This window comes from Mongoliibacter ruber (assembly GCF_003003005.1).
GTDB classification, from domain to species: domain Bacteria; phylum Bacteroidota; class Bacteroidia; order Cytophagales; family Cyclobacteriaceae; genus Mongoliibacter; species Mongoliibacter ruber.
In genome coordinates this window covers 57,672-106,968 of sequence record NZ_PVTR01000014.1, presented here as the reverse complement: position 1 = coordinate 106,968, position 49,297 = coordinate 57,672, and the positions used below count along the sequence as shown (strand labels likewise).

General features: G+C 39.5%; 37 protein-coding genes and 1 pseudogene (1 of these 38 running past the window's edge). 28 read left to right on the top strand and 10 right to left on the bottom strand.

Going from position 1 to position 49,297, the window contains the following annotated elements; all coding sequences use genetic code 11:
* Together CLW00_RS21715 and CLW00_RS18745 are read left to right on the top strand one after the other, a co-directional pair.
* Positions 1-177, top strand: a pseudogene (locus CLW00_RS21715) (transketolase family protein); the annotation flags it as partial.
* Between the two features lie 826 nt (positions 178-1,003).
* The gene (locus tag CLW00_RS18745) at positions 1,004-2,674 is read left to right on the top strand and encodes a glycoside hydrolase family 99-like domain-containing protein (RefSeq protein WP_106135237.1); all 1,671 of its coding nucleotides are present in this window, start codon (positions 1,004-1,006) and stop codon (positions 2,672-2,674) included.
* Here the strand turns inward: CLW00_RS18745 and galE are convergent.
* Complete coding sequence (gene galE, locus CLW00_RS18740) at positions 2,628-3,647, bottom strand: UDP-glucose 4-epimerase GalE (protein ID WP_106135236.1); 1,020 nt, start codon at positions 3,645-3,647, stop codon at positions 2,628-2,630. The two genes, CLW00_RS18745 and galE, sit on opposite strands and share 47 nt — an antisense overlap.
* Positions 3,648-4,016: 369 nt before the next feature.
* On the opposite strand from galE, the gene CLW00_RS18735 reads away from it, so the two are divergent.
* A complete protein-coding gene (locus CLW00_RS18735) occupies positions 4,017-4,949 on the top strand; it encodes a UDP-glucuronic acid decarboxylase family protein (protein WP_106135235.1) in 933 nt (310 codons plus the stop codon).
* Between the two features lie 1,470 nt (positions 4,950-6,419).
* Here the strand turns inward: CLW00_RS18735 and CLW00_RS18730 are convergent.
* Together CLW00_RS18730 and CLW00_RS18725 are read right to left on the bottom strand one after the other, a co-directional pair.
* The gene (locus CLW00_RS18730) at positions 6,420-9,452 is read right to left on the bottom strand and encodes a PKD domain containing protein (RefSeq protein ID WP_245917394.1); all 3,033 of its coding nucleotides are present in this window, start codon (positions 9,450-9,452) and stop codon (positions 6,420-6,422) included.
* A 251-nt stretch (positions 9,453-9,703) separates the two neighbouring features.
* Positions 9,704-12,844, bottom strand: coding sequence for a PKD domain-containing protein (locus CLW00_RS18725; RefSeq protein ID WP_106135233.1), 3,141 nt, complete (start codon positions 12,842-12,844; stop codon positions 9,704-9,706).
* Positions 12,845-12,997: 153 nt separating this feature from the next.
* Here CLW00_RS18725 and CLW00_RS18720 point away from each other — a divergent pair, with 153 nt between their 5' ends.
* The 5 genes from CLW00_RS18720 to glgX all read left to right on the top strand — a co-directional run bounded on the left by CLW00_RS18720 (position 12,998) and on the right by glgX (position 18,857).
* The gene (locus CLW00_RS18720; protein ID WP_106135232.1) at positions 12,998-13,333 is read left to right on the top strand and encodes an L-rhamnose mutarotase; all 336 of its coding nucleotides are present in this window, start codon (positions 12,998-13,000) and stop codon (positions 13,331-13,333) included.
* A 137-nt stretch (positions 13,334-13,470) separates the two neighbouring features.
* Positions 13,471-13,824: a MerR family transcriptional regulator gene (locus CLW00_RS18715; RefSeq protein ID WP_106135249.1), complete on the top strand. Its 354-nt coding sequence runs from the start codon at positions 13,471-13,473 to the stop codon at positions 13,822-13,824.
* Complete coding sequence (dprA, locus tag CLW00_RS18710; protein WP_106135231.1) at positions 13,805-14,926, top strand: DNA-processing protein DprA; 1,122 nt, start codon at positions 13,805-13,807, stop codon at positions 14,924-14,926. The genes CLW00_RS18715 and dprA overlap by 20 nt, the downstream gene beginning before the upstream one ends.
* 379 nt (positions 14,927-15,305) lie before the next feature.
* A complete protein-coding gene (locus CLW00_RS18705; RefSeq protein ID WP_211300224.1) occupies positions 15,306-16,640 on the top strand; it encodes a mechanosensitive ion channel family protein in 1,335 nt (444 codons plus the stop codon).
* A 114-nt stretch (positions 16,641-16,754) separates the two neighbouring features.
* Positions 16,755-18,857 (top strand): glycogen debranching protein GlgX, encoded by a 2,103-nt coding sequence (glgX, locus tag CLW00_RS18700; protein ID WP_106135230.1) that lies wholly within the window; start codon positions 16,755-16,757, stop codon positions 18,855-18,857.
* 3 nt (positions 18,858-18,860) lie between these two features.
* Here the strand turns inward: glgX and CLW00_RS18695 are convergent, their stop codons facing one another.
* Complete coding sequence (locus CLW00_RS18695; RefSeq protein WP_106135229.1) at positions 18,861-20,006, bottom strand: methionine aminotransferase; 1,146 nt, start codon at positions 20,004-20,006, stop codon at positions 18,861-18,863.
* Between the two features lie 226 nt (positions 20,007-20,232).
* Here CLW00_RS18695 and CLW00_RS18690 point away from each other — a divergent pair, with 226 nt between their 5' ends.
* The 4 genes from CLW00_RS18690 to CLW00_RS18675 all read left to right on the top strand — a co-directional run bounded on the left by CLW00_RS18690 (position 20,233) and on the right by CLW00_RS18675 (position 24,591).
* The gene (locus tag CLW00_RS18690) at positions 20,233-21,183 is read left to right on the top strand and encodes an arginase (RefSeq protein WP_106135228.1); all 951 of its coding nucleotides are present in this window, start codon (positions 20,233-20,235) and stop codon (positions 21,181-21,183) included.
* Between the two features lie 36 nt (positions 21,184-21,219).
* Positions 21,220-23,010: an arginine--tRNA ligase gene (argS, locus tag CLW00_RS18685; RefSeq protein ID WP_106135227.1), complete on the top strand. Its 1,791-nt coding sequence runs from the start codon at positions 21,220-21,222 to the stop codon at positions 23,008-23,010.
* A gap of 5 nt (positions 23,011-23,015) precedes the next feature.
* Positions 23,016-23,597 carry a glutathione peroxidase gene (locus CLW00_RS18680; protein WP_106135226.1) on the top strand — a complete coding sequence of 194 codons (582 nt, stop codon included), beginning with the start codon at positions 23,016-23,018 and terminating at the stop codon, positions 23,595-23,597.
* A gap of 82 nt (positions 23,598-23,679) precedes the next feature.
* Positions 23,680-24,591, top strand: coding sequence for a 1,4-dihydroxy-2-naphthoate polyprenyltransferase (locus tag CLW00_RS18675; RefSeq protein ID WP_106135225.1), 912 nt, complete (start codon positions 23,680-23,682; stop codon positions 24,589-24,591).
* 68 nt (positions 24,592-24,659) lie between these two features.
* Here the strand turns inward: CLW00_RS18675 and CLW00_RS18670 are convergent, their stop codons facing one another.
* Positions 24,660-26,078, bottom strand: a complete 1,419-nt coding sequence (locus tag CLW00_RS18670; RefSeq protein WP_106135224.1) for a hypothetical protein — start codon at positions 26,076-26,078, stop codon at positions 24,660-24,662.
* A gap of 185 nt (positions 26,079-26,263) precedes the next feature.
* On the opposite strand from CLW00_RS18670, the gene CLW00_RS18665 reads away from it, so the two are divergent.
* Complete coding sequence (locus CLW00_RS18665) at positions 26,264-27,127, top strand: alpha/beta hydrolase (protein ID WP_106135223.1); 864 nt, start codon at positions 26,264-26,266, stop codon at positions 27,125-27,127.
* 6 nt (positions 27,128-27,133) lie between these two features.
* Complete coding sequence (locus CLW00_RS18660; protein ID WP_106135222.1) at positions 27,134-28,150, top strand: gliding motility protein GldB-related protein; 1,017 nt, start codon at positions 27,134-27,136, stop codon at positions 28,148-28,150.
* 425 nt (positions 28,151-28,575) lie between these two features.
* Here CLW00_RS18660 and CLW00_RS21560 read toward each other — a convergent pair whose 3' ends face one another.
* From CLW00_RS21560 to CLW00_RS18650, 3 genes are all read right to left on the bottom strand, one after another.
* Positions 28,576-28,722 carry a hypothetical protein gene (locus tag CLW00_RS21560; RefSeq protein ID WP_211300223.1) on the bottom strand — a complete coding sequence of 49 codons (147 nt, stop codon included), beginning with the start codon at positions 28,720-28,722 and terminating at the stop codon, positions 28,576-28,578.
* Between the two features lie 494 nt (positions 28,723-29,216).
* Positions 29,217-29,363 carry a hypothetical protein gene (locus tag CLW00_RS21465; protein ID WP_170073251.1) on the bottom strand — a complete coding sequence of 49 codons (147 nt, stop codon included), beginning with the start codon at positions 29,361-29,363 and terminating at the stop codon, positions 29,217-29,219.
* Positions 29,364-29,759: 396 nt separating this feature from the next.
* The gene (locus CLW00_RS18650; protein ID WP_245917392.1) at positions 29,760-30,323 is read right to left on the bottom strand and encodes a class I SAM-dependent methyltransferase; all 564 of its coding nucleotides are present in this window, start codon (positions 30,321-30,323) and stop codon (positions 29,760-29,762) included.
* 117 nt (positions 30,324-30,440) lie between these two features.
* Here CLW00_RS18650 and CLW00_RS18645 point away from each other — a divergent pair, with 117 nt between their 5' ends.
* Together CLW00_RS18645 and CLW00_RS18640 are read left to right on the top strand one after the other, a co-directional pair.
* Positions 30,441-30,911, top strand: coding sequence for a DUF1905 domain-containing protein (locus CLW00_RS18645; RefSeq protein ID WP_106135220.1), 471 nt, complete (start codon positions 30,441-30,443; stop codon positions 30,909-30,911).
* Positions 30,912-31,063: 152 nt separating this feature from the next.
* Entirely contained in the window at positions 31,064-31,888 is an 825-nt protein-coding gene (locus CLW00_RS18640; protein WP_106135219.1) for a fumarylacetoacetate hydrolase family protein, read from the top strand.
* Between the two features lie 69 nt (positions 31,889-31,957).
* Here CLW00_RS18640 and CLW00_RS18635 read toward each other — a convergent pair whose 3' ends face one another.
* Positions 31,958-32,122, bottom strand: a complete 165-nt coding sequence (locus tag CLW00_RS18635; RefSeq protein ID WP_106135218.1) for a DUF1328 domain-containing protein — start codon at positions 32,120-32,122, stop codon at positions 31,958-31,960.
* A gap of 344 nt (positions 32,123-32,466) precedes the next feature.
* Here CLW00_RS18635 and CLW00_RS18630 point away from each other — a divergent pair, with 344 nt between their 5' ends.
* The 10 genes from CLW00_RS18630 to CLW00_RS18585 all read left to right on the top strand — a co-directional run bounded on the left by CLW00_RS18630 (position 32,467) and on the right by CLW00_RS18585 (position 46,669).
* Complete coding sequence (locus CLW00_RS18630) at positions 32,467-34,107, top strand: acetolactate synthase large subunit (protein ID WP_106135217.1); 1,641 nt, start codon at positions 32,467-32,469, stop codon at positions 34,105-34,107.
* Positions 34,104-35,504, top strand: coding sequence for an aldehyde dehydrogenase family protein (locus CLW00_RS18625; protein ID WP_106135216.1), 1,401 nt, complete (start codon positions 34,104-34,106; stop codon positions 35,502-35,504). Before CLW00_RS18630 ends, CLW00_RS18625 begins: the two co-directional genes overlap by 4 nt.
* A gap of 60 nt (positions 35,505-35,564) precedes the next feature.
* Positions 35,565-35,990 (top strand): (4Fe-4S)-binding protein, encoded by a 426-nt coding sequence (locus tag CLW00_RS18620; RefSeq protein WP_106135215.1) that lies wholly within the window; start codon positions 35,565-35,567, stop codon positions 35,988-35,990.
* A 90-nt stretch (positions 35,991-36,080) separates the two neighbouring features.
* Entirely contained in the window at positions 36,081-37,739 is a 1,659-nt protein-coding gene (locus CLW00_RS18615; RefSeq protein ID WP_106135214.1) for an amidase, read from the top strand.
* 71 nt (positions 37,740-37,810) lie between these two features.
* Complete coding sequence (locus tag CLW00_RS18610) at positions 37,811-38,377, top strand: YdeI/OmpD-associated family protein (RefSeq protein ID WP_106135213.1); 567 nt, start codon at positions 37,811-37,813, stop codon at positions 38,375-38,377.
* 333 nt (positions 38,378-38,710) lie between these two features.
* Positions 38,711-43,108 carry a PAS domain S-box protein gene (locus tag CLW00_RS18605; protein WP_170073250.1) on the top strand — a complete coding sequence of 1,466 codons (4,398 nt, stop codon included), beginning with the start codon at positions 38,711-38,713 and terminating at the stop codon, positions 43,106-43,108.
* Positions 43,105-44,454 (top strand): sensor histidine kinase, encoded by a 1,350-nt coding sequence (locus CLW00_RS18600; protein ID WP_106135211.1) that lies wholly within the window; start codon positions 43,105-43,107, stop codon positions 44,452-44,454. Before CLW00_RS18605 ends, CLW00_RS18600 begins: the two co-directional genes overlap by 4 nt.
* Before the next feature lie 23 nt (positions 44,455-44,477).
* A complete protein-coding gene (locus CLW00_RS18595) occupies positions 44,478-44,876 on the top strand; it encodes a response regulator (RefSeq protein WP_106135210.1) in 399 nt (132 codons plus the stop codon).
* A gap of 38 nt (positions 44,877-44,914) precedes the next feature.
* Entirely contained in the window at positions 44,915-46,087 is a 1,173-nt protein-coding gene (locus tag CLW00_RS18590; RefSeq protein ID WP_106135209.1) for an MFS transporter, read from the top strand.
* A gap of 150 nt (positions 46,088-46,237) precedes the next feature.
* On the top strand, positions 46,238-46,669 hold the full coding sequence (locus CLW00_RS18585; RefSeq protein ID WP_106135208.1) for a response regulator: 432 nt from the start codon (positions 46,238-46,240) through the stop codon (positions 46,667-46,669).
* Between the two features lie 130 nt (positions 46,670-46,799).
* Here the strand turns inward: CLW00_RS18585 and CLW00_RS18580 are convergent, their stop codons facing one another.
* Positions 46,800-47,927, bottom strand: coding sequence for a Gfo/Idh/MocA family protein (locus CLW00_RS18580; RefSeq protein WP_106135207.1), 1,128 nt, complete (start codon positions 47,925-47,927; stop codon positions 46,800-46,802).
* A gap of 351 nt (positions 47,928-48,278) precedes the next feature.
* Here CLW00_RS18580 and CLW00_RS18575 point away from each other — a divergent pair, with 351 nt between their 5' ends.
* Positions 48,279-48,512, top strand: a complete 234-nt coding sequence (locus CLW00_RS18575) for an acyl carrier protein (RefSeq protein WP_106135206.1) — start codon at positions 48,279-48,281, stop codon at positions 48,510-48,512.
* A gap of 146 nt (positions 48,513-48,658) precedes the next feature.
* Positions 48,659-49,297 carry the 5' portion of an MBL fold metallo-hydrolase gene (locus CLW00_RS18570; RefSeq protein ID WP_245917391.1) on the top strand. Its footprint extends 339 nt past the window's final position, so the window shows 639 of its 978 coding nt (coding positions 1-639); the start codon lies at positions 48,659-48,661; its stop codon lies beyond the right edge, outside the window.

Genomic DNA, 49,297 nt, shown 5'->3' with positions numbered 1-49,297 from the left:
GGCTTGGGAGACAGCATCGCCCAGACTTTGATCAGCAATCATCCGGCCCCATTGGAGTATGTAGGTGTCAATGATTCTTTCGGAGAATCCGGAACACCCACCCAATTGCTTGAAAAGTATGGCCTGAATGCAGAAAATATTGTAAAAGCTGCCAAGAAGGCCTTGGCCAGAAAGTGATACTTAATGCTCATAACTTTAAAAACCGTGCTGGAAATAATTTCAGTACGGTTTTTTTAAGATCTAGTAGTCTGCCTTTTAGATTTATTTTTTTGGATTTCCCTTTTAAATATTCCCAAGACTTTATTGCTTCTTTAGAGATTATTAAAATCAACATCCCAATAAATACTAAAACAGATAAGATAATTAATAGATAAAAAACTGTTTTTAACATAAATTTTCTTTTTTTAATTCTAAATTATCCCCCAAAGTACTAATGTTTCTCCTGAACATGTATTTACCTTAATTTCAACTTTCATTGTTGCAAAATTAGGGATTGAAATATCCCTGATTAAAAGTAGAATAAAAATATACAGTTTTAAATAAAGAATAGATTTTGTAAAAAAAAATTGAATAACGAAATAAATTAATTTTATAATTACAATTTAATCAATGAAATTAATGTACAAAGTTTGAGAAAACTTTGTGTTTTCTTTATCTTGAATGATTTTATGATTATAGGCTACTTTGCCAATAGATTATAAATCTAGTATTAATGTTTGATTTAGATCAATATCTAAAATCAATTAATATCGTAATGAATCAAAGAAAACTCTCTTCTTAAATTACTGGTATCATTCCGTATATACATTATAATTTATGTATATCCGCTTTCATACCAGTAGAATCTAAATAATTGAATTAACCTGTGATTTCGAACCAATTTCAATAAATATCCAATATCTATTAGTATCCGTTTGCCAATAAACCCTCGTTTAATTGATTATTGGCATGATTGCGGATAATCATAATAATTTACCCCATTTACTAACCTACCCCGTACAGCATGAAAATATTTTGGCCTTACTTATTGATTTTTGGGATTTTGGTTACCGATCCGGAGGGCTGTGAGCAAAACTCAAACGATGAGGGAGAAGACAACACCTCTCAAACTGATATTTCCTCAGAATCAGAAATTTTTCAAGAAAACTCAGTTGAACCGAGTTCTTCTGATCAAATGAGAACTTCTGAGGGACTTGAAAATGAATCCAAACAAATGATTGGTGTGTATTTTATGCCTTCTTGGAGTACTTCCGCGGATCCAAATCAAGACCGTGATAGCTTTTGGTCTTGTCTTACAGGAAGAGGAGATTGTGCAAGTTTACAAAATACCGCTACCTGGGGACCAAAAGGACGTATTTACAACAGACAGTTTCCATATGAAGGACCTTATTTGAATAGGAAACCAATTGCGGAATTGAAAGGATTCTACAAAAGGGATGATCCTGCAGTAGCCCGCAAACAGTTGCAGTATATGAAGAGCAATGGCATTGACTTTTTTGCCTTTAACTGGTTTTTTGGAAGACATTATTATTATCACTTGTACTTTGGTCCTCAGTCCAAAATCTACTATCCTGAAGGCTGGAAAATAGACCCCAACAGGGATGGAAGAGTAGCTGTTCCGGGACTAGAGGAATGGAATGAGCAATTAGAGGTATTACTCAGCGAAAATTTAAAATTGCCCGCAGCTGAGCAAATGAAATGGGCAATCAATTGGTGTGACGACTCTGATGAACGCTGGAGAGCTTGGCTGGATGTGGGTTCCCCGGAAAGTATGTCAGCAGGAAGAAATTACGAAGGAGAAAAACCCGACAAAGCACTTTACTTGCAGGTCCATGATAAAATCACCCAGCTTTGGATAGACAAGTATTTCAAAAGGAAAGACTATTTGAAGTCTGACGATGGTCGTCCTATTGTGTATTTCTATTTTCCGCAGGACACGGAATCAAGGGCATCTTTCTATGGTATCACCATGAAAGAACTGCTTGACCGTTCTAAGGCTCTTGCCAGAAAAAACGGTTTGAACGGTATCAAATTTATCGCTGTAGCCTCCGGAGCCATGATGCCAAATGAACGGATGTATGGAATGCCTACCAGGTGGCAAGCCAATAACCCAAGTGAACCTTGGAGAGGGGGTCGCTATACAGACAGGATACTATTTCAAGATTATGTACCTAGGCTCAAAGGCATGGGTTTTGAAGGGTTGACAGGCTATGTATACCACAATCATTACCGTCAGGACAATAAAAGTTATGCAGATATGCGGAAAACCTATCGTAGTCACTGGCAGGAATGGAGTGAATTTTTCAAGAATGATAAGGAATTTGAATACCAGGTTCCGGTAGCCATGGGTTGGGATATGAGGCCTGCGGGCGGCACTTGGCCCCAGCAGACTGGATTTCCAAGTGAACCTATCAAAGACAGGGTGCACAGCAATAAATCAACCTTTAAAGCCAAATTGGAAGAAGCAAAAAAACAGTCTGAAAAATATCATTCCAGCAACGGAAACACAATAATGATTTGTTGCTGGAATGAATATTTGGAAGGAAATTATATTGAACCTACGGAAGGTCATGGCTTTGACTACCTCGAAGCCGTCAAGGAAGTTTTTATGGATAGAAGGACAGGGTTTATCCCTTCTCCACCAGCTTCAGTTGCCAGTTCCACGAGTCCCTAAGAGAATCTTCAAGGGTAAATTGTGGCTGCCATCCCAAAACCTCAGTGATTTTGCCGGTGTCAGCCCAGACCTTTTCTACATCCCCAGGTCGTCTTTTGCCTATGGTGTAATTGAGTTTCTTGCCGGCAACCTGTTCAAAAGTATTGATCACTTCTAAAACGGTGTTGCCCTTACCTGTACCCACATTGAAAATGTCATAGAGGTTTCCAGCTTTTTGAGCTAAAAATGCCAGGGATTTGACATGGGCATCAGCCAGGTCAACTACGTGAATGTAATCCCTTACGCAACTGCCATCAGCGGTGTCATAATCATCACCGAATACAGTGAGTTTTTCCCTGATACCTGCCGCAGTCTGTGTAATAAATGGGACAAGGTTATTTGGCGTCCCAAGTGGAAGTTCTCCAATAGCTGAGGTTGGATGTGCGCCTACAGGATTGAAATACCTCAAAGATATAATCCTGGTATCAGCACCGCTTTTCACATAATCCCTTAGGATGTCTTCACATATTTTCTTGGTGTTTCCATATGGGCTTTCAGCTTCTTTCCTAGGGGTATTTTCTGTCACTGGCAAAGTATCCGGCTGTCCATACACTGTACATGAGGAAGAAAAAACCAAATCCTTGACACCATATTTGGCCATGCAATCTAAAATCACAAGAAGCGAATCAACATTATTTCTATAATAATTCAAGGGTACTTGAGTACTTTCCCCCACCGCTTTATAAGCAGCAAAATGAATGACTCCTGACAGTTGATGTTTTTCAAAAATCTTTGCTACAGCACCCCTATCATTGCAATCTTCATCATAACAGATAAGTTCTCTTCCCAAGATTTGCTTGAGACCGTCTAAAACGGATTTTTCAGAATTGGAAAAATTATCAAGGATAATGGGTTCAAAACCCGCTTTGACAAGTTCAACTGCGGTGTGAGAGCCAATATATCCTGCTCCACCAGTTATCAAAATGTTTTTCATGTATTGTATTGGTAAACTTTAAAAACAATCAATTTAATCCCCTACATAATACCATTGGTAATTCAGTTTCAATCTTTACTATTTAAGCTTAACAACTACGAAATAATAAATGAACATGAATAAACTGGGAAGTCAATATTCAATTTTAAAACTGCCTTCAATCTGGTAAAATCGAGGATTTAGATATACAATAATAACAGGTTCAAGTCTAACAAACATGGATCTTGATTAAATATTAAGATTTGGTGAAAATGAAAGAAGAGGATGTTCTGAGAACTAAACAATTTTCATTATCATTTTTTTGAAAAAGCCCCTATTATTAAAAAATATTTAATTTATTTCGTAGCTGAATATAACGTTACTCTTTTTATGAAAAGAATTTTGATTACCGGTGGAGGTGGATTTTTGGGAAGCCACTTATCTGACAGATTGATTGCCGAAGGAAATGAGGTTTTATGCATGGATAATTTTTTTACTGGCAGTAGGATGAATATCCACCATTTACTGGATCATAAAAATTTTGAACTTATAAGACATGATGTCACCTTCCCTACTTATGTAGAGGTAGATGAGATTTATAATCTTGCCTGTCCTGCCAGCCCTGTACATTATCAATTTGATCCTGTACAGACCACCAAAACTTCCGTAATCGGAGCCATTAACATGTTGGGGCTGGCAAAAAGATTAAAGATTAAAATCCTTCAGGCTTCTACTTCTGAAGTTTATGGAGACCCAGAAATCCACCCTCAACCAGAATCCTACAGGGGCAATGTCAACCCAATTGGTCCAAGAGCTTGCTATGATGAAGGAAAAAGATGTGCAGAAACTTTATTTTTTGATTACCATAGACAACATGATGTCAAAATCAAGGTTATGAGGATTTTCAACACCTACGGACCAAGAATGAATCAGAATGATGGTCGTGTGGTGAGTAATTTTATTGTTCAGGCATTGAAAGGAAAAGATATCACTATCTATGGGAATGGAAAGCAAACCAGGAGCTTTTGCTATGTGGATGACTTGATTGATGGCATGTACCGGTTGATGAACAGTAGAGATTCCTTTACAGGCCCTGTTAACATTGGCAACCCTGGTGAATTTACCATGTTGGAACTTGCTGAAAAAATCATCGATTTGACAGGAAGTAAAAGTAAACTGGTTTTCCAACCACTTCCCCAGGACGATCCATTGCAGAGAAAACCTATTATAGATATGGCGAAAAATGAATTGGGATGGGAACCAAAGGTGCCATTGGAAGAGGGTTTGAAAAAAACCATTGCTTATTTTGAGACCGTGATTTGATTCTAAAAAAATATGATTATCCGCAATCATGCCACTAATCAATTAAACGATTGTTTTTTGGCAAACTGATACTAATAGATACTGGATATTTATTCTATTGGTTCGAAATCACAGGTTAATTCTATTATTTAGATTCTACTGGTATGAAAGCGGATATACATAAAAAAAGAAAAAGACCTGCCAGCTGTACTGGCAGGTCTTTATATTCCAACCCCGTTTTTGGCGAAAAGCTTTGTTCAATAGCAAGCAGTAACCGGCCTAAAACCAAAACCAAATTATCAACCATAATCCTTGGGTTGCAACCCGAGGCTATAAACATTTGACCCCTTTGGGGTCTCAGATATTCCTTAATAGATCAAAAAAATAACCACTGATATCACTTAATCAGACTTCTTATGGCTGTGAACAGCCAAAAATTTTAAAACTTGCCCCGACATTCGTCGGGGGGTTAAAAATGTTAAAAGTTGGGTGGATTGTGGGTGTAGGGGATTTCGCCACACATTTTTTGTTCGGTAAATCATAAATGATTCTTCATCACCCTTTTCCTCCATCCAGACCTTCGGGGTTTTGGAAACCCCAAAGGTCAACATCAACCCATCTTAATTTTTGTTTCTTGTCTCTAATGGCACTTTAAAACCAACTCTTAACCATTGATCCCAGCAATAAATTACCGGGCTATTATTTCGATCATGTCATGCCTTCGGCAGGAAATCCTACGGCATTGGTTTATCGTAATTCGTAAATTAAAAGAATACCCCCCACAGACCACCAACCTTTTTACTTTATCATTCATCATTCGATATTATTTCAAATTCAATGTTTGCAAGTCCATCTAGCCTCGCTTCCGTAAAAAGCCTCGTAATTCATAATTCTTAAATCAATAGACCTTCAACCTTTTTATCCTTTCTTAAACCTTCGAACAGACTCGACCCCAATTCTAAAATCTAAAATCTAGAGTCACAGACCACCAACCTTTTGTCACGTCCTAAAATTACTTGACACTTTTATATTTGTTTTGAATATCGTCCGTACCTACGGTACTTTGAAAACTCACACTTAATATTTAAACCCGGCAATAAATTGCCGGGCTATTATATCTGTCATGCCTATGGCATTTGGTCCTGTCTTGATTCTGTCACGTCCTGAATTTTCTTGACACTTTTATTGCAAATTATCCAAATTATTCAACCCTTTCAGGGTAGGCTTCTCTGATTTTATCTTTCATATCCCCGCGTTTCACACGGGGCTATTCAAGGTTCAACCCTTTCAGGGTTATTATTTTTTTCTTGTACTTGTTTCTAGTCTCTCACTTATTTGAATTGAATTGGCGTAATGAATAGAAAATAGCCTCGTAAATCGTCCTTCGTATTTCGTAAATCTGCAGCTTCTCGCATCTCGCTTCTACCCCGATAGTGTCGCTCCTCCTTCATCCCTCATCCTTCATCCTTTTTTATCCCTCATCCTTCTTCCCTACCTCAAAAGCGTAAATACTCCTCTTTTCCTTTCTGTCTTGAGGACTTCATTTATCGTAAAAGTATATTCTACCATATATGTGTAGGAACCTAGTGGCGCTTCTTGTCCTTTGATGGTGCCATCCCAACCTGAATTTCCTGAATATATCAGTTCTCCCCATTTCGTATAAACCCATAAGTTGAATTCCACAGAACAATTACTCACGCCTTCATAAACACCATCTTCTGGATCAAAACCAGTGGGCATACGGAGTTGCGGAGCACTCTCAACCACTGTACCTGTGAAATCCGCTTCACAGCCATTTCCATCAGTAATCTCCAATCGGTAATCTCCTCTGGAAAGCCCTGTCAACCTAGGGCCAGAACTGCTGTCAAATTCCCAAACATACACATAAGGCCCCAAGCCTCCTGTAGGAATGGCTAGCAAGGAACCACTTGAACTACCAGGACAGGCTACATTTTCCAAAATAAACTCAACTGCAAGTGGTTCTGGAGAACTGACTTCAAACTCTAAAGGCAAGATGCAACCACCCGCATCAATTACCTCAATGCTGTGAATTCCTCTTCCTAAATTAAAAATTTGAATATCATAACCCATCACCAAAACATCTTCCCTATTAACTGTAAAGGGGCCAACACCTCCCGTAAGCGAAAAACCAGCCACTCCATCTTCCGCATCAAAACACAAAGCATCAGTGACTGAAATCTCTCCAACCAATTCCAGTGGTGGTGCTTCTTCAATCAGTATGTTTTCAAAAAACAACTCACACCCCCCGGCATCGCTTACGGTCACAGAATAAATACCTGCAGGAAGATTTTCAGCGGTATTGGCCCTCAGATTTTCATCATGTGACCATTGATAGGAGTAATTCCCAGACCCACCGCTCGCCATCATTTCAATTTTTCCTGCATTGGCTCCAGGGCAAACTAAATCTGAATACTCAGCTATCTCTGCCTGCAAGGGCATATTGATATTTACAACAAGCCTTTTCGATTCTCCTCCACATGATGGATTGATCGCACTGTATTCTTCGTACCATATTTCACCACTGGAACCTGGTCCCGGCCATAAAACCTCTACCTCTTCCCCTTCTGGATCTGATAGGAGTGTACCACCCGTGACATACCAAGTATAGTTTCTGTCAGGAATTTTATCTCTGATGGAATAAAAATTACTTAACCCATCCTCAAAACATACTTCAGCAATACCCCTTGGCATTCCTGGTACAATAGCATCATTGATAAAAACATCAATGACCTGCGCTTCACCTTGACAGCCTTCCTCAGTAAGAGGAATGGCCACAACCTTGGCATCAGGATCAAAATCACCCCAAAGCACGCGGATATTGAAGTCATTCTCGTCCAGTACCTGCCCCCCTACAACTTCCCACAAAACTGACTTGGTATTTTCCGGATTTTCAAAAGTGTAGATTGCCTCATCTATGTTGGGACATACATTTTCCGGGCCTTCCAATTCTCCTTTGCTTTCGACCACTTTCACTTCAAAAGTAGCTTCTTCCATTTGATCGCAGGATCTATCCCCTGTCATGGCTACTATTGTGACCTGATACGTGCCAGGTTCATCAAAAATATGGTCAACCGTTGCTCCTTCTTTGATTTCATCGTCATTTTCGAATAGCCATTCAAAAATTACAAATTTGGGGTCACGAGGAATAACTGTCCATTCAGCTTCTTCTCCTAAACATGCTACCCTGTCCCCTTCTACTTCAAATTCATATGCTACCTCAGTTTCAAAATTTAAGTTGTTGATACTTGCACCTGCAGAATAGCCGTACGATTCTATAAACCCTGATCCATACACATAGCCAATGACGCCTTCAGGGTTACTCAGGCTATGACTGCCCTCACTGATTTCTACCCTTGCATAAGAGTAAGTGGGATTACCGGGGACAGGTTGAAACTGAGCTCCTATATTTTGGCCATCAAGCACTGTAAGTCCTGCATCTTCTGTCTTGGCCAAGATGTTTACAAAATGCTTCACTATACCCTCTACTTGTAAGGCAGAAAATACCGTGCTCTTAATCAATTGGTTGTTGGGACTTAAAGTAATCATGGTAGGATCACCATCACTTGCTCCAATTCCCGATTGCACATTACATTGATAACTTTTTGAAAAAGTAGTTACGGCAATAGGTTTATCACCCGTAATATTGGCCAGCTCATCCCTGTCAAATGAAAAGGAAATGTGTCTGCCTGCATTTAACGTTGCCCTCTGTTGCCCATTGACAAATACACGCGTGTTGTTCTCAGCTGCCAAAACTTTGACCATCTCTCCCGAAGTCCTCCCAGCTAATGGTATATGAATATATTCTTTGCCCCAAGCAAAAGTAGGATAGGTCTGTTGAAACAAATGATCTCCTGTCGAACCATCACAATCACGGGCAACTGATGTCATTTTATTCCCCCCAAATACAGCAATATTTTTACAATCATCTCCCGTACTGTTCACTACCCGTACCCTTGAGCCGGTCAAGTCACCAACCGATTTGACCTGATAGCTTTCTCCTTTGTTTAAAACAACTGAAATCGTAGAGCCTTGTGGAATGGGTACAGGGTCATTGGATTGGGCAGTAATGTTGATCTCAACACGTGTGTCATCTTCTACCGCAATGACTAAAAGGGTGCTTTCAAAATTGATATTACCACCTGGGATTACTCCAGGATTGAAATTTTCATGATGAGCAGTGACATAATAATCTTTTCCCAAAGAAGGTAGTGGCAAAACAACTGTCCCGTCCGCACTTCTTGCACGGAAGTTGAAAGCATGTACAGAAATATTTCCATCAGAGACTATGTTAACACCTTTATTTTCAATCTGCCTCGAACTCCTGTGAATGATATCTATGCCATCCTGAGGAAATTCATAGACAAACTGTTTACCTGCCTCGACTGAAAATGGAATAGAATTGCTTTCATATTGTATTACTCCAGAAGCATCTTCCTCTGCCGAAATGATGATTGAAGCCCTGTCTAACCTTAAAACTGGGGTCTCGGTCCTGTGATTTTCCATAAAACCCAGAAAAAATTCCCGCCCAATAGTAGTGGATTGACCAAAGGTCAAGAAATTAAAACCCAGAAAAAACCCAAGTAATAATAAGAACCGACTTATTGTTTGCAGACTACTACGCATCTTATTCAGCTATTGCCTCTTAGCAAAGCATAATTTATCAATTAATCCTGATTTGAACCTAATGAAAACCATCAGTGGTTAAATGAATTTATGAGCTAATTGTTCGTGGAAACATATTTTTACCTGATTATTTATCGGATAAGGGTGAATACTCCTCTTTGTTCATCTGATCTTTCTTCGCCATTGATCATATATAAGGTCTGCATCAGATACGAGTAGGAACCGACTGGAGCGTCTTCATTACCGATTTTACCATCCCAACCTGATTCTCCTGTATAGATCAACTGCCCCCATCTGTTATAAATGGAAATGGAAAATGTTATTTCGCAGTTAGATACTCCTTGATACAATTCCAGGTCAGGCCTGAATCCGGTTGGCATGCGGACCTGTGGCCCTTCCTCAGGCAGTATTCCTGTACCTATACTGATGCAACCTCTCGTGTCTTCTACCCTGACATCATAACTCCCAGAAGGCAAATTCTCCAACAAGGCATCTGAAGAGCCATCAAAATCCCAAGAGTAGCTCAATGGCCCAAACCTGACATCCGGTATGGCCAACAGGGAGCCATTGGACTCTCCCGGACAACTTGGCTTTTGTATCCTCACGTCAAACGTCTCTGCAGGTGTTCCTTCTATTTCAAAGGCAATCTCCAAGGCACAAAAATTGGCATCCATGACCTCCACTGTATATTCACCTGAAGCTAAATCCATAATCCTGATTTCATTGCCATTTACCATGGTATTCGGCAAATCTATTTCGTATGGCAAGGTACCTCCCTGCAAAACCAGAAATGCTTCTGCATCATCTTTACCAAAGCAACTTGGTGACATCCTGTCAATGCTACTCAGTTCAAAAAGTTCGGGTTGGGTTACCTCTATGTCTTCGATTTGTAAAGTGCAACCAAATCCATCAGTCACAGTGATACCATAAAATCCGGCAGGTAATGAGGTAGCTATTGGCCCATTTAAAGTTGGGTCATGCGACCATTGATAGGTAAAGGGCGCAACCCCGCCAGTCAGATTGATGGAAATCTGCCCTGTATTGTCTTCAAAACAACTCAAATCCACCACTTCTTCGATTCCGATTTCGAAAGTTCCACTTACTTCTACAAACAGGATTTCCGACTCTCCAAAACAATCCGGATTCAATATTGAACTTGCCCTGTAAAGTATTTCCCCAACCACATTTTCCTGATCCCATTTCACTTGCAATGTTGGTCCGTCAGCCGGACCAACAATTTGCCCATTGCTAACCTCCCATTGGTAAACCCTTGTTTCACTGGGATTTGGTATGGAATACTCATGTGTTGAGTCTGGGTCAAAACAAATTTTTTCTTCTCCTTCTATATTTTCAGCGATGATTACCTCAGAAATGGTAACAGGAAAATTGACGGGCTCCCCTGGACATCCTTCTGTGGTGTATGGAATTGCTGTCAAAGTAGCATTCGGATTCGTATTCCCCCAGCGCACCTTGGCCCTTGTTCCATTGGGATTCACTTCCAAGACCTCTCCCCCATCAGCAAGCCATTCTACTTTGCTGAAAGGTGTTTCTGTAAAAAAACCATAATTCAACTCCTCCACATCAGGGCAAACGGAATTGAGCCCTGTAATCTCTCCTTGGGTTTCCAAAACCGTCACCTCAAAAATCACCTCTTCCTGCAAATCACAGCTGAACTCACTGATAGATGCCGTTACCTTGACTTCATAAGTGCCGGGCATTGTATAAGTATGGTCCACCAATTTGCCTATTTTGACGTCCGTACCATCCCCAAAGTCCCAAACAAAATAGGTGAACACCTCATTTTCAGGGTAAATTTCCCAATCAGCTGATTGATTCAAGCAAGCCACCCTTTCCCCATCTACCTCAAATTCGTATTCGGGTTCCACTTCAAAATTAAGGTTATCCAAGCTCGCACCTGTAGCGTAACCGTATGATTCTATTTCTCCAAATCCATATACATAAGCAATAAAACCATCGGCATTGCTCAAGCGGTGAACCCCCTGATTGATAAAGATCCGTGCAAAAGCATAGTCTGGATTTTCCGGAACCACCTGAAAGCTATTACCCACCATCTGCCCATCCAAAAATGTCCTGTTTACCGCTTCCGCCTTGACCAGAATATTAACGTAATGCCTATTGATGGAAGGCAGCTGAATGGCATTAAAAGTAATGGTGGTCAAAAGTTGTTCATTTGGACTGTAGGTGATCATAAAAGGATCTCCATCCTGATAGAAGGGCTCAGATGGAATGTTGCACTCCTGACTTTTAGAAAAGCCTGTTACAGCCGTCGGTTTGGAAGTTTTAATGCTTGCAGTATAATCTGATGGAAAGTCAAAAGTGAGGTATTGACCTGCATTGATGCTGCCTTCATCTACTCCATTTACCAATACTGTGGTGTTATCTTCAGCAGCCAAAACTTTCACCAATTCTCCAGAAGACCGGCCCTCATAGGATACATGTATGTAGTCCATGCCCCAAGTATTAGTAGGATATATTTGTTGGTACAAATGATCATTGGCACCTCCACAATCTCCAACACTTGTCCATTTGTTTCCCCCAAAAACTGCCAGGTTTTTACAGTCGTTTGCAGTATCTCCCACTACCCTTACACGCGTACCTGTCAAATCGTCTCTGGCTTTAAGCTGGTAAGATTGACCCGTATTCAATTCTATATTAAAAGGTGTTCCTGCTGCATTTCCGGTCAGGGTATTGACACTCGGAGTGATTTCCAAACGGGTGTTATCTTCCACTGCCACTACTAATAGGGTACTTTCATCATTGAAGTTAGCATCGTAATTGACATTTGCCGTCAACACCTCATAATGGGAGGTAACATAATAGTCTTTACCCAATGCAGAAAGGGGCAAGATAACAGTACCATCGGCCGAGCGCCTCCGCTCATTAAAAGCATAGACAGCTACATTTCCACTTGAATTGATATATACCCCTTTGTTTTCCACTACTCCTGCCAAGCGGCTCAGGATATCGAAATCTTCTATTCTATGCACAAATTGTTGACCTGCGTTCAAATTAAAATCAATAGTGGTGTTGCCATATTGCAAAATACCCGAAGCAGGTTCACTTGCAGTGATAATTACAATTCCATAGTCAAGGGCAGATGCTTCAGGAGTATTTCCTACAACCCTATAGTTGTCCATAAACCCAAACCAAAACTCTTTGCCCACGGTACTCAGCTGAGCTTTTGCTGAGAAAGGGAAGCCACTGAGCAAGCTGATTAGTAAAAACAATCTGAATAAATCTCTGCGGGACATTGGGTAAAAGGTAGTCAGTTCTCAATATATCAATCTAATTTTGAATTTGTTTGAATGAAAGAGAGAAATGTGGGAAGAAAGGAGGAAGGAAAGTAGAGCATTACCATCTGACACTATCCCCAAATGTGCTTACATTTAAAACAAAAATTAAAAATGAAAAGACATTGTTTGACTTTGGATTTAAAGAATGATCCGGAATTGATCGAGGCTTATGAGAATCATCATAAACAAATGTGGCCGGAGATCAGCAAAAGCATAATGGATAGTGGCATCTTGTCCATGCAGATATTCAGATGGGAGACACGTCTGTTTATGATTATGGAAACAAGTGATGAATTTTCGTTTGAAAAAAAGGCAGAACTGGATAGAAACAACTCGAAAGTTCAGGAATGGGAAAAGCTTATGTGGCAATATCAGGAGGCTCTTCCTGGTGCTAAACCAGGTGAAAAATGGCAATTAACCAAGTTAATATTTAATTTCAATGGATAATTTTATACATTTGACAATCAAGTTTTTATAGCTTTTTAAATTAAATTTTATTTATTTTAAAAAGTATTGAATTAACTTTATGTGTGTGAGTTTGCATCATTGTTGTTATTTTCTAATTGATCAAAAATTTTAGCACCGTGCCATACAAGGAAAAAGAAATCGAAAAAAAGTATTACTCTATCGGAGAAGTTGCAAGTATTTTTAAAGTAGCCCCTTCCCTGATCAGGTATTGGGAGGGCGAATTTGATATCATCAAACCCAAAAAAGACAAAAAAGGCAACAGAAGATTCACCAAAGATGACATTGAAAAAATCCGATATATATACCAATTGGTAAAAATAAAGGGATACACACTACAGGGTGCCCAAGAGGTAATCAAAGGGGATCAGGAGAAAGTTTTTGACAAGGCGGTAATGGTAGACCGCTTACATCAGATCAAGCGTTTTTTGATAGAAATCAGAGATACCATGCATGTCAACAACGATCAATGAGAATTTACTTTATGAGCTTGCGCTAAACTTTATTCCGAAAATTGGCCCTTTGGTCTTTCGGAATATCATTGCTTATACTGGTTCGGCCAAGTACTTTTTTGAAATGCCCTCTGGCAAGGCTCAGAAAATCCCTCGGGTGAGCAAAGGACTTTTGGAACTTCGGAAAAGCAAGGATATCTATTTGAAGAATGCCGATGAAATCATTCAAAACTGCCAGAGAAAAAATATTTCAATTCTGAGTTTTTCACATCCTGATTTTCCTACGAGGTTAAAACTCATGGATGATTGTCCCATGGTCCTATTTGTAAAAGGGAATGTAAACCTCAACGCTACACGCACGGTGGGCATAGTCGGTACCCGCAATGCCTCAGAATACGGAAGAAATATCACCAAGAAAATCACCGACGACCTCAGCCCCTACGCTCCTACCATCATCAGTGGCTTGGCTTATGGAGTCGATATTGAAGCACATAGGGCAGCCCTGTCCAATCAACTCCCGACCATAGCTGTGCTTGGATCTTCGGTTGACCAAGTCTATCCATCTATCCATAAAAACACTGCTTTGGATATGATGCTGGGCGGGGGCCTAGTCAGCGAGTACCCTCCCGGAACAGTCATGCATCCGAGCAACTTTCCCAAGAGAAATAGGATCATTGCAGGACTTTCAGACGCTCTGATCGTGGTAGAGGCTGCCAAAAAAGGCGGAGCCCTCATCACAGCTGAAATTGCCTACAGTTACAACAAAGAGGTTTTCGCCGTTCCAGGAAATCTACAAGCTACATACAGTGAAGGTTGCAACCAATTGATAAAACAAATGAAAGCTTCGATTTATACAGGTGCCAAAGATTTGGAAGAGGCTTTGTCTTGGTCAAAAGAAGGTAACTCCGATAATGGAGTAAAAAAATCAGGTTTGGATTTGGATAAATTTGAAGGGGAAGAAAAGGTGATTCTTGGTCTTCTAAAGGAAAAAAGAGAATTGGAAATTGATCAATTAGCCTTACTGACAGAGATATCACTTTCAACTTTAGCCTCTAAGCTACTAAGCCTTGAATTTGAAGGAGTTATAAAATCATTACCTGGAAAAAAATATAAATTGCTTTAACCGGTAGGAACTGATGCTCCTACAAATCTATGAACTTACAATTTGATTACGGAAAGTTTAAAACCTCAAAGAATGGTTGGCCAACCAAGTGCCTCTTCTTCCACTTTTCTTCTCTAGTCTATCGCTTCTCTTTCACAGGAATAGCTAGACTGAACTAAAATAGTTTATATTCTCAAATCTTGGTATCCTGCCAGCTAATGTCGAATTAGCACACAAGATTGCTTCACCATTTTTCTATTGTATCCATATTATATCATCACCACTTCCCAATATAACTTACTCCAATCATCCATTCCCCTAAGATCACCCTCGCTTTCCTTGGGACACCGAATAAAAAATACCGATATTTGCACGCTGATAATAAAAAGGAGCCGCTGATATGATAGAAAATAGTTATGTCCTGATGGATTATATTGAAAATTGGGTTGAGACCACTTTAATTAATTCTGGAGTAAGCCATGAGACAGAAATATACCTGAGGTTATTGATTTTGCTTTTCGGAACTTTGATTATAGCTGGCTTGGTCTATTTGATCACCAAAAAAATTGTCATCCATTACATCTATAAATTATTCAGAAAATCACCGATTTCTTGGGACGATGTCCTGGCTGATCATCAAGTATTCAACCATGTAGCGCACCTGCTTCCTGCCATATTAATCAGGGAGTTAACACAAAGTATTTTCAGAGATTTTGAATTTTGGAAGCCAATAGTCATAAAATTGACAGATTCCTATCTCGCCATTGTGACAATGCTACTGATAATGGCGTTTCTCAAGGTAATTGAATTTGGTCTTTCCAAAAAAGCAGCTTTACAAGACAAGCCTATAAACAGTTATTTTCAACTTATAAGGATCATACTGTACATAGCTACTGGCATCATGGTGCTTTCCATCATTATGGGTAGGTCACCTATATACTTCTTGAGTGCATTCGGCGCAATGACTGCCATCTTGATGTTGGTATTTAAAGACACCATCCTGGGATTGGTTGCAAGTGTGCAGATGTCTGCCAATGATATGGTGAGAGTAGGTGACTGGGTAGAAATGCCAAACTTCAATGCCGATGGTGATGTAGTAGCCATGAACCTCAATACTGTCAAAGTTCAGAATTGGGACAAAACTATCACGACAATTCCTACCTATTATTTCATTACCCATAGTTTCAAAAACTGGCGCGGAATGGTCGAAAGTGGAGGCAGAAGAATTAAGCGCTCCATTTATATCAATAGCCAAACGGTGAAATTTGTAGATCCCGAAAAAAGGGAATACTTCAAAAGGTTTCATTTGTTGACTGACTTTATCAGCCAAAGACAAAAAGAAATTGAACAATACAACACCTCAAAAAAACTTGACCAAGAAATTCTGATCAACGGGAGAAGAATGACCAATATTGGTGTTTTTCGCTTCTACTTGGAAGCCTATCTTAAAAACCATCCTAATATCCGACAAGATATGACCATTATGGTAAGGCAGATGCCAGTTGGTGATGATGGTATTCCAATGGAAATTTACTGTTTTACCAACACTACAGCTTGGCTGGAGTATGAAGACATTCAATCCGATATTTTTGACCACATTATGGCTTCTGTGAAGTTCTTTGATTTGGAAATTTTCCAGGAACCTACAGGAAATGACTTTATCCGTGCAGCTGATAAGTTCAAGGAATTATCAAAAATGCCTGAAAAGCTTGAAATCAAAGGGATGGATAATTAGGAGAAAGTATAAATCATTTAAGGACCCGATTTCTCTTATAAGAAGGGAACTGATATTTCGGGTCCCCTTGGTTAAAGAAATCCTTCTAACTTGCAGGTTATTTATTGTCCTTCTATGCAGCCACAAAGCACAAAATTGACTCAAAAAAAATACAAAACCCAGCTTGGTCAAAGTTTCCCCATCGGTCCAACGCTAACTTCAAAAGGTGTCAACTTTTGTATTTTTTCCAAAAATGCTACTCTGATTGAGCTGCTAATTTTTGATCATACCAATGACCTTTTCCCAACAGAAATTTATACACTTGATCCCTTTAAGAATAAAACCTACCATTATTGGCATATATTTTTGGAAGGAGCACATGAAGGTTTAATCTACGGATACAGAATTCATGGACCTTACGAACCGCAAAATGGACACCGGTTTGATGCCTCTAAAGTCATTTTGGATCCGTATGCCAAAGCTGTTGTATTTCCAAAAAAGTTCTACAGGAAAGCACTTTCCAAACTAGGCCAAGGAGGATTGCCCTCTTTGAAAAATGTAGTGGCAGACCTCTCTAATTATGATTGGGAGGAAGACCAACATCCAAGGACACCTTTCTCACGTACGGTAATCTATGAATTACATTTGGGTGGATTTACCAAACATGACTCTTCTTGTGTTTCCGAAGATAAAAAAGGGACTTACTTAGGTCTGATTGAGAAAATACCATATTTACAGGAATTGGGAGTGACTGCGGTAGAGTTGCTACCCATTTTTCAATTTGACAAACAGGATGCTCCTGAAGGACTCACCAATTATTGGGGGTATAGCCCGATCTCCTTTTTTGCTCCTCACCAAAACTACAGTACACAGCCCAACTCCCTGGCTGTTTTGGATGAGTTTAGAGACATGGTCAAAGCCCTACATAAAGCAGGTATCGAGGTGATCTTGGATGTGGTATACAACCATTCTGGAGAAAACAAAGAAGATGGACCTACCTACAGTTTCAGGGGTATCGACAATAGTATTTATTATCTTTTGGAAGGCAATGAAAAATCCACCTACAAAAACTACTCAGGCACTGGAAATACCTTAAATGCCAATCAGTCCATCGTTAGGAGGATGATTTTGTCAAGTTTACATTTTTGGGTCAGGGATATGCATGTGGATGGTTTTAGGTTTGACCTTGCTTCAATTTTATCTCGAAACGAAAATGGAGAGCCATTGGAAAACCCACCGATTTTATGGGATATTGAGTCTGATCCTGTTTTGGCGGGCACCAAACTGATTGCAGAGGCTTGGGATGCAGCAGGTTTGTATCAAGTTGGAAACTTTGTAGGAGACTATTGGAAAGAATGGAATGGTAAATTCAGGGATGATGTAAGGAGCTTTTTGAGAGGTGACCAGGGAAAAGTAAGTAGTTTTGTCACCCGAATCATAGGAAGCCCTGACCTCTATGCTTCTAAAAACAGGGAAGCTGAGCAAAGTATAAATTTCATCACCTGTCATGATGGTTTTACCTTAATGGATCTGGTCTCATACAATACAAAACATAACTCAGCCAACAAAGAAGGCAATAGAGATGGTCACAATGACAACTTAAGCTGCAATTTTGGAATAGAGGGACCTACTGATGATCCTGAAATCTTGAAGTTGAGAAAGCGGCAAATAAAAAATTTCCATGCCATTAATATGCTTTCCTTAGGTGCTCCGATGCTTCTTATGGGAGATGAAATGGGACATACGCAAAATGGTAACAACAATGCCTATTGCCAGGACAATGAACTGGCTTGGATTGACTGGTCCTTATTGGAAGAAAACCAAGAGCTATTCCGTTTTGTCAAAATACTTATTCAGAAAAAGCTTAAAAGAGAAAATGCACAGGCTGGATTCAATTTGAATTTGGCTGAGTTTCTCACTCAAGCGCAAATCACCTGGCATGGCATTGAGTTAGACAAACCGGATTGGTCTCCCAACTCCCATCATATTGCCATGACCATCACTTCTATCAGTAGAAAGGTAGCCATGCATTATATGGTCAACGCCAATAGCTATCAATTGGAGTATGAGTTGCCAAAGACGATTGAAGGTAAAAAAATCAAATGGAAGAGATGGCTAGACACTTCATTGAAAAGCCCAAAAGACATATGCATGTGGGCTGATGCAATTCCTATTAAAGAAAAGTCTTATCTCCTGCCCGCACATACGGTGGCTATTTTGATTTGCAATATCCGCTAGTCTTTAAAATATACCCTTTTGTAGCAGTTCCAATGCCTTTTCCAGCACATCATCATCTTTGGCAAAGCAAAAACGCAATATCTTATGGTCTCTTTTGTCATGGTAAAACACTGATGTGGGAATACTGGCTACACCTATTTCCTTTGTCATCCTCACCGCCAAATCAAAATCAGATTCCTGTGACAAATGACCGTAGGAAACGCATTGAAAAAAACTCCCCTCTGTAGGAGTGAAAGAAAAACCAGTTTCTTTTAATCCTTCACAAAACAAATCTCTCTTTTCTTGATAAAAGTGCCCCAAATACAAATACCTAGAGGGATCTTCCATATAGTCAGCCAACGCATACTGCATTGGTGTGACAGTGCTAAACGTCAAAAACTGATGAATTTTCCTGAATTCTTCAGTCAAGGCTTTCGGAGCCAAGCAATACCCGATTTTCCAGCCGGTAATGTGGAAAGTCTTCCCAAATGACCCACATGCGAATGTCCTTTCTTTGAGTTCATGATGAGAGAACAGGGGAAGGTGTTTTTTACCCTCGAACACGATATGCTCATATACGTCATCACTGACAATATAAATATCCTTGTCTCTTATCAAGTCTGCCAGCGTATTCAAGTCTTCTTGCGTCCACACATATCCTCCGGGGTTATGAGGGGTATTGACCATTATAAGCCGGGTTTTTGGATTGATAGCATCAGCTACCTTATTCCAGTCAACCGAAAAATCCGGGACATTTAAAGAAACATATACTGGCACGCCGCCATTTAACCTAACAGCCGGTTCATAACAATCATAGGCCGGTTCGAGCAAAATCACTTCATCCCCTTGCCTTACTACTGCGGTAATTGAAGCATTCAGTGCTTCTGTAGCTCCTGAGACAATGGTTACTTCCTCATCAGCATCATATTCGACATCATGGATAGAAAGAGTTTTGTCAGCCAGTCTTTTCCTCAATGACGGCACTCCTGTCATGGGTGCGTATTGATTATGGGCAGTATTCATATACTTGGTGACTAAATCCTGCAAATACGGAAAACAGTCAAATCCCGGATAGCCTTGAGAAAGGTTAATAGCATTATGATCAGCAGCCATTTTGGACATAATGGTAAAAATGGTCGTGCCTACGTGTGGCAGTTTGGATTGAAGCATCTATATTCTGTATAGGTGAAAATAAAATTAAAATAAAAACACTAGACTCGGCTATTCAAAAATAATGAATTTGTGCCTTTATGGATAACTTTTTCATTCAAAAAGAAAGGTCATCCATAATTCAAGTCCCTAAATTGGTTTTCTTTGGTTCTTCCTTGCCAAATGGCTACTTTTGCGCGGATTATTTATGCACTACCCAAGAAATATATACCCAAATTAGACTGCAATGAGAAATATTAAATTGGTTGAAGTAAGGTCAGAAATAGCTGCCGGTACCCGTGGTGCCAGCTTAGGAATTGATGCTTTGAAAATTGCAAGCTTAGACAAAACTTCAGATTTTTTTACAAGGTTTGACCCTATCAATGTTCCTGATGCCAACAATTTTCTTTGGAGAGGAAATAAGCACCCAAATGCCAAATATATAGATGGTGTCTACCAAGTACTGAGAAATGTGCACAATACCATTGAATCTTTGAGGATGGATAAAATCTTCCCTATCGTCCTTGCCGGAGATCACTCTACCGCTGCAGGCACCATCATGGGTATCAAAGCAGCCAACCCGGACAAAAGATTGGGAGTGATCTGGATTGATGCGCATGCAGATCTTCACACTCCTTTCACTACACCATCCGGAAATATGCACGGCATGCCATTGGCAATGTGCATTCAGACTGACAATCTCGATTGCCAAGTCAATGAACCTGGAGAAGACACCCTTCAGTACTGGGAAAAAATAAAGAAAATAGGTGGTGATTCTCCAAAGATCAATGCTGAAGACATTGTCTTTATATCGGTTAGAGACACCGAAGAACCTGAAGATTACCTCATAAATAAACATGGCATCCGGAATTTCGAAACCGCAGAAGTTAGGCAAAAAGGTGTAGCTCAGATAGCCAAAGAAGCTTTGGAACAATTAAAAGACTGCGATCAGATTTATATTTCTTTTGACGTAGACAGCTTGGACTCTTCTATTTCAGTAGGCACGGGTACTCCAGTGCCTGATGGATTGACTGTAGAAGAAGCCCTTCAACTCAATACAGAATTGATCAAAGATAAAAGGGTTTGTTGTTGGGAAATAGTAGAAGTGAACCCAACTTTGGATAGTGAAAACCTCATGGCAGAAAATGCATTTGACATTTTGGAAGCCACTACTAAATCACTTGTTGACAATTTCTAATCAAAATACAATTACCAGCAATACGAAAAATTACTCATGGAACTTCAGGAAAAGATAATTAGTACCATCCAAATTGCTTTCAAAGATCTTTTTGAACATGATTTAAATACGGAGGGCATATCCCTTCAGCCCACAAGAAAAGAATTTGAGGGTACATTTACTTTTGTCATTTTCCCTTTTCTTAAGGTCACCAAGCTCAATCCTGAGGCTTCTGGTAATAAATTAGGTGAATACCTTGTCGCCAACTGTGCCGAGATCACTGCCTACAACGTGGTAAAAGGATTCCTCAACCTTTCGGTCAGTGAATCCTCTTGGATGAATGTCTTCCGAAACATTTACGAAAACCCCAATCCGGCTCAAACCACCCCAAATGGAATGAAGGTAATGGTGGAATACAGTAGTCCAAATACCAACAAACCACTTCACCTAGGACACCTAAGGAATAACTTTCTTGGTTTTGCTGTTTCTCAGATTTTGGAAGCCAATGGCTATGAGGTCATCAAGGCAAACCTGGTCAATGACCGAGGTATTCATATCTGTAAGTCTATGGTGGCTTACAAGCATTTTGGAAATGGGGAAACACCGGAATCAAGTGGATTAAAAGGTGACCACTTGGCAGGAAAGTATTATGTGATTTTTGACAAAGAATACAAGAAGCAAATCAACACGCTCAAAGAACAGGGCAGTACAGAGGATGAGGCAAAGAAAAGTGCTCCTTTAATCTTGGAAGCTCAGGAAATGCTCAGGCTATGGGAAGCAGGTGATAAGGAAACTGTGGACCTCTGGAAAAAAATGAACACTTGGGTCTATGAAGGTTTCGATATGACCTACAAAAAGATGGGAGTTAGTTTTGATAAGTTTTACTATGAGTCAAACACCTATTTACTTGGAAAGGATATCGTAGCGGAGGGATTGGAAAAAGGAGTATTTTTCAAAAAAGAAAACGGCTCTGTTTGGGTAGACCTCACAGCGGAAGGTCTGGATGAAAAGCTGGTCCTTCGAGGAGATGGAACTTCTGTTTATATCACCCAGGACTTGGGGACAGCTGATTTGAAATATGATGATTTTAAAATAGACAAATCTGTCTATGTTGTGGGCAATGAGCAGGATTATCATTTTGATGTCTTGTTCAAAATCATGAGAAAGCTTGGCAGACCATATGGAGATGGCCTACATCACCTGTCATATGGAATGGTTGATCTACCTACTGGTAAAATGAAGTCAAGAGAAGGTACAGTAGTAGATGCCGATGACCTTATTCAGGAAATGATCGACACTGCCGAAAGCCATACCAAGGAGTTGGGTAAAATTGATGGATTCAACGAAGAGGAAGCAAAAGAGCTTTATGAAACCCTTGGACTTGGTGCCCTAAAATACTTCCTACTCAAAGTAGACCCTAAAAAACGCATGCTATTTAATCCTCAGGAGTCCATTGAATTCCAAGGAAATACAGGACCTTTTATACAATATTCACATGCACGAATCGCTTCTATCTTGAGAAAAGCGGATCAAGTGGGCGTAGATTACAGCTTAAATGGTTTTGAAGAACTCGAAAAGCTTGAAGGAGCTGAAAGAGATTTGATTGTCATGCTCAATGACTTTCAAAAAAAGTTAAAGATCGCAGGAGAGGAATATTCACCTTCAGTGATTGCCCAATATATGTTTGACCTTGCCAAAGAATATAACAGGTTCTACGCAGAGCTTTCCATATTCAACGAAACAAACGCACAGGTGCAGGCATTCAGAATTGCAATTTCCGCCCAGACTGCCAAAACAATAAAAGCTGGCATGAAGTTATTAGGAATAAATGTCCCAGACAGAATGTAAAAGCTATGAAAAAAATCTTATTCGTAATGACCCTGATTGCTTTCGCCTGCACATCCAGTGCTATTAAAGAAAGTAGAGAAGCCAACATCACTCCAAATGACCAAGTTATGGAAACATCTATTTATGATTTTAAAATCAACGACATTGACGGAAAAGAAGTCGACTTCTCTCAATACAAAGGAAAAAAGCTATTGCTTGTCAATGTAGCCTCAAAGTGCGGTTATACACCACAGTATGCAGATTTACAGGAATTACATGAAAAGCATGGTGACAAGGTGACCATCATAGGTTTTCCAGCCAACAATTTTGGAGGACAGGAACCTGGCAGCAATGATGAGATCAAGCAGTTTTGCTCAGAAAACTACGGAGTGACCTTCAAAATGATGGACAAAGTGTCTGTAAAAGGAGTTGACAAACATCCTCTATTCAGATGGTTATCAGACAAAGATCTTAACGGTTGGAATAACCAAGAGCCAAGTTGGAATTTTTGTAAGTACCTCATTGATGAGGATGGAAAATTGGTTAAATTCTTCCCATCATCCACCAAGCCAATGGCTGAAGAGATTGTTTCTTTGGTGACAGCATAAGGAAATTTAAAAAAATCCTAATAGGGCCTGTTTTCACTTTTGGAAACAGGTCTTTTTATTAGTTTTACAGAAAAATTAAAACGTGGACCTGATCCTTTCCAATAAAAAACAAGCTTGGCTGCACGCCATAAGACTGAGAACCTTGCCATTAGCCCTATCAAGTATTTTGATGGGTTCTTTTTTGGCTGCCTATATGGAAAGTTTCAGATTGGAAGTTTTTGCTTTGGCTGCATTGACTACCATATTTCTACAAGTATTGTCCAATTTGGCCAATGACTACGGTGACAGTGTGCATGGGGCTGACAGCATTGACAGGCAGGGTCCTATAAGGGCAGTTCAATCCGGAGTCATTTCATTGAAAGAAATGAAAAGAGCAATGATCATATTGGCAGCTTTGTCTTTTTTTTCGGGCTTGCTCCTATTGTATTTTGCTCTGGGTGATTGGATGCTATTTCTATTGTTTTTGGGTTTTGGATTGTTGGCAATCTATGCAGCCATTACCTACACATCCGGAAATAACCCTTATGGATACATAGGATTAGGCGATATTTCAGTATTTATTTTCTTTGGACTCTTGGGTGTCACAGGTACCTATTTTTTACACACCTTGGATTTCAATGGCATAGTGCTTTTGCCTGCAATCTCCTTGGGTTGTTTTAGCACAGCAGTGCTCAATATCAATAATATACGAGATATAGTATCCGATACAAAGGCCGGTAAAAGATCTATCCCAGTGAGAATAGGAAGGAAAGCGGCTGTAGGTTACAATTGGTCATTATTGTTGTTGGGAAATTTGCTTCTTCCAATATTTGCCATATTCACAGAGAACTGGGCAGTGATGTTGGCTTGGCTGACGTTACCTTTGATGATTTTTATAGGATTGAGTACTCAGAGAAAAATAGAAGCAGCCGACTTAGATCCCTTCCTGAAAAAAATGGCAATTTCTACTTTATTATGGGTTCTGCTTTTTGGTACGGGTTTGTTATTTTTATAATGTAATCAAACCTTAAATTAAGGCTACCTTGATGAAGCCAGACCTCTTTTGATACCCATTCTTCCAATTTACTCCGATCCTGCAGCTTTGGCATACCTTCTTTTCCCAAGGAAAACAACAAGCAACGCAAGCAAAAAAACTATAAGGTAAACCAAATACATAGGAATACTCTGAGCCAATCCAAAGTGCTGAAAATAGCGCTGAGCCGGAAATCCATTTGGATCGCTGACCATATAATCACCGAGTCCTTCCCTATTGATCTCAAACCAAACCTTAGAAAGCAAAAGGTTACAAATTACCAAAAGCCAAATATCCTTACTGATAAGAGTATACCTCCTAAGTCCTTTGAGCAGCAACAAGACCAAGAAAGGCACCACATTGGCCCACCAAATCGCATCACTATATAGTCCCATCAAGAGCATGAAAATAAAAACCAAGGTAAAACCCAAACCCAATTTGCCCATTTCCCTACTGACTCTTGAGAAAAACACCAAAATCAAGGGAATCAAAATTCCATAAAAAGAAAACTGACTGATCAAGAAAATCAAAGGTCTCTGCACAGGGTGCAGGAAATGGCCGGCGATAAATTCTTTAAGGGTAAATTCTGATTGACCAACTGCCAACAAATAAACTATTACAAAATAAGCCCCTACACTCACCAACAAATAAGTAATCTTTTCTGCTTTGAGTCTTTTCTGAAAGAGTCGAAGCGACTTAAACCAATCTATCCCCGAATAAGTCACTGCAAGGGTAAATACCAGGATCAATGAAAGTAGTCCAAGCCCAAAACCCAGATAACCAGAAAGCATTCCTCCTTCATCATAAAGTCGGTATACCAAGATCACCAAAGCCGCAAAAATAAGCCCAGGGATAAGGTAAGAGAGCTTAAATTTTATCTTTTCCTCTTTGAAAATCAATTTGTCATTTGGCATAAAAATCAAAATCATGCCAATGGGAAACAAAGTAGGCCAAACGAAGCCTCCTAAAAGAGACACTAAAAAGAGCTTCGTTTTTTCATAACGTATAAAGTAATTGACCTGACCTATTCCCAATACAAAAGCAAACAAAGCTGGGCTAAATGGCTCATACCACGACAATTTTAGGACTAGGAAAGTACCAAACATCAACACAAAACCCAAAATCTCCATTTTGGTAGAAGACCTAAGTTTTTTGATGATCTTGAAATACCAATAACAACCCAACATCAAAAACAAAAAATTCAAGATCAATATCCCATGTAAAAGGCTTTCATGATCCATGTCAAACCCCAATACACCAAAAATCATGTTGACCAAAGCAAATGGCAAAATGCGGTGTACCAAAAAAGCATTGTATCCCTCATCATCAAATTGATCCAAAAATCCTTCAGATATTTCTCTTAAGCCCAACCCATCCCATCCGGCACCTTCCTGAATGGGGATTTTCTCACCTTGAATTTGAAAAATGACAATTGCCAATAACAGAGATACGAGTAACAGTCTGGTCATTCAGAAAACAGTAATAATGGGGTGGTCTATTTTTATCTTTACAATTTATCATAAAGAAGTTTAAAAAGTAGCAAGTCTTGAAGATTAGCGTTAAATGTTTCGAGTTTCAGCAACGATATTACCCTTTTGTATAATCTCATTCAGTATCCTTAGGAAGTATTTTATTATCTTCAACAAAAAAAAACATGAAAAAAATCTACTCCAGCTTACTTCTTCTGGTAAGTCTTTACTTTACTTCATACGCTCAAGTGGACACTATTGAGGTCTATTCCAAGGCAATGGATAAATCCCTTAAAGCCGCTGTTGTAAAGCCTGACAACTATTCAACTAATCAAAAAGCGATACCTACAATTTATGTGCTTCACGGTGGTTCGGGTGGATTTACAGACTGGCATGATAAAGTAACCGAAGAAAATCTCCTTGCAAAGTTATCCAATCAATACAATGTACTTATAGTTACCCCTGGTGTGGGTCCATCTTCTTATTATTACGACAGCCCGCTTTTGGATTCAGTCCGATATGAAACCTACATCACCGAGGAACTGATACCTTTTGTAGATCAGAACTACAATACGATCAAAGAAAGAGAGGGCCGAGCCATCACTGGCTTGTCCATGGGTGGACATGGTGCCATGATGATATCCGCCAAACATCCGGAATTGTTTGTCGCCGCAGGTAGCATGAGTGGTGTGATGAATATAGATTATAGGATGTGGAAAGTTGATGAAAACTTTAAAACAAGAATAAAAAATGGTCAATTAATGGCTTTGGGAGACATCAATTACGAAGCACCATTTACGCAATATACCGCGGTCGGCCTTGTGGACAATATGAAGAAAAATGACATCGCCCTACTTATAGACTGCGGTGTGGATGATTTTTTAATAGACACAAACAGGCAGATCCACCAATTGCTTTTGGAAAAAGAAGTGGATCACGAATATACAGAAAGGCCTGGCGCCCATACATGGCAATACTGGACTGAAGCACTTCCCGTTCATTTTTTATTTATCAATAGAGAATTTCAAAAAAGGCTTTCTGCAAAATAAGAAGGTGTGGTATTCAAAAAGGGCATTAAAACTTTAACAAAAAATAAACCTGAGATAGGAAGTTTCTTTCTATTTCGGTTTTTATTTTTGGTTTGCTTTGTATGCCTGCAGCAAAAAGCTTTTTCCCAAGTTTACCCTCCTATTATTATCCATTCAGATATTGATCGTTTTTGGATTGCTTTCGATCAATTACAAAATGCCAAAAGCAGTCAGGACACCTTGGATATTTTGCAACAATTGTATTTTGATAAAGGCTCTGTGGGCTTGAAAAAATTCGCCAAGGCAAAAGATATCAATTCCCAATCCTTGGCACTTCAGATCAGAAAGGCTCCTGAATTTTGGAAAAGTATAAGGCCAAACACCTATTTGGTCAAAAACTATAATGATGAGATTTCGGATCAAATTGAGCTTTATAGAGAGACTTTGCGAAGGTTTAAGAATCCTTACATCTGTTTTGCTATTGGAGCTCTGGGTGCCGGTGGTACGGTCTACGACGGTTGGCTGTTGATAGGTGCTGAAATGGTAACTACAGATAGCCTGACCAATATCTTCCAACTTACAGATTGGCACAGAGCTGTACTGCCAAAAAGCAACAAAATCCTTGAATTCACAGCTCATGAACTGGTGCATACCCAACAAAGGTTTGGGTTAGGATACTTATTATCCTATTTCAGAAATAAGCTACTGACAATGACTATAGTGGAAGGAGCAGCTGATTTTGTTTCAGAAAAAATCACAGGGCTCAATATCAATGAAAGTATTTATCCTTATGGATATGAAAATGAAAAGGAATTGTGGCAGGCATTTTCTTCAGAGATGTATGGGAATGACATCTCTAACTGGCTTTACAACGGCAATAAAAGTAAAGAACGTCCAGCAGACTTGGGATACTTTATAGGATATAGGATTTGTGAAGCTTACTACAATCAGGCCGAAAACAAAGAAAAAGCGCTTAACAAAATCGTTAAAACCAACAATTATAGACGGCTATTGAAGAAGAGTGGGTATGCGGGAGGAGTTTAAGATTTTTGATTTTAGATTGTAGATTTTAGATTTACGCATGAAGAGATTTAACGGAACCGAAGTATAAAAAGTGTCGCCCTTAAGACAAAGAGTTCATTATCAACAGTATACCCATGTAATCTTTCGCTAAGTTACCCTTTTGAGCTATAAGCTAAAGACGCATTAATCCGAAGGTGCAACCTTCGGATAACACACCAATTGTCAACCATAATCCTCGAGGTTCAACCCGACGCTATAAACATTTGACCTTTTTTGGGTCTCAAGTGTCACGTCCTGATTTTTCTTGATACTTTTTTTGTTGTTTTTAATATCGTCCGTGCCTATGGCACTTTAAAACCAACTCTTAACCATTGATCCCGGCAATAAATTACCGGGCTATTATTTCGGTCATGCCGATGGCATTTGGTCTTATCTTGACAGGTGTTTCAACCAACCCTGTCAATCCCTAATCCTTCTTCCCTCATCCTTTTTTCATCCCTCATCCCTGTTTTTGGCGAAAGGCTTTGTTCAATAGCAAGCATTATGCGGCCAAAAACCAAAATCACACCGTCTACAATTGTCCACGGGTTCAACCCGAGGCTATTAAAATTTGACCCCTTTGGGGTCTCAGATATTCCTAATAGACCACAAAAAGATAACCACTGATATTACTGAATCAGACTTCTTATGGCTGTGAAAAGTTAAAAATGTTAAAGGTTTGGCGGATTGTGGGTGTAGGGGATTTCGCCACACATTTTTTGCTGGGTAAATCTTAAATGATTCTTCATACCCTTTTCCTCCATCCATACCTTCGGGGTTTTGGAAACCCCAAAGGTCATGGACTGCTAACCTTTGAGGTCTTTTTTGGACCTCGAAGGTTTTTTTGTCAGAAAAAGTAGAAACAATAAAAGGCTTTTTTACTGAAAAGAATCTTCGGGGTTTTGGAAACCCCAAAGGTCAACATCAACCCTTCTTAATTCTTTTCTCTTGTCTCTAAAACCAACTCTTAACCTTGATCCCTGCAATAAATTTCCGGGCTATTATTCCGGCAATGCCGATGGCATTTGGTCTTATCTTGACAGGTGTTTCAACCAACCCTGTCAATCCCTAATCCTTCTTCCATCATCCTTTTTTCATCCCTCATCCCTGTTTTTGGCGAAAGGCTTTGTTCAATAGCAAGCATTATGCGGCCAAAAACCAAAATCACACCGTCTACAATTGTCCACGGGTTCAACCCGAGGCTATTAAAATTTGACCCCTTTGGGGTCTCAGATATTCCTAATAGACCACAAAAAGATAACCACTGATATTACTGATAAACACAGATAAAAATTGCATCGTCCTTCGTAAATCAAAACACCAGCACTCCACAAACCACCGACTTTTTCATCCTTCATCCTTCCTCCCTCATCCTTTGCCTTTCCCTTCTTCATTCATCATCCATCATTCGGAATTCGATATTATTCCTAATTCTCCACTTAAAAATGCTCATTAAATATTCTACCAGGAAAAGCCTCGTAAACCTGCCTTCCAAAAGACTAGGTCGTAATCCGTACTTCGTAAATCAAAAGACCAAAACTCCACAAACCACCAACCTTTTATCCTTTCTCCCTCATCCTTCATCCTTTCTCTAAGGAACCCTCCAAAAAAATAAAACATGCTCTTTACCATCCTCTAAGGTTATTTTTTTAACTTCATCTGGTCTCCAGTCTCCCATATCGAATCGATGAGAAATCACTCTTGTACCTTTGGGCAATTGCCAGATTTTTGGTCTCAGTTTGAGGTTGATATCGGGAAAAAGGTAAAGAACCAAAATAGTAGCGTCTGAGAAATCCAACTCAAATAAGTCTCCCTGAATAAATGTAGTCAGGTTTTCAACTCCCTTATCCTTTGCATTTTGCTGCGCCTCGTCGACCAAGTCAGCGTCTATCTCCACTCCTATTGTGTTGATGCCATATCTCATAGCAGCTTCAATAGGTATCCTCCCATCGCCAGAACCTAGGTCATAAAGGATATCTCCTTCTTTGACATCTGCCAATTCCATCATGGCATCCACTACCTCCATTGGAGTGGTGACAAATGGTACCAAATCAGCAAAACCAGGCCCATCACCTTGTGCATGAGTATGAAAAAAGCTGGCAAAAAGAAGTATGCTGCTTATATATGCCTTTATTTCCCAAAATTTCATTTCCATTCCCCCTTCAATTAAATATCAGATTGTCACAACAATCATTCGCTTGCTTTTACAAATAAAATAAAGAATTCAACTCGATTTCACTAAATTAGATTTACTCATGTAAATCTGTACAAAATGAATCCAAAAGTTTTGATTGATGGTGAATTTGTATTGGAAAAATTCCCTCAAAAAGGAGGATGGACTTATGTTTTATTCCCCAACTTGGAAAAGCCAAAGTCTTACTTTGGGATGTTGAAAGTTTCCGGGAAAATTGACAGCTACAAATTGGAAGAGGTTACCTTGATGCCCTTCGGTAGCGGCAAGCTTTTCCTTCCGGTCAATGCCAAGATCAGAAAGGCCATACAAAAAAAAGAAGGTGATACTGTAAAGTTATGGCTGACTCCTCTTTTGGAAGAAGGGGTTGAGACTGATTTTTCTCAAGAAACTATTTTTAGCTGCATCAAGGAAGAACCAGAAGCATGGAGAAATTTTCAGCTGCTCTCCAAAGAAAAAAGACAAGAAGAACTTCAAGAGATTCTTCGCTTTCAAATTGAAGAAAAGAAAATCGAAAAGCTTGTTCAGCTTATTGACAGGTTGAGGTTTTAATTTACTTCTTCAGTATTTACCCTGAAAAAAATCATAGAAGCTACTATTTGCCACAGTAGGGTATTGATGTTTGACTGATATTCATGTAAAACCATGAGAGTTTTTGGTCAAAAAAACCTAATTTCCATGCTGAACCTATTTCACCTCAAACTATGAAAATCTATAAATCAGGCAAAGACATCATCATTGAGTCAGAAGGCAAGCACCACCTCGCCCAATCCAAAAACTGGGATCAACTTGTCAATCAGGAAAACCTGTACCAAAAACTCCAAGAAGAGATTCAGCCATGGACTGAAGTCAATTGGACACCGAAAAACCTTGATGCACCAATAGGCACTCAGGAGATTTGGGCTGCGGGAGTCACTTATTACAGAAGTCGAGAAGCCAGAATGGAAGAGTCAAAAGAAAGCGGTGCTGATGTTTTTTATTCCAAAGTATATGAAGCAGAGAGGCCAGAGCTTTTTTTCAAATCTACCCATTACCGAGTGGCCAAGCCAAGCGGTGAAGTAAAGATCCGTAAAGATTCCAAGTGGAATGTTCCTGAACCTGAACTGACCCTTTTTATCAATTCTAATGGTGAAATAGCAGGATACACCATCGGCAATGATATGAGTTCTAGGGACATTGAAGGTGAAAACCCGCTATACTTACCTCAAGCCAAATGTTACGACCAATCTGCGGCTATAGGCCCTTGCCTTTGGGTTCCAAAAGACCCAATTGACGCTGATGCGAAAATTCAAATGCAAATCGAAAGAAACGGTGCGGTAGTTTTTGAAGGCGAAATTTCAATTGCCCAAATGAAAAGATCACATGAAGAATTGAAATCTTTCCTTTGTAGGGAAATGAGTTTTCCCCAAGGTGTCTACCTGATGACCGGAACCTGTCTTGTGCCAGACGATACATTTACGCTACAGTCAGGCGACTACATCCACATCAGTATTGATGGGATTGGTACCTTGACTAATAAAGTCGCTTAAAAAAGATCGGGTATCTATAAAACCAAAAAAGCCGGAGATTCCGGCTTTTTTGGTTTTGGTTTGTTTTTATCAGAATCCGCTGACTAACCCAATGATCAGGGTAATTACAAAAATTACCAAGAAAATGTAAAATACGAATTTGGCGATGGCCGCTACGCCCTTGGCGATACCGGTAAAGCCCAAAATGGCTGCCAAAAAGGCAATAACTAGTGCAGTAATTACAAATGAAAGCATGATTGTTTGGTTTAGGAGTTAATGATTTATTAAAAACTATCTCAAAAAGTCTATAACCTTTTAAGAATAAATGAACCTATATCAGAGGTAGATATTGTTTGTAAAAACCCGGATTTTATAAATCAATTCTACGGCTTACATGTTGTATTTATATAAGTGTCCGAATAGAAGGTCTTCAGTCTAGAGCCAAGAAACAGGCCAATTATTTTAAATTATGTGGTTGCTGCCATCACTTTGGACTTAAACCGATCTATTCCTGAAGCTGGTACATCCTTTGGAAGTATATCATTATCATTCCAGCCTTCTTGAAAAATTGACAAATCTTTTAACTTTAATTTTACCTTATGAAAGCATCAGATCTTTTTGTGAAAGCCTTAGAAAATGAAGGCGTAAAATACATTTTTGGCGTACCAGGAGAAGAGAACTTAGACCTCTTGCAATCACTTAAAAATTCATCGATCAAACTTATTGTCACACGGCATGAACAGGGTGCCGGATTCATGGCAGCTACCTACGGGAGACTTACGGGTCAGCCTGGGGTTTGCCTTGCCACATTGGGTCCAGGAGCTACCAACCTGGTCACCCCAGCAGCATATGCACAACTCGGAGGAATGCCTATGATGATGATTACAGGGCAAAAACCCATAAAGAAAAGCAAACAGGCACGCTTTCAAATCATCGACGTAGTAGACATGATGAAGCCTGTTACCAAGTACACCAAACAGATTGTCAATTCTAACAATATAGCCTCCCAAATCCGGGAAGCTTTCAGGCTGGCTATTGAGGAAAAACCTGGGGCAGTTCACCTCGAATTTCCCGAAGATATTGCCCAAGAAGATTGTGAAGATTCAGTATATGATGTGGTAGGCCACATTAGCCCTAAGCCCGATGAAAAGGCAATTGCCAAAGCAGTGGAAATGATCCATCAATCAAAATTTCCGCTTTTGCTGATCGGCGCGGGTGCCAACCGTAAAGTTACTTGTGATGCTTTGGGGAAATTTGTAGACAAAACGGGTATTTTCTTCTTCACTACGCAGATGGGCAAAGGAGTGATCGACGAAAGACACCCACAATATCTGGGAACTGCTGCACTTTCCAGTAATGATTTTGTACATGCTGCCATCGAAGCTGCTGACCTGATTATCAATGTAGGTCATGATGTGATCGAAAAACCACCCTTTTTCATGAAAAAAGGAGAAAAACAGGTCATTCATGTCAACTTCTCCCCTGCCGAGGTAGATCCGGTATATTTCCCACAGCTCAATGTAGTAGGTGATATTACCAGCAGTGTGTACAAACTTGCTGAGAAAATACAAACTCAAAACAATTGGGATTTCTCATTTTTCACAAAAGTCAAAAAAGAAGTGGATGGACACCTGTCCAAATATTTTGAAGATGAGAGATTTCCCATGTTACCACAGCGCTTGGTCAATCTCTTGAGAAATAAACTCGCTTCTGAAGATGTGATCACACTCGATAATGGTATTTACAAACTTTGGTTTGCCCGTAATTATATCTGTCACCAACCAAACACCCTTTTGCTTGACAATGCTTTGGCCTCTATGGGTGCCGGATTGCCGTCCGCTTTGATGGTCAAAATGCTCAATCCAGATAAAAACGTGGTTGCAGTCTGCGGTGATGGAGGATTCATGATGAATTCTCAGGAAATAGAAACTGCTGTCAGGCTTGGACTTCATTTGATTGTAATCATCCTCAATGATGAAGCTTATGGCATGATCAAATGGAAACAAGAAGATATGGGATTTGATGACTTTGGATTGGATTACAAAAATCCTGATTTTGTAAAATATGCAGATAGCTATGGTGCCAAAGGACATAGGCCGGAAAATGACAATGACTTCCAAAGAATTATGGACGATTGCCTCAACACGCCTGCGGTGCACATTATCGATTTGCCGGTTGATTATTCCCTCAATCATCCAATTTTGAATGTAATGTTGAAAGAAAAAACAGAAAAACTATGAGTGATAAAAAAAACATAAAAGTAACCTCACCTTATGACAATAGCCTGATCAAAGAATTGCCTTTGATGAGTCAAGAAGAACTGGAGAATGCCATATCAAAGGCCCACAACCTTTTTTCAGACAGATCCAAATGGATTCCTGCGCACAAAAGAATCGATATTCTTGAAAAGGTGCGTCACCTGATGCAGGACAAAATTGAAGAGCTCACCAATACAGCTGCGGGTGAAGGAGGCAAACCCTATCAAGATTCTAAGGTAGAAGTCCTGCGCGCTATCAATGGTGTCAAAATAGCTGCTGAAGAAATCGGGCGTCTTTCAGGGCAACAAATCCCAATGGGCTTGACCGAAGCGACTTCCAATAGGCTTGCCTTTACTACCAGAGAACCCATAGGCGTAGTGGCTTCCTTGTCAGCATTCAACCATCCATTGAACCTGATCGTGCATCAGACCATCACTGCATTTGCAGCCGGATGCCCTGTGATCGTCAAGCCCGCCTCAAATACGCCCTTGTCTTGTGAGGCTTTTATGGAAATACTTCAAGATGCCGGTGTCCCTGAAGGTTGGATACAAATGGTCTTGATAGATAATGAACTTGCTGAAAAACTAGTCACAGATAAAAGAGTCAATTACCTGTCCTTTATAGGATCTGCCAAAATAGGCTGGATGCTCAAATCAAAGCTAGCCCCAGGTACTCGCTGTGCTTTGGAACATGGTGGTGCCGCACCTGTAATTGTAGAACCGGATGCTGAATTGGATGAAATGATTCCAGGGCTGGTCAAAGGAGGTTTCTACCATGCAGGTCAAGTATGTGTATCGGTTCAGAAAGTTTTCGTGCATGAATCAATAGCCAGAGATGTGGCAGAAAAAATAGCTGAAAAGGCCAAAAAACTTAAAGTAGGCCATCCTCTGGAAAAAGACACAGAAGTGGGGCCACTGATCAGAACAGGGGAAGTAGACCGTGTGGAAGAATGGGTAAATGAAGCTGAAAAGAATGGTGCGGAAATCCTTTGTGGTGGTAAGCGTATCTCAGACACCTGTTATGAACCTACTGTACTTTGGAATCCTAGTGCTGAGAGTAAAGTGTCAAAAGAGGAGATTTTTGGACCGGTAGTATGCGTGTATAGCTATAGCGACAGAGATGAAGCAATCAACCTTGCCAACAGTCTTGAATACCACTTTCAGGCAGCAGTCTTCACCAAAGATGTAAATATAGCTTTGGACACAGTCCAGAAACTGAATGCCACTGCCGTCATGGTCAATGACCACACAGCCTTTCGTGCTGACTGGATGCCATTTGGCGGTAGAGATGCCTCTGGAGAAGGTTTGGGTGGAATCCCATACTCCATGCATGAAATGACAAGAACCAAGTTGATGGTTTTTAAAAGTAAATTACTGTAAATTTAGAAAAAGGCCACTGCAAAGACTGGTGGCCTTTTTTTCACAAAACCAATGTAAAAGATGAAGAAAAAAGAATATTCCAACGGAGAAGTAACGGTAATCTGGCAACCTGAAAAATGTATACATTCAGGAATCTGTGTAAAAGGCCTTCCTGGCGTTTTTCGTCCTGATGAAAAACCCTGGATTAATATTGAAGGTGCCAGTACAGAAGATATTGTTCATCAGGTCAAACAGTGTCCATCTGGAGCTTTGGGTTTTTACATGGAAAAAGGACATGAAAAACAGGATGTTTCCGATGATAGAAGTCCTCAAACCGCCGAGGTAATGAAAAATGGCCCATTGATGGTCTATGGAAATATTGAAGTAAAACTACCAGACGGAAGTGTAGAGAAAAAATACAAGACGACTGCATTTTGCCGTTGCGGCAGTTCCAACTCCAAACCATATTGTGACGGTACACATAAGAAAACTGAATTCAAAGATTAGCAGTTTATCAAATTTTAACCATTCAGACTGAAATGCTTCCTAGAATGATTTTTTGAACTAGCTTTTCAGTCTTTTTTTTTATTTTTCTACATGAAGAAATATGGATGGTTACTGCTTTTGGCAGGTTTCGCTTTGGGTTTTGTCGTAGCAAATTCAGGAGATAAAATCAAAAGATCTGATGTAAGAGCTGCGCTCAATCTTTTTCACCTTGATTTTGAAAAAGCTGAAATTGATACCATGCTCAGTTATCTGGAGAGAAACAGAAAAGGTTATGATGAAATGAGAGCATTTTCATTGGGCAATGATGTAGAACCAGCATTGGTTTTTGATCCTTTCCCCAATGATGTACAATTCCCTTTGCAAAACGAGCCTTCAAACTGGGCCATCCCTGAAGACGTTATTCTCCCTGAAGATGATGAAGAAATCGCTTTCATGTCCATTCCCGAATTGGCTTCTCTATTAAAATCAGGGAAATTGAGCTCAAAAAGACTGACTACCATCTATTTGGACAGAATCAAACAATATGATAGCAAACTCCAATCTTTTATCACTGTCACTGAAGAACTGGCACTCAAACAAGCCGAAAAAGCCGATGTAGAATTCCGCGATGGCAATTATAAAGGTATCCTTCATGGGATTCCTTATGGCATCAAGGACTTGGCTGCAGTACCTGAATATCCGACCACATGGGGTGCTGCACCCTATCAGAATCAGGTGATTGATGAGAAAGCAAGTGTGGTAATCAAACTCGAGGAAGCGGGAGCAGTTCTTCTTGGCAAAGTTGTTTCGGGAAGTTTGGCTAGAGGAGATGTTTGGTTTGGTGGAAAGACCAAAAACCCATGGGATCTCAATCAGGGAGCCACAGGTTCTTCTGCCGGGGCAGGTGCTGCTACTGCGGCAGGGTTGGTTGCCTTTTCCATAGGTACCGAAACTTTGGGATCCATCGTCTCTCCATCTACACGCACTGGAATCACCGGTCTGCGCCCCACTTATGGAGCCGTCAGCAAAGCAGGTTTTATGGTGCTTTCCTGGAGTATGGACAAGGTCGGGCCAATCTGTAGAAGCGCAGAAGACTGTGCTATTGTGTATGATTATATAAGAGGCGAAGATCCTAAAGACAGAAGCTCAAAACCGACCTCAACTGAACTCAATCAGTTTATTGATATTCATGGGCTTAAAATTGGATATGTTGAAGATCAATTTAATGCTGACACTGCTAGAAACAATGTCAACAACAAATTGACCTTGGAGGAATTACGGTCCATGGGGCTGAATTTAGAAGCTGTACAATTACCCAAAGACTATCCCTTTGATGTTTTTGACATCATTCTTCGTGCAGAGTCAGGTGCATTTTTTGATGAGTTGATTACCAAAGAAGGACACAGGGAAATGGTAGAGCAACATAAAGGCTCCAGGGCAAATTCCCTCAGACAATCACGGTTGATTCCAGCTGTGGAATATCTTCAAGCCAATAGACACAGGCGAAGGTTGATTGAAGAAGTACATCAGATTTTCAAGGATTATGATGTGATAATTTCGCCGACATTTGGAGGAGAGCAGATGCTTATCACAAATCTTACCGGGCATCCCGCTCTCAGTGTCCCCAATGGAATCGACAATGAAGGACATCCAACAAGCATTACATTCCTTGGAAACTACTTTGAAGAAGCAAAAATGCTGCAATTGGCAAAAGCCTATCAGCAGACGTTTGCCCACCCCAAGGGCAGGCCATCGGCTTACAAGCAATAGACAGACGATACTTTTATCAAAAAATGTTTTGGTATATTTGATTATTGCCTTTTCAACTAAACCCAGCATTTATGAAAACTGAAACGAAGTGGCAGGAAGAAATTGCCTTTCTCAACGATATCATGAGAAGAACTGAAATGTCACATAGTATCAAATGGGGCATAGATGTTTACACCTATAACGGCCAAAATATTGTCGGTATTTGTGGTTTCAAAAATTATGTTGGACTGTGGTTTTACAATGGTGTCTTTATGTCCGATCCCGAAAGTGTATTTTTCAATGCACAAGAAAACAAGACCAAAGCTTTAAGACAATGGAGGTTTTCAGGAATGAATGAAATCAACGATGCTTTAGTGCTTACCTATATCAAAGAAGCCATTCAAAATGAAAAAGAAGGTAAAAGGTGGGTTCCGGAAAAGTCAGGCGAGCTAGAAATTTCTGGATTATTGGCCAATGCTCTCAAAGAAAACGACAAATTGAATGAAGCTTTTGAACAGTTGAGCAATTCTAAACAAAAGGAGTACTTAGAACATGTCAATTCGGCAAAAAGAGAAGAAACTCAGATAGCTCGCTTAGAAAAGATCAAACCGATGATAATGGAAGGAAAAGGGCTCAATGATAAATACATTAAAAAGTAATATGTATTTCCAAAATTCAGTGGTTAATCACATTACCTTCCTGTTCCCACCATTCAGATTCTTAAATACATGCCTTCAGTAGTAAGGTTGGTTCTAAACTATAGTTTGATTTTCTAAATAGGTTTATGGTATGTTTGTCAGATGATTTTTTAGTTTTCCACGCCCATCACCTATAACTCAAAATCGACAGAATCTAAGTAAAGATTAAAAAAGAAATGCTAAATAAAGTAGTTCACAATCTTTATTTACAAAATGAATAACGATATTGTAAGGAACCGTATTGAGGTATAAGTTATGCCTTCAAAATCCACCCACAATCAAATTCCATCTACCATGGCAATTTGGAGTATTCAAAATACTTTCTTAACCATTATCCATTTTTCTTCGGAGGATCTATCTCGCCTGATAGAGTTCTTATTGTCACTTGAAAATACAGAAGATCAATTTTTCATTCTCAATCACCCCATTACCAAAAATGAACAGGAAAACATCCAAAAGGCCTTAGCGCATAGTTCTGAGTTGAAATTGGTGAAATTTGAGAAGGAAGAAGCTTTGAAGAAGAGTAAAATCTACTATTCAGAAAAAGAGTTTTTCGAAAAAAACAGTTCCGATTACCTATCCAACATTTATCTCAAGGAAGAAGAAAATGCTTCTTTTATCGAGAAATACTCCCTTTTGGCGGTTGTACTTTCAGGTAAAAGTACCGGATTGGCTGCCAAACTTTCCCTTTTGAAAAACAATAATGCCTATGTTTTGGTGGAAGAGCCGACAGATTGTAGATTTCCTGAAAACTCCGAACTCACCATTCAGTCTGAGCTGGCGGATGCAATTTTGGACAAAAAAGAACTTCCCAATCACCTTAAAAAAATATACCAAGGCAAATTTAGAATCCCATCCTTTAGCCGACTAGAAGCTAGTTTTACCAAAGACTTAATTGAGAAGCTACAAAGTGTTTTTTTCCTCTTCAATCAAGATGGAGAGATGTTGCTTTGGAATAGAATGGTCAATCAGGTAACAGGTCGCTCGGATGAGGAGTTGGGCAAGTTTGATGTGATTGACTTTTTCCCTAACAATGAAAAAAAGGCTATCAGGTCAAAAATACAGGTAGCGTTTCTACATGGGCAGTCAAGTCTTGAAGCCAATATTTTGCATAAAAATGGAGAAGTAAAACCTCATTTTTTCCGAGCATCATTCATCTATTTTCAAAATCAAGCCTGTCTCTATGGGGTAGGCGTTGACCTCACAGAGCAGAAGCAAAACCTCTTTGAAATCAGTATGATGACCAACAATACTGACGAGGCTTTCATATTCATAGATAGGTCTCTGAATGTAGTTTCTTACAATAAAAAGTTTGAGAAAAAGTACAAAGAGTTTTTCAGAAAGAAAGTAATCAAACACGAGAGCATTCTCAATTATACTAATCCATCCAAAAGGAATCAATTGGCTGAAATGTATAGTAAAGTACTAGAGGGAGAAACCTTTGTGACTGAAACCATAGTAACTGATGCAAAGGGAAAGGAACTAATCTATGAATTTACCCATAAGCCTGCTAAAAATGATAGTGAAGAAATTTTAGGGGTTTTCATTTCAGCATCAGATGTGACTTTGAAAAAAACTGCCGCTGAACAGTTGAAACAAAGTGAAAAGAAATTTAAGACCCTTGTACAGGAAGGATCCGATCTGATTGCAGTCTTGGATGAAAAAGGTAATTATAAATTTGCCAGTCCAAATCATGAAATCAATTTGGGGTACAGCAGTGAGGATTTACTGCATACATCTGCCTTTGCATTGGTTCATCCTGATGATAAAGCTGATTTACAATTCAAGATTCAAGCACTCAGCACCCAAAAAAGAGTCACATCACTCCCCTATCGGATCAAACACAAAGAGTCTGGCTGGAGATGGATGCAGGCCTCTGCTACTTACCTGAAAGATGATCCAAATATTGAAGGATTATTGATCAACAGCACTGACATTACCGACCTGGTCCATACCCAAAAGAAGCTGGAATCCAGTAATGAATTGTTCCATTATATCCAAAAAGCCACCAATGAAGCTGTTTTTGATTGGGATGTAAAAACCGATGAATTCATTTGGGGAGAAGGATTCAAGAGAATTTTTGGGCATCAAGCTGACATAAAAAGATTCCAATTAGAGCACTGGGTAGGTTTGATACATCCCACTGATGCTAAAAGGGAAAAGTTGAGGTGGGAAAATTTTCTTGAAGATAAGTCAAGGTTTCAATGGAACAATGAATTTAGATTTTTAGACAGCAATGGAAATTATCAATTTGTCGAAGAAGTAGCCTACTTGATCAGGGATGATGAAGGCAAGCCAATGAGAATGATTGGCTCTCTTAGAGAACAATCACACCTTAAACTTGACATGTTGAAGAATAATTTTTTGGCAGAAATAGGACAGTATTTCAAAAATGAATCAAAGACCAAGTTGATCCTTGACAACATCCTCGATCATCTGATCAAAATGAGTGAATCCGAGTTGGGAGAAGTATGGATGGTAAACAGCAAAAGAAAAAAAATTAAGCTATACACTTGGCTTGAAGGAACTGAAAATTTAAAAAAATTCTATTCGATTGAAAAGGACCGTACTGACTTTAATGAGGGAGAAGGCTTACCCGGAAAAACTTGGCAGTCAGGCAAAAGTCAAACTTGGCAAAAAAATTCCGGTAATAACGAATTTGTCCGTTCTAAAGGACTCAATCAATTAAAGGCTAACTCTATTATCTGTTTTCCATTGAAATATAATGACGAGGTGATCGCAGTTATTTTGCTAGGGAGCTTAAACAATCAAAATCAGGATTTTTATTATCAAATGTATTTCCGTCACTTGGAGAATTACCTTGGCTCAGAAATAGTCAGGAAGCAACAGCAAGAAGAGGTAAGTGCATTTTTTGAGAATGCCCCCGATATTCTTGCTATAGCAGATTCAGACGGGATGTTCAGAAAAGTTAATCCTGCATTTACCAAACTATTGGGGTATTCTCACGAGCATTTGACCTCTCAACCATTCGTCAACTTCCTTCATCCCGATGACTTAACTCCTACCAACAAAGAATATAAAGAAACCATCTCTGGCCTAAGGCAATCTGACAACTTTGTCAACCGATACCGTACAGTCAATGGCGATTACAAATGGATATCCTGGAAATCATCTGAAGTTTTTGGTGAGGAAGGTGTTGCCTATGCATTTGGAAGGGATGTAACTGATAAAGTCAAACTCAACAATCTTCTGGAAGATTCTAACAGGCTTGCAAAACTCGGTAGTTGGGAAGTAGACCTGAGTGATGGTAGCAATTACTGGTCATCCATTACAAGAGAGTTGATGGAGGTTCCCGATGATTTCTCCCCCACCCCAGAGAGTGGTATTCAGCTTTACAAAGAAGGATCTTCAAGAGAAAGTATCAGAGAAGCCGTGAAATTATGCATAGAAGAAGGTCATTCTTTTGACCTAGAGGTAATATTGGTTACTTACAAAGGGGATGAAAAATGGGTAAGAGTACTTGGTAAGGCAGAAAAAAAAGGAGGAAAAGTATCTGCAATTTCCGGAAGTATCCAGGATATTTCCGAAAGGAAAGCGGCCGAGATGGAGTTAAGGAAGTCAAACGAACGCTTTGAAAAAGCTTCTATGGCTTCCAATGATGCTATTTGGGATTATGATGCTGAAGCCGATAAACTCTACTGGTCTAATGGTTACAAAACATTGTTTGGTCATGATCCTGGTAGCTCAAGTCAAAAACTTCAAGGCTGGTTGGATAAAATCCACCCAAAAGATTTCCAAAGAATAAAAACCAGTTGGGACAAAATGCGAAATGACCCCAACATGGAGTATTGGAAAGAGGAATATCGCTATGAAAAGGCGGATCGCAGCTATGCCACGGTAGAAGATCGGGGTCTGATTGTCAGGAACAAAACGGGGCAAGCCATTCGGATAGTAGGCGCGATGTCGGATATCAGCCAAAGAAAAGAATTTGAAGCATCTCTTCAGGAACTCAACAGCGAACTGAAAAAACAGGCCAAGGAATTGGAAATGTCTAACTCAGAATTAGAGCAATTTGCATATGTAGCATCTCACGATTTGCAGGAACCACTTAGGATGGTCAGCTCCTTCTTGATTCAGTTAGAAAAACGATATGGAAATGAACTAGACGATAAAGCCAAACAATACATTCATTACGCAGTGGATGGAGCGCAAAGAATGAAACAGATCATTTTGGACTTATTGGATTTTTCGAGAGTGGGCAAAAATGAAGGAGACAAAACACTTATAGACCTCAATGAAGTAGTGGAAGAAGCCCTTTTGATGCATAGAAAAAGCATAGAGGAAAAAAATGCACAGGTCACTGTCGAGTTTATGCCAAAAGTTTTGGGCTATAAAACCCCTTATTTTCAGCTTTTTTATAACTTGATCAACAATGCTTTCAAATATTCAAAAGAAAATGTCCCTTTACAACTAAACATAACAGTCAAAGAGATTAAAAAGAATTGGCAATTTTCAATCCATGACAACGGGATTGGGATAGAAAAAGAATATTTCGACCGGATATTCATCATTTTCCAGCGCCTACATGGTAAGGATCAATATGGAGGAACTGGTATGGGGCTTAGCATAGTCAAGAAAATTATAGAAAACTTTAATGGGGAAATCTGGGTGGAATCAGAATTAGGTCTTGGTACAACTATCCACTTTACCCTACCCAAAATTAAAGCATGAATATCTGGAAAACATACTCACTGCATATCAGAAAAAATTTCGGACTTGATACCGGAGATTTGGATACCTCTTTACAATGGAGAACAATGCTTACCTATTACAGCGTTTTGTTCATTATTCCCCTTGTATTGATTCCCTACTTCCCCGGAGTCATATTTGCATTTCAATCCGAATACTTCAGCATAGTCATTCTAGATACTGTGGCGGTGGGCTTTTTAGTAGCCGCTGGATTTTTACCTAAAATCGCAATCAGTACCAGAAAATTTCTCTTTGTTTCTACTTTTTATATGGTATCATTTGGGTTCATGTTTATCATAGGTCTATCAGGTCCAACCTTTTTATACATGTTAGCCGCAAGCTTTTTCTGCACCATACTTTTCCCGGTCAAGTATGCCTATTATCCTACAATAGCCAATGTCCTCTTTTGCGTCATCATTGGATTACTTATCCCACTTGACGTTATGTTTTGGAAAGATGAACCTACGCACAACCTTCCTCAATTTGTTGCTGTAGCATCAAACCTGATTTTCTTAGGATTTTTTTCCTCGGCTTTATTCCCTAAAGTATTTGACTTGTTGGAAAAATCCATCAACAATGAAAGGATGTTAAAAGCCCAACTCAACCAACAAAATGATAATTTAGAAAAGGCCTTGAATACCCTAAAAGAAAAAAATGCAGAGCTGGAAACATTTGCTTACTCGGCCTCACATGACCTACAGGAACCTCTCAGAATGATTACTGCATTCCTGCATCAGTTAGAGAAAAACTACATCTCTTTGCTCGATGAAAGAGGCAAAAAGTATATTTATTTCGCTTCAGATGGGGCTGTCAGGATGAAAGACATGATTGAAGGCTTATTGGATTACTCCAGAGTAGGGAGATTCGATGGAGAAAAATCAATAATCAACCTGGATGAGCTTGTCCATAGCACCTTAAGACTATTTCAGGAATCAATCAAAGAAAAGAAAGCCGAAATTATTGTTCATCCATTACCCACAGTTGAAAGTTATGCACCCCCTATTTCTCAGATATTTTTAAACCTGATCAGCAATGCACTAAAATATTCCAAGTCAGACATACCCCCTATTATTGAAATCAGTAGTGTAGAAAAAGAAACGTATTGGCAATTTTCAGTCAAAGACAATGGGATTGGGATTGAAAAAGAATTCCACGATAGGGTATTCAATTTATTTCAAAAATTACACCATAAGAAAGATTATGAAGGTACAGGAATTGGACTTGCGATTGTGAAAAAATGCGTTGAAAATCTGGGCGGTACAATACTTTTGGAATCCGAAATTGAAAAAGGGAGTATCTTTTCTTTCAGTATCCCAAAAAAAACATAATATTAGCACGCAAATTAGTTCAAATGGCAGGTTCTAAAATCCATATTTTACTGGCAGAAGACAACGAAGGTGATATTCTGCTGACCTCAGAGTTGATTGAAGAAATCTCAATCAACTGTCCACTCTCGGTGGTCAGAGATGGAGCGGCAGCAGTTGATTTTTTATACAAAAGGGGGAATTTCAAAAATGCTTCCCTTCCGGACTTTATCCTATTGGACATCAATATGCCTAAAAAAAGTGGGCTTGAAGTTTTGGCTATTCTAAAAAATGACCCCAAACTTAAAGATATTCCAACAGCTATTTTGACCACTTCCTCTTCCTTCAACGACAAAATGACTGCACAGCAAAACAATGCTGACTACTTTTTCACCAAGCCTCTTGAAGAAATGGACCTCCAAAAAGTCTTAAACAAACTGCAATAATTGCATATATGCCTTAAAAACAACCGCCAAACGCATTCATGAATAAAACCCTTTCTGTGATCGTGATATCACAGTTTTTATGTACTTCTCTTTGGTTCGCAGGTAATGCCATACTCCCCGAACTGGCCGCTTCTATTGCGCTTTCACCAAGTTTTCTAGGTCACCTTACTTCAGCTGTACAATTGGGATTTATAGCCGGAACTTTGATTTTTGCCATATTCACCATCGCAGACCGCTTTTCTCCTTCATGGGTGTTTTTTACATGCGCGATAATAGCTTCTTTTTTCAATTTTGCCTTAAGCATAGATGGCATATCGGCCTTGAGTATTTTGGTTTCAAGATTTGGAACAGGGTTCTTTTTGGCAGGAATATACCCTGTAGGAATGAAAATCGCTTCTGATTACTTCCAAAAAGGTTTAGGAAAATCACTTGGATTACTGGTAGGAGCTTTGGTATTGGGCACCGCATTTCCGCATTTTGTACGGACATTTACCAGCGGACTGGACTGGCATTATGTGGTTTATGTCACCAGTGGTTTGGCTTTGGCTGGCGGATTTATGATGGCAGTCTGGGTGCCTGACGGGCCATATCGTAACCGTTCCAAAGGATTTGATTTCACTTTGTTTTTCTCGGTTTTTCAAAAACAAAAATTCAGAAAAGCTGCTTTTGGCTACTTTGGACATATGTGGGAATTGTATGCATTTTGGGCATTTACACCTGTTTTTTTGACTGCATATGGACTAAAGCATCAAGACAGTTTTGACCTATCATTATGGTCTTTCGTCATCATTGCAATAGGAGGCATATCCTGTGCGGTAGGCGGTATACTTTCCGAGAGATTCCTTCCAATCCAAATTGCACGTCTATCGCTTTCCTTGTCAGGCATTTGTTGCATCTTATCTCCTTTGATATTTTTACAGCCATTTTCAATAATTATGCTTGCATTTATGATGTTTTGGGGTGTAGTCGTTACAGCCGATTCGCCAATGTTCTCTACATTGGTAGCACAAAATGTCCCCACCCACAACAAAGGAACAGCCCTGACCATAGTCAATTGTATAGGTTTTGGAATCACCATCTTCAGCATACAATTGTTGAACTGGCTTCAAGTGATAATCAATCCGGCATATCTACTGATCATACTTTGTCTAGGACCTTTATTTGGTTCTATGAATATTGTGCAAAAGAATTTTTCACAGTCAGAAAAATAGTTTAATTCAAAAGACCTTACCACTACCTGGTTTTGAAGGTGGGAAATGAATGATTAGACCACAATAGATTAATTCAAGTATTTTTTATATAATTAGAATAAATTTGACTATTTCTGAGAGAAATTGACATATTCTTTTATATTTACTTATATGTACAAAAAAATACACATTCTACTAGTGGAAGATAATGAGGGTGATATTCTACTGACTCAAGAAGCGCTGGAGCAAAGAAAAATCAATAACCAACTTAGCATTGCAAGAGATGGACAAGAAGCATTGGATTTTGTGTACAAACGTGATAAATTCGAAAATGTAGAAGAACCAGACCTGATACTTCTTGACATCAACCTACCAAAAAAAAGTGGTCATGAAGTCCTACAAAAGATCAAATCAGATGAAAAGTTCAGGCATATACCGATTTTGATGCTAACCACCTCCTCTTCCAATATTGACATTTTTTCATCCTACACCAACCACGCCAACAGCTATATTACCAAGCCTGCGGAAGTTGATAATTTTTATGATGCCATTGCGTCAATAGAAGAGTTTTGGATGAATACAGCCAAACTTCCGAAACCATAAGTTTCATACATTCTCTTGAGCTTTCTACGAAATCCCTAAGGAGTCTTTACCTTTTGAAATGAAAAAATTGACCCGAAAACTACATCATTCAGGTCAATTTATTTTTTTAGTAGCACTTATGACCCTTTGCCTATCCGAGATTCAAATTTACTTTTTGCCCTGATTTTACCGCAAGAAATATGGCATCAATGATTTTCATATCTTTCAATCCTTCTTCTCCATCCACAGGGATTTCAGGTTTTTTGCCATCATAAATGATTGCTGCCATTTGATCCATCTGAGTCGTCTGATGTGTCACATGTGGCTTGGTGATGTCGCCGTCATGAGACCATGCTTTAATGGGACCATAGCCGGTTGAAGGCTGCATTTCAACAAAACCTTTGTCCCCTAGAAGGAAAAATTTATCGAGGTAATTCATGCTATAAGTAGACAAACAAGAGGCTATAACCCCACTCGGAAAACCCAATTGAAAAGTAATCGTCTCATCTACTCCCTCTTTGAATTTGACCGGATCAGTTTTGACTTCCTGAGCTGTCACCCAAATAGGCTCCTCTCCTACCATATACCTGGCACCATTTATTGCATAAATGCCAATATCCATCATTGCCCCACCACCGGCAAGGTCTTTATCAAGTCTCCATTGTGTAGGGTCTCCGATTATAAACCCGCTCAAGCCTTGAAAAAACTTAACCTCCCCAAGATCGCCGTTTTGACGTTTCCTGACTGCATTCAAGGTGTTGGCTTCAAAATGCATCCTGTAGCCAATCAGGAGTTTTACGCCAGCTTTTTCACAGGCTTCTACCATTTCCTTACCTTCTTGGGCATTGATTGACATGGGTTTTTCGCATATAACATGCTTACCGGCAGCTGCCACCCGCAGACATTGACCGTGATGTTGCGCATTTGGCGTGATGATATAGACTGCATCTATTTCGGGGTTATCCTTTATTGCATCAAAATTCTCGTAATTATACCGACTGCCTTCGGGCACATCATACTTGGCACCCCATGATTCTAATTTATCAGGAGTCCCTGAGATCAATCCTGTGATTTTGGCTCTTTTACAATCCTGCATTGCCTTGGCGACTCTATCAGCATAGCTTCCAAGACCCATTAGGGCAACTTTCAGAACAGGCCCATCTTGCACCTCAGGAATATACTCAGACTCAGGTTGGATGTAGGCGCTGCTGCCTATGGCAAATGGCAAAATCCCAGCACTTACAGTTAAGTGCTGTAAAAAGGTTCTTCTAGAATTCATGTTATCAAGGTTTAAAGGTTTTAAAACACCTTTAATATAGGCATAAAAAAATTACTTACTTATTTTGATTGCTTCTAAAAGCAGTCAACTTGTGATGGAAGGGTGCTAAAATATACCCGGAATTTTGAAGTTTACCCTGTTTTTAAACAAGGTTATTCTAAAGAATGATCATGCCATTTTAAAACCCATCAAACAGCCATTGGGTACAATGGTAAATAAGTTGCTGGTGTTTTGTGTATTTAAGAAATTACAGACTTTTATTTCTTAAAAGAGGTTAAACTAATGTTTATTCTAAAACAGAAGCTTTAAACCCTTCGTCTTCGATGTAATTACTTCCTAAATTTTCTCCTAATGAAAAACATCAAAGAATTGAAAAAAGCCATCTCCGTTTTTAAGTCTTATGGCATACCCTTGACAGGTCAAAGAAAAACAGCTAATTTTTACCTAGAACTCCACATGGACTGGATTTTTGTAAATGGATTGATTTATGAGTTGGAATTGGAGCTGAACAAAGAAATTCAAGAAGACAAAGTGAAAGATATTCAGACACCTTCAGAGGCTATAGCCTACCTTTTAAGTGCTTGACAAACTCTTCTGTTGATTTGGTGGTTGTGTTGAGAGAGATGAAAAAATTAATTGGATTTTCCTTCGTACTAGCACTCCCTATTTTTATTTGGATAATGGCAAAACCCACTACATCTGAAAAGATAAGTTATATATCAAACCCTAACTTGGAAACCATATCAGCACCTCCTGAATGGAAAGGTACGCCTATAGATGAGAAGGAAAGATTTGTAAATTTATACCACCCTTTTGAGTCTAGTTTTGCTGATTTGCTCAAATGGCAGACCAGCAAAAACCCCTATAAAGAAGAAAAGGAAAGTGAAAACAGAACCTTGATCGTTGATTTCGACCCTGAAGACCTACTTGGTGAAGAGGACTACATGTTATGGCTAGGTCATGCCACTTACCTATTGAGACTAAGTGGCCAAGTGATTTTGATTGACCCTATACTGATCGACAATACATTTTTAAAGAGAGATAGCAAGCTGCCATTTCCTATCGAGGAGCTCCCTCCTTTGGATTTCATCATGATTTCCCACAATCACCGAGACCACTGTGACAAGCAGACCATTCAATTTCTCTCCAAACAACATCCAAAAGCCAAATTCCTGACTGGGCTGGGACTCAAAAAAGTCATCAAATCATGGACAGAGGGACAGGAAATACAGGAAGCGGGATGGTATCAGCAATATCAAATTGACAAAACTGCCATCAATATCACCTATGTACCAAGTAGACATTGGTCCAAAAGGTGGCTTTGGGATGACAATAAAAGCCTCTGGGGAGGATTTTACTTCCAAACCCCT

What these genes read in the sequence shown, in the direction of transcription:
- CLW00_RS18630 (WP_106135217.1), top strand. Translation starts at nt 32,467, where the DNA reads ATGAAAGCATCAGATCTTTTTGTGAAAGCCTTAGAAAATGAAGGCGTA.
- CLW00_RS18720 (WP_106135232.1), top strand. Translation starts at nt 12,998, where the DNA reads ATGAAAAGACATTGTTTGACTTTGGATTTAAAGAATGATCCGGAATTG.
- CLW00_RS18680 (WP_106135226.1), top strand. Translation starts at nt 23,016, where the DNA reads ATGAAAAAAATCTTATTCGTAATGACCCTGATTGCTTTCGCCTGCACA.
- CLW00_RS18665 (WP_106135223.1), top strand. Translation starts at nt 26,264, where the DNA reads ATGAAAAAAATCTACTCCAGCTTACTTCTTCTGGTAAGTCTTTACTTT.
- CLW00_RS18605 (WP_170073250.1), top strand. Translation starts at nt 38,711, where the DNA reads ATGGCAATTTGGAGTATTCAAAATACTTTCTTAACCATTATCCATTTT.
- CLW00_RS18580 (WP_106135207.1), bottom strand. Translation starts at nt 47,927, where the DNA reads ATGAATTCTAGAAGAACCTTTTTACAGCACTTAACTGTAAGTGCTGGG.
- CLW00_RS18610 (WP_106135213.1), top strand. Translation starts at nt 37,811, where the DNA reads ATGAAAACTGAAACGAAGTGGCAGGAAGAAATTGCCTTTCTCAACGAT.
- CLW00_RS18585 (WP_106135208.1), top strand. Translation starts at nt 46,238, where the DNA reads ATGTACAAAAAAATACACATTCTACTAGTGGAAGATAATGAGGGTGAT.
- CLW00_RS18635 (WP_106135218.1), bottom strand. Translation starts at nt 32,122, where the DNA reads ATGCTTTCATTTGTAATTACTGCACTAGTTATTGCCTTTTTGGCAGCC.
- CLW00_RS18690 (WP_106135228.1), top strand. Translation starts at nt 20,233, where the DNA reads ATGAGAAATATTAAATTGGTTGAAGTAAGGTCAGAAATAGCTGCCGGT.
- CLW00_RS18640 (WP_106135219.1), top strand. Translation starts at nt 31,064, where the DNA reads ATGAAAATCTATAAATCAGGCAAAGACATCATCATTGAGTCAGAAGGC.
- CLW00_RS18600 (WP_106135211.1), top strand. Translation starts at nt 43,105, where the DNA reads ATGAATATCTGGAAAACATACTCACTGCATATCAGAAAAAATTTCGGA.
- CLW00_RS18725 (WP_106135233.1), bottom strand. Translation starts at nt 12,844, where the DNA reads ATGTCCCGCAGAGATTTATTCAGATTGTTTTTACTAATCAGCTTGCTC.
- CLW00_RS18590 (WP_106135209.1), top strand. Translation starts at nt 44,915, where the DNA reads ATGAATAAAACCCTTTCTGTGATCGTGATATCACAGTTTTTATGTACT.
- dprA (WP_106135231.1), top strand. Translation starts at nt 13,805, where the DNA reads ATGTCAACAACGATCAATGAGAATTTACTTTATGAGCTTGCGCTAAAC.
- CLW00_RS18670 (WP_106135224.1), bottom strand. Translation starts at nt 26,078, where the DNA reads ATGACCAGACTGTTACTCGTATCTCTGTTATTGGCAATTGTCATTTTT.
- CLW00_RS18620 (WP_106135215.1), top strand. Translation starts at nt 35,565, where the DNA reads ATGAAGAAAAAAGAATATTCCAACGGAGAAGTAACGGTAATCTGGCAA.
- glgX (WP_106135230.1), top strand. Translation starts at nt 16,755, where the DNA reads ATGCAGCCACAAAGCACAAAATTGACTCAAAAAAAATACAAAACCCAG.
- CLW00_RS18575 (WP_106135206.1), top strand. Translation starts at nt 48,279, where the DNA reads ATGAAAAACATCAAAGAATTGAAAAAAGCCATCTCCGTTTTTAAGTCT.
- CLW00_RS18650 (WP_245917392.1), bottom strand. Translation starts at nt 30,323, where the DNA reads ATGGAAATGAAATTTTGGGAAATAAAGGCATATATAAGCAGCATACTT.
- CLW00_RS18735 (WP_106135235.1), top strand. Translation starts at nt 4,017, where the DNA reads ATGAAAAGAATTTTGATTACCGGTGGAGGTGGATTTTTGGGAAGCCAC.
- CLW00_RS18730 (WP_245917394.1), bottom strand. Translation starts at nt 9,452, where the DNA reads ATGGAAAATCACAGGACCGAGACCCCAGTTTTAAGGTTAGACAGGGCT.
- CLW00_RS18745 (WP_106135237.1), top strand. Translation starts at nt 1,004, where the DNA reads ATGAAAATATTTTGGCCTTACTTATTGATTTTTGGGATTTTGGTTACC.
- CLW00_RS18615 (WP_106135214.1), top strand. Translation starts at nt 36,081, where the DNA reads ATGAAGAAATATGGATGGTTACTGCTTTTGGCAGGTTTCGCTTTGGGT.
- CLW00_RS18695 (WP_106135229.1), bottom strand. Translation starts at nt 20,006, where the DNA reads ATGCTTCAATCCAAACTGCCACACGTAGGCACGACCATTTTTACCATT.
- argS (WP_106135227.1), top strand. Translation starts at nt 21,220, where the DNA reads ATGGAACTTCAGGAAAAGATAATTAGTACCATCCAAATTGCTTTCAAA.
- CLW00_RS18645 (WP_106135220.1), top strand. Translation starts at nt 30,441, where the DNA reads ATGAATCCAAAAGTTTTGATTGATGGTGAATTTGTATTGGAAAAATTC.
- galE (WP_106135236.1), bottom strand. Translation starts at nt 3,647, where the DNA reads ATGAAAAACATTTTGATAACTGGTGGAGCAGGATATATTGGCTCTCAC.
- CLW00_RS18625 (WP_106135216.1), top strand. Translation starts at nt 34,104, where the DNA reads ATGAGTGATAAAAAAAACATAAAAGTAACCTCACCTTATGACAATAGC.
- CLW00_RS18705 (WP_211300224.1), top strand. Translation starts at nt 15,306, where the DNA reads ATGATAGAAAATAGTTATGTCCTGATGGATTATATTGAAAATTGGGTT.
- CLW00_RS18595 (WP_106135210.1), top strand. Translation starts at nt 44,478, where the DNA reads ATGGCAGGTTCTAAAATCCATATTTTACTGGCAGAAGACAACGAAGGT.